We start from the raw sequence: 57,671 nt of genomic DNA on the forward strand, positions 1-57,671 counted from the left end.
GCTCAAACACCGGTCGCCGAAGACCAGTGCCTCGCGCTCCGGATGGGCCGCGGCCTGACGTTCGAACCGGCGATGCACCGGCTCCGGCTGGCCGTAATCCACCTCGGTGGCATTCCAGTCGGCCAAGCGCCCGCGGTCGCTGTCGGTCAGCAGATCGTAATCACCGATCGCTTCGTCCGGCGCCTCCGCAATTTGCCGGAGCAGACACTCAAACCGGTGGTGGATGCTGGCCACGGTGCCTTCATCAAACAGGTCCGACGCGTAGTTCCAGTTGCCGCCGACTCGGCCATCCGGGAAAGCCCAGGTATGCAAGGCCAGATCGAACTGGGCAGCACCCGCGTCCTGCGGCATCAGCTCGGCATGCAGGCCGGGCATCAGTTCGAAGGTTTCGGCGTCCCGCTGCTGGTGGTTGTAGAGCACTTGGAACAGCGGGTTGTGGCTCAGGCTGCGTTCCGGTTGCAGGTAATCTACCAAGTGTTCGAAAGGCAGGGCCTGATGCGCCTGGGCTTGCTGGGCCACCTCGCGCTCACGGTCCAGGAAGGTGGTGAACGACTCGCTGCCATCCAGCTCACTGCGCAGAACCTGGGTATTGACGAAGAAGCCAATCAGCCCTTCCAGCTCCGACCGTTCGCGCCCGGCAATCGGCACGCCGACACTCAGGTCGGTCTGGCTGCTCAGCCGGTGAAGCAACACCTTGTAGGCAGCGAGCATCACGGTAAAGAGGGTCGTGCCCCGGGCGCGGGCCAGGGCGTTCAGATCCTCGGCCAGCCCGTCATCCAGCGTGAAATGATGGCGCCCGCCCCGGAACGATTGTCGGGCCGGGCGCGGACGGTCCGTGGGCAGTTCCAGGACCGGCGGTTCGTCACCCAACTGACGGGTCCAGTAGTCGAGATCGACTTCACCGGTACCCGCCTCCAGGGCCCGACGCTGCCACAGCGCCACATCCGCGTATTGCAGCGGTAGCGGCGGCAGATCGGAGACTTCCCCAGTCAGGGCCGCGCGGTAGCACTGGACGAACTCCATCAGCATGACCTGGATCGACCAGCCGTCGGCGATGATGTGATGCAGGCACAGCACCAGACGATGATCGTCTTCCGACATCCGGACCAGTACGACCCGCCAGAGCGGTCCCTTGGCCAAATCGAAAGGCTGCTGCGCCACCTCGCGGGCACGCCTCTGGAACATGGCCTCGCTGTCAGCAGACAGTTGCAGGATTTCAACCGGCGCGAGCGGACCGACCACCTGCTGCGGTTCGCCATCGTCGTCCGCCCGGAAGGTGGTGCGCAGACTCTGGTGACGCTGCGCCAGAGTATCGAAGGCGGTCCGCAGGGCGGCCCGGTCCAGCGGTCCCCGCAGCCGGATCGCGCCCGGCAGGTGATAGGCGCTGTTGCCGGGCTCCAACTGGTCGATGAACCACAACCGCTGCTGGGCAAACGAGGCCGGACTGACGTCACCGGCCATGCCCTGCGGGATCGGCAGGGCCGACAGGGTCAGCCCCTGCGCCTGCAGCTTTTGGAGGAAGACCCGGCGCTTGTCGGCGCTCAGTTCCAGGAAGCGGCGTGACAGGGCCATCGCGTTGTCCTGCATTATTCGATCTCCTCCAGTTCACTCATCAATGCATCGAGGTTGTCCAGGCGGTCCTGGTCCAGGGTTTGGCCTTGCAGGCGCGTCACCACATCCGCCATCGCCGCTACGGTAGTGGCCTCGAAGGCTTCGGCCAGCGGAACGGTGACACCCAGGGTGTCGCGGATGCGGGACAGCAGGCGGGTGGCGAGCAGCGAGTGGCCACCCAGTTCAAAGAAATGGTCGTGCCGACCGACGCGGTCCACCTGCAACAGGTCCTTCCACAGTTCGGCAATGCCGATTTCAATGTCACCCGTGGGCGCTTCGAAGGGACGTTCGTCCAGGGTCGGTTCCGGCAGGGCCTTGCGGTCCAGCTTGCCATTGGCATTCAGCGGCAGACGGTCAAGGACGATCAGGTGCGTAGGCACCATCACTGCCGGCAGCTCGGCAGCCAGACGATCCCGCAGGCTTTCCGTCTCCAGGTGAAGACCATCGTCCGCCACGAGGTACGCCACCAGTTGGTTGCCATGGGGCGTTTCCTTGGCCGCCACGACAGCCTGCCGGACGCCGCCGCAGGCCAGCAGGCAGGATTCGATCTCGCCCAGCTCGATACGCTGGCCGCGGATCTTGACCTGGAAGTCCACGCGGCCGGCGTACTCCAGCACGCCTTCGTCGTTCCAGCGCGCGAGATCACCCGTGCGGTAGAGCCGGTCCCCGGGTCCGCCGAAGGGATCGGGAACAAAACGCTCGGCGGTCAAGCCGGGCTTGCCGGCATAGCCCCGCCCCACGCCGGTCCCGCCAACGTACAACTCACCCATCACGCCACGTGGTGCCAGCTCCAATTGGTTATCGAGCACATAAAGGCGGTTGTTGTCGGTCGGTTTGCCGATGGGGATACCGCCACGGGTTTCGCCAACGCTGATCAGCGTATGCAACGCCACGTCATCGGCACACTCCGCCGGACCGTAGGCATTGACCAGTGGGATACGGGGATAGCGCTCGAACCAGCGCTGGGCCAGCTCACGCGCCAATGCTTCGCCGGTGGGCAGCAGCCAACGTAACCCGAGACGCTGATCGGGCACCGCCAGGATGCCCTCGATCACGGCAGGCACACTTTCCAGAACGGTGACGCCACTGTCAGCAACGGCCTCCACCAGACGCTGGGGATCGTGCGTGATCTCGTCCGGAATGATTTCCAGACGACCGCCAAACAAGGGCGCGGTGAGGAACTGCCACACGGAAATGTCGAACCCGGTGGCGGCGGTCTGGGCGATCACATCGCCTTCACCCAGTTCCAGATAAGGCACCTTGGAAAGCTGGTTGTTGAGCATGCCCTGCTGATCGACCATGACACCCTTCGGCTCGCCGGTAGAACCGGAGGTGTAGATGACATACGCCAGTTGATTCATCGCCGGATAGCGGCGCGAATTGGCGTCATTGCCCGTCCGCAACAGGGATTCCAGTGTGATCACCCGGGGCCGCGCTTCGGTTTCCGCCAGGATGGCATCCACCTGTTCCCGACAGGCTTCCGGCGTCACCAGTACCGGCGCCTGACTGCTGTGCAGCATACGCCCGCTACGCGCCGGCGGATGGCGTTCGTCAAGGGCCAGGTAGGCGCCGCCGGCCTTGAAGGCACCGACGATCAGGGTCAGCAGTTCCAGGTTGCGGGGGGAATACAGGGCCACCACCTGGTCCGGCTCGACACCGGCTTCGATCAGGCCATGCCCGACCCGGTTGGCCTGCTGGTTGAGGGCACCATAGCTGAGCTCCCCGCCGTCGCAGCGGGCCACGATCCGCCCGGGATCGGCCAGCGCCCACGCCTCGAACCGCTCCAGCCAGCTCAGGCCCGTCCACTCGGGTTCCCGGTTGCCCTGTCCCTGCGCCAACAGGTCGCGACGCTCGTCTCCGGTCAGTAGCTGCACACCGGTCAACGGCTGTTCCGGCGCCGTCATCAGCTGGCGCAGGATATGCCGGTACTGGTTCAGCAGGGGCTGCATATCGGCGGTCCGGAAGAAACGGGTGTCGTAGCTGAACTGCAACTGGTAGGTCTCACCCGGCAGGATCACCACGGTAAGCGGGTAATTGGTATGGGTCCGGTTGGCCCGCGGGCGGATACCGTATGCTTCGGCGGCCTGCTGCACTTCCGGTCCCATGGGCACGTTTTCGAACACGAACAGGCTATCGAACAGCGCCTCGCCCCGAGGCGTGTCTGCCAGGTGCTGAACCTCCGCCAGGGACAGGTGTTCGTGCTGGCGCATCGCGGCATTGGCGGATTGCAGCGACTGCAGGACATCCAGGCCGGTGCGGGTACCGGCTTCCATGCGGATACGCAGGGGCAGTGTGTTGATGAACAGACCGAGGGTTTCCTCGATACCGTCCAGTTCGGTAGGCCGACCGGCGACGGTGACGCCGAACAGCACATCGTCCTGACCGCCGTGGCGCATCAGCGCCATTGCCCAGGCCGCCTGCATAAAGGTGTTGACCGTCAGTTTGTGCCGGCGGGCCTGATCCGCCAGCTGCGACGTTTCCTCGGCGGTCAGGGACACGGCGACGTCCTCGATAACCGATTTCCCCTGTGCACTGTGCTGGTATGGCAGGGGCGTGACCTCGTTGAAGCCGCCGAGGGTGTCACGCCAGAATTGCCGTGCCTGCGCCTCATCCTGCTGTTGCAGCCAGGCAATAAAGTCCCGGTAGGGGCGTGCCGGGGTCACGATCAGTTCGCGTCCGGCCAGCAGGCTGCGATAGTGATCGAAGAATTCCGCCAGCATCAGGCCACGGCACCAGGCATCGATAAGCGCATGGTGGTGACTCTGGACAATCCGGTAATCCTCCTCGCCGAAACGCACCAGTCGCAGGCGCAGCAGCGGCGGTCGGGTGAAATCGAACCCATCGCGGCGCTCCTGGTCCAGCAAGGCCTCCAGTTCGGCCTCGGCCTGCTCGCGATCGAGATGACTGAGGTCGATCCACTGGGCCGGGGACGGGACGTCCCGGTAGACGATCTGGTGCGGTGTGCCGCCATCGAGACCGTGGAAACCGGTACGCAGCATCGGATGCCGGCGGACGACAGCCTGCCACGCCGCCTTGAAGGCCTCGAAATCCACGGCGCTATGGACGTCATACTGATCCTGCATCAGGTAGATGCCGCTGCCCTGCTCCAGCAGGCTGTGCAGCAGGATGCCTTCCTGCATCGGCGCCAGCGGCAGGATGTCTTCGATGTTGGCGGGGTTATCGAGCGTATCCAGTTGCGCCTGGTCCAGCCGGGCCAGCGGCACATCGGAAGGCGTCAGACCGCCCGCATGCTCCCGGCACCGCTCAATCAGCGACGTCAGCGCCTGCCGGTAGGCCTCGGCCAGGGCGTCGACCTGGGGCCGGTCGAAACGGGATTCGCTGTAGGTCCAGTGGAGGCGCAACTGGCCGTCGCGGACCAGACCATCCACCACCAACGCGTTCGCCATGGGGCCCTCGCTGTCGCGCAGGTCACCAACGGGGCCATCGTCCAGGGCCAGCCCGGATTCCGCGGGGGATTCAAGCTGCCCCAGGTAGTTGAAAGTCAGTCCCGTGCCCGTCAGTGACGGCAGGTCCGCGCCCTGGAGTTCCTTCAGCACGCCATAACCCAGGCCGTCGCCCGGCACGGCACGCAGCGTTTCCTTGGTTTGTTTCAGGGTGGCCAGGGCATCCGCCCCGCTTTCCAGGGCAACCGGATAGAGCGACGTGAGCCAGCCGACCGTCCGACTGACGTCCGGCGCATCCTCCGGCCCGCGGCGACCATGGCCTTCCAGCATGACCACATGGCGGGCCCGGCCGGTCCACTGCTCCAGCGCGGTCGCCAGCGCCGCCAGCAGGGCATCGTTGATACGGGTCCGGAAAGCGCCGGGCACGTCGTTCAGCAGTGCCCGGGTCTGTGACGCATCCAGCATGATATCCAGATGGCCGGCGTTGGCCACGCGGGCCGATCCGTCCGGTCGGGCACAGGGCATGGCCGCCTCATCAACGGTGAAGGTCTGCCAGTATTGGAGTTCGCCGTCGAGACGTCCGTCCGCCAGCGTCTGGTCCAGATAGGCGGCCCAGTCGTGGAGCCCGGTGGTTTCAGCGGCGAGATCGACCGACTGGCCCTGCTGGTGCTGGCCATAGGCCATTTCCAGGTCATCCAGCAGCACGCGCCAGGACACACCATCCACCACAAGGTGATGGGCCGTCAGCATCAGGATCTGCTGACCGTTCGGCAGGTTGGCCAGCACGGCGCGCAATAACGGGCCGTCGGTCAGGTGCAGATTGCGGTGCGCCTCATTGAATGTGGCAAGCATGGCGGCCTCGTCCGCGACTTCCACGACCTGGAGCACATCCTGCGGCACCCGGTCGGTGATCGCCTGGGTCGCCTTTTCCGGATCAAATCGCAGGCTCAGTGCGGGATGGACCCGAACCACAGCGGCCAGCGCTTCGCGCAGTGCATCGGTATCCAGCGGCTCCTGGGCGCGCAGGCGTACCGCCTGGTTCCAGTGATGCCGGTTCGCTACCGGTTGACGGAAAAAGTGCTGCTGGATAGGCGTCAACGGATAGGCCTCGTTGAGCGCCACCGCTTTCACCGACTGCGCAGGGGACGCCTTGGTTTGGACCTCGGCCACCTGCGCCAATTCGGCAATGGTCTGCTTCTCGAACAGTTGCTTGGGTGTCAGGCGAACGCCCTGCTTCCGGGCACGGGCAATGACCTGCAGGCTGATGATGGAATCCCCGCCCAGGCTGAAGAAGTTGTCGTGACGCCCAACCCGGTCCACCGGCAGCAGCGACGTCCACAGGTCCGCCAGGATCGTTTCCACACCCTCCAGCGGCGCGGCGAAGTCCTCGCCCTGCCGTTCCGGTTCCGGCAGCGCCCGTCGATCCAGCTTGCCGTTCTCCGTCAACGGGAACGACGACAACGGCAGGATGTGGGCGGGCACCATATAGTCCGGCAACTGCTGTTCCAGCGTTGCCCGCAGCGCGTCCACGTCCAGTGCGTCTGCCAACGGATAGGCGACAAGCTGGCCGTTGTCATCCAACTGCACATGGGCGTCGGACACCCCGGCAAAGGCCCGCACCCGCTGGGCCACCTCACCCAGGGAGACGCGGTAGCCCCGCACCTTCACCTGGTCGTCCTGGCGGCCCAGGAACGCCAGCCGGCCGTCCTCCAATCGTTGGGCCTGATCGCCGGTGGCGTAGAGACGCTGGCCCGCGTGATCCGGATCGGCCATAAAGACCTGGGCGGTCTGTTCCGGCAACCCGAGATAGCCCCGCGCCAGTCCGGCGCCACCCAGCACCAGTTCCCCACGGGCACCCTGCGGCAGCAGCAGGCGCTCGTCGTTCATTATTTGCGCCCGGATATTCGGCAGCGGTTGCCCTAACGGCACAGTGTCTGTCGTCTCGCCCGTGGTTTCCGTAACCAGGACACCGACGGTGGATTCGGACGGGCCGTAGTGGTTGAACACGCGGCAATCGGAGTTCAGGGCCCGCACCTGATCCACCAGCGAGGCCGATAGCGCTTCGCCGCCCAGGACCAGCGCGGTGCGTGGTAATACCCGCGCCGGGTCCTCCGCCTGCAGCAAGCCGGCAAGATGCGTCGGCACAATCTTGAGCACATCCACCCGATGGCGTGCCATGTATCCGGCGAACGCTTCGGCGTCCATCACACGGTCCGCGCTCAGCAGATGCAACGTGCGCCCGGTGCAGAGCGCCCCGAACAGGGTGGTATGCCCCAGGTCCGCCGCCACGGTGGACACCATCGCCATGCTGGCCGTTTCCGGCAAGGCCAGGGTGCGCATCACACCCTGCACGTAGTTGGCGATGGCGCCGTGACTGACCACCACGCCTTTGGGCGTACCACTGGTTCCGGAGGTATAGATCAGGTAGGCCGCCTGGTCAGGGTCGATGGCAACGCGCACCGGCTCTGACGCCGTCAGGCGCCAGTCGGCGTCAGCCTCGAATCCTATACGGACACCCTCGAAGCCGGGCACGGGCGCTTCCGCCAGCAGCACGGGCGCACCGCAATCCCGCAGCACAAAGGCCTGCCGCTCTGCCGGCCATTTCGGGTCGAGCGGAACGAAGGCGCCGCCGGCCTTGAGTACGGCGACAACCGCTACGGCAAATTGCGGCGACCGATCCAGGCAGAGCCCGACCGGCACATCCGCGGTCACGCCCCGCTGTCGTAGCGTTCGTGCCAGCCGGTTGGACACGGCTTCCAGCCATTCATAGCTGTAGGCGTCGTCCTCGAACTGCAGCGCCTGGCGTGGCGCACTGTCTCCGATGTGCGACTGCCAGAGCGCCACCAGATCCGTATGGGGGAAGACCACCTCCTCACCTTCCAGAACCGATGGCGGAGCCAGCAGATCGAACGCGCCCAGGGAGCGGTCGGGATCGGCCGTTACCTGCTCGGCCAGGCTCACCAACTCCTCGGCAAATCGGTCGATACGCGGCGCGTCGAACAGGTCACAGGCGTAGGTGAGGACACCTTCGATTCCGTCGGCGTGATCGGTGATGTCCAACCCCAGATCGAAGTGGGCAGCGTCGTCATCCCGCTGACGCATGGCCAGGGTCAGGCCCGGCAGTTCCAGATGGTCGGGTAACGGCAACTGCTGGGTGAACTTCACCTGGCACAGGGGGTTGTGGCGCAGGTTGCGTTCCGGCTGCAGCGCTTCCACCAGCTGATCGAACGGCAGGTCCGCGTGGGCCTGGGCACCTTGGGTCATGGTGCGGACGTTGGCCAGGAAGTCCCGGAAACTCAGGTCCGCCCGGGGCTGGCTGCGCATCACCAGCGTGTTGACGAACAGCCCCACCAGCCCTTCGGTTTCCGGCCGCCCCCGACCGGCCACCGGCACGCCGACCCGCAGGTCCCGTTGGCCGGTGTAGCGGTAGAGCTGGGTCTTGTAGAGCGCCAGCATCAGCATGAACAGGGACACGCCTTCGGCACGGGCCCGTTCGTGCAGACGACGGCTGAGGGATTGCGGGAAGCGGAAGCTGACCCGTGCCCCCCGGTGACTCTGCGCGTCCGGCCGTGGCCGGTCGGCGGGCAGGGTCAGGACAGGCTGCTCATCACCCAGTTGTTTTTTCCACCAGGCCAACTGGCGTTCGCCTTCCCCGCCGTCCAGGCGATCACGTTGCCAGTGGGCGTAGTCGATGTATTGGACAGGCAGTCCCGGCAGGTCCGGCTCGCGACCGTCCACAAACGCGGTGTAGAACGCCGCAAATTCCCTGACCAGAACCTGGGCGGACCAGCCGTCCGCAATGATGTGATGAATCACCAGCACCAGGCGGTGATCCGTTTCGGACAGTTTGACGAGGTGCGCTTGCCACAACGGTCCGGTTTCCAGATCCATGGACCGGCCGACCCAGCTCCGGTTCAGCCCGGTCAGTTCGTCGTCCGGGGCATCGCTACCGGACAAGTCATGGCGCTGGAGGGAAACCGGCTGCGGGTCCAGAACCGACTGGATCGCTTGCTGGTCGGCATCCTCACCGAAGACGGTGCGCAGGCTCTCATGGCGAGCGGCCAGGGCATCCAGGCTCTGTTGCAGTGCCTGCTCGTCCAGTCGGCCGCGCAACTGCCATTCGCCAGCCAGGTGATAGGCCGTCGAGCCGCCTTCCAGCCGGTCGAGAAACCACAGCCGCTGTTGGGCATGGGATTGCACCGGGGTTGCATCCGCCGGTCTGCGAACCAGCGCTTCGTTGCGGCCCCCGTGGCGCTGCTCCGCCACCCAGGCGGAGAAATCCGCCAGTCGGGGACGCTCGAACAGCGCCCCCGGATCGAGATCAATACCCAGCGTCTGGTTAAGCCGGGACACCACCTGCATCAGGCCAACGGAATCGCCACCCAGGGCAAAGAAATGATCCTCCGGCGCCAGACTATGCTGCTTCAGCACCTCCTTCCATGCAGCAACCACCTCCGGCAGCAACCCGGTCGCCGGATCCGTACCGGAGCGGTCGGCGTCCAGCAGACGCCCCTGCTGCCAGGCTGCATAGATCGCCAACTGACCGCGCTCCCAACCCGTCCGGCAGGCCGAACGCTGCAACTTGCCGCTGGTGGTGCGCGGGAGAGTGCCCGGCTCCAGCAGCAGGATCAGTTGCGGCGCAACCTGGAGCTGATCGGTCAGGGTTTCGACGATGGTCGCACAGATAATCTCCGGCTTGACCATCCTGCGGACGCTGCGACCGATCTCCAGGGCCAAACCGACACCTTCGGCGCCGTCTGCATCCCGGGTGGCAAACGCGGCAATCCGCCCCTGCCGCAGCAATTCCAGCTCCCGCTCCAGGGTCGCTTCGATATCCTGGGGATAGAGATTCTGGCCGTTAAGGATGATCACATCCTTTTGTCGACCGGCAATAAACAGGTCATTGCCTTTGGCAATACCCAGGTCACCGGTGCGCACCCAGCGCTGACCGTCGGCTTCCACAAACGTCGCCGCCGTAGCTTCAGCGTTCTGCCAGTAGCCTTGCGCCACACTCGGCCCGGCCACCCAGATTTCCCCGACTTCGCCCTCGCCGACAACAGAACCGTCCTGGGTATCGACCAGCCGGATCGCGTGATCCGCATCCGCCCAGCCGCAGCCGATCAGCTTGCTTTGCCGCGCCGCAGCCTGGGCCGGGCCAGCCGTCATTTGCCCGGCGTCAAAACTGAATTCCCGGATCTCGCCATTAAACGCATGGGAGCTGACAAACAGGGTCGCCTCAGCCAGACCGTAGCTGGGCGCCAGGGATGCATCCCGGAACCCGGCAGCGGCAAAGCGCTCAGCGAACAGCGCCAGGGTCTGCGGCCGGATCGGCTCGGAGCCGGTAAACGCCATTCGCCAGTGGGACAGGTCAAGGCGGGCAATGTCCTCGTCCCGCAGCCGTTCGGCACACAGCCGGTAGGCAAAATCGGGCCCGCCGGAGAAGGTTCCCTGGTAGCGACTGACCGCCTCCAGCCAGCGCGCCGGCCGGCCCAGGAAGAACTGCGGCGTCATCAGGTTCACGCTGTGTCCGTGAAGGATCGGCAACAACAGGCCCGCCATCAGCCCCATATCGTGGAACAACGGCAGCCAGTTGACCCAGACGTCGCTGTCGCTGGCGCCGAAGCCGTTGGCCATGGCCCGCTCGTTGGCCATCAGGTTGGCGTGGGAGACCATCACCCCCTTCGGCGCCGAGGTGGAGCCGGAGGTGTACTGCAGGAAAGCCAGATCGTCGTGATGGATACGGTGCGACTGCAACGCCTCGCTGTAGTCCAATGGGACCTGATCCACCGCGACCAGTTGGCCACCCTCTGCCAGCACCGGTTGCAACTGCCCCCGGTAGCGTTCCAGGTCCGCCGACAGCCCGAGCACCGCCTTGGGCTTGGCATCCCGCATGATGCCCACCAGCCGGTCCAGGTAGGCCTGGCGGTTGTTTTCCGGTGGGAATGCCGGCACGGCAATGGCGCCCGCCTGGAAGCAGCCGAAGAAGGCCGCTGCGAAATCCGCCCCACTGGGCAGCATCAGCAGACAACGCTCACCGGCCACCAAACCCAGATGGGATTGCAGATACGCCGCCAGCGCACTCGACTGCCGGTACAGCGTGTCGTAAGTCGTGACTCTGGGCGGCCCGTCGTCCTGCTGGATATGCCGGATCACCGGCGCATCCGGCCGATCATCCGCATAATGCGCCAGGACGTCTGCAAAATTGGGGAAGGATTGCGGGTCTTTGCTCATGGTCTCACCTGCCAGCAGGGGTCAATGCATGCTCAGGCGCCGGAACGGCGCCATCAGGGTTCGGAATCGTCGGCTCAGAGGACGGAGGTCAGGCTGGCCTCTTGATCAGCCCGTGCCGTGGCCGCTGCCGTGCGCCCCAGGAAGATCGATTCGAGGATTTCCTGCGAGCGCACCGCCAGTACCGACAGCAGGGTATCGCTCAAGCCATGGCTGACTTCACAGCAGCCCTGCAGGTAAATGCGCGATTCACTGTCCTTGAGCTTGAGGCGGTAGTGGCGGTCCGGCGTGAAGCTCTCGACATGATCGCCCAGTCCGGCCAGCAGCTCATGGTGCTGGTCGCGACGGTAGCCGGTCGCCAGGACCACGGCGTCGACGTCGTGGACGGATTCGCGGTTGTCCGCCAGATCGCGCAGGGTCAGGTGCAGACCGCCCTCACCCGCATCCACGTTCGTGACTTCGCGGCGGGCCAGCATCTGGTGACGCTCCTCGCCACGCAGCTTCTGCAGGTAGAACAACTGGTAGATGCGCTCGATCAGCTCAAGATCGACGACGGCGTAGTTGGTGTTGCGGAATTCGGTCAGCAGCTCCCGGCGGCGTTCTTCACTCTGCCGGAAGATCTGGTCGATAAAGGACGGGTTGAAGATTTCGTTGACGAAGGGACTGTCGTCGGAGGGCTTCAGCGCTGTGCCCCGCAGGATCAGGGACGCGTCCACCTGGGGGAAACGGGTGGTCAGGTCCTCGAAGATTTCAGCCGCACTCTGACCACCACCCACCACGGCCACCCGGGCACGCCGACCGGAGTCCGCCAGCAGGGTTTCGATCCGCCCACGGTACTGGGAGGAATGCAGTACCCGCGGGTCTTTCACGCCTTCGAATGCCGCCGGTACCTGCGGTGCACCGCCCATGCCCAGCACCAGGTTACGGGCGCGTCGTCGGCGGATCTCACCATCCGCATCCCGGGACAGCACTTCGACCCCGGTCAACTTGCCGTCTTCCAGAAGAGGCTCGACGGCCTGTACATGCTGACCGTAATGGACCTGGTCATCGAACTGGGACGCCGCCCAGCCCAGATAATCATTATATTCCTCGCGGGTCGGGAAAAAGGTCTGGATGTTGATGAAATCCTCCAGACGGCCCTGTTCCTTCAGGTAATTGATGAAGGTAAAGCGACTGCGCGGGTTACGCAGGGTAGCCAGATCCTTGAGAAACGAGATCTGCATGGTTGAACCGTCAATCAGCATGCCTTCGTGCCAGTTGAACGCCGGCTTGCGCTCCAGGAAGCACGCGTCGGGCGAGCGCGCGCCCTGCGCAAATTCCCGGGTAGCTATCGCCAGGGCCAGATTGGACGGGCCGAACCCGACGCCTAAATAGTCATGGATGTGACTCATCACCTTTCTCCCGTAGTCGTGAACTGAGGTCGAATCCCTTGCTTTCCCGCCCGGGGTCGGATGGCACCAGACCAAAAAGCAAATAATTCTCATTTACAGACGTTCAGGGAGAAGCGGTGTTTAAAGGAATATTGAAAAGGAGTCTGTTGCGGGAAAGGACAATGAGACCAGGCTGACCGGAACAGCCGGTCCATACAGAACACAGGGCCCTGAAACCCTTCGCGACCTATAGCAAGGAGCACTGAAGGTGCCGGATGACACCTTCAGAAACCAGGTCCATTAACCTGCCGAACTGACCGCCCGAACCGCGTCATCGCTCACCTGCCGGCGCTGTTCGCCGGTCAGTTCGATCAGTTGACCGTTGTCCATCTTCAAAAGCCGGTCGGCCTGATCGAAATAGTGGTCGTCGTGGGTAATGGCAAAGATCGTCTTGCCGCGTGCCTTCAGCATGGGAATCAACTCTCGGTAAAACAGGCGCCGGAACAATGGATCCTGATCGGCGGCCCACTCATCCAGCAGCAGGATATCCCGCTCTTCCAGCAGTGCCAGCAACAGCGCCAGACGCTTACGCTGCCCCTGTGACAGGCGCGTGTCGGCGATGCGCCCATCCGCAATCTGCGCCTTTTCCCGCATGTGAAGCTGATCAAGCCAGTGGGTGACCTGGTCCGAGTCCGCATCGAGACCTTGATCGGCAATCAACTGATCAAAGAGATAGAAATCGGTAAACACCGAGGCAAACAGCCGGCGGTAGGCGGACCAACCGTCACCGTCGACAGCGACGCCATCCAGCAGGACGTCGCCGGATTGCGGGCGATAGAGCCCGGACAGCAACCGTGCCAGTGTCGACTTACCGCTGCCATTGCCGCCCACCAGGAACACCACCTCACTGCGCCGCAGGGTCAGGTTGACCGGCCCCACGTCAAAGCCCCGCTCGCCCTCCTGCGCCGGATAGCGGTATTCCGCGCCGGCCAGTTGAACTTCCTGCCAGTCACCGTTGGGATTGAACATCGGCTGGTCGAATCCCGGGGAGTACTCGGCCAGGGCCAGGGTGTCCAGTTTGTCCAGCGACACCCGAGCTGACATCATCGATGGCAGCGATGCAACCGCTGAGACCAGCGGCGTCCGCATAAACAGGATGGTCAACGCGTAGGTCGATGCCACCGCCGTGTTCGCCCAACCCAGACCATTGGCCAGATAGAACGACAGACCGATGGTCCCGAGTACCATGATGTTCGCCCAGTTGCTGGCGATGCTGTGGTAGCGATCCGCCAGGGTGACGTGGCGGCGATAGGCATCAGCGCTGACGTCGAACTCATCGTCATAATAGCGCCGAGCCCGATCACGATTCAGGGCCAGCTCCTTTCGCCCCTCGATGGCGGCCTGATAATCCTGATAGATACGATCTTCCGACTCCCGAAGCAATTGCAGATGGCGGTTCAAGCCTTTCACCAACACCCAGCCGACACCCAGGGTGAACGCCATCCAGAGCAAGGTCATGCCAAACAGCGGCAGCGACAGCCAGGCCAAATAGACGAACGCCGCAACGCTCAACGCCAGGCCATACATCAACTCCGGCAAATGTACGAACGCGAGGGTGATGTTGCGGATATCGCTGGAGAGGCTCGCCAGTATATTCGCCCCTCCGATGGCTTCCAGCCGTTCGATACCGGTATCCAGCACCCGCTTCACAAGCGAGCGTCGCATGGCGTAGACGAAGCGGTGACCGATCGCCGTCAGGGCCACCTGGGCACCGGACGCCATCACCAACAAGAGCAACAACAGTCCGCCGAATTGCCAGAGGATGCCGTCGAGATTCTCCGCAGCCGCCAGCATTTTCTGGTTGATAAAGGCAATCACCGCCACGCTTAACAAGGCGCTGGCAATGCTCAGTAATAACGAGCCCCCGAGCGCGCCGGGGTTGTGACTGAAGATCAGTCGGATCAAACGCATGATTATTTTCCTGGTCCGGACATTCAGGCCGTCTGGCCGGCTTCCAGCCGACTGCGGCAGTGGGCGAGGGTATCCCGTAGCATGAAATTCACCAGTGTTGGCGAGACCCCCAGGCGCTGGGCCACATCCCGCTGAGTCTTACCCTCCAGTCGACTCATCACCAGTACCCGCTGCATCCGTGCCGGCAGCTCCGCCAGCGCTGCCACCACCTGTTGCAGGGCGTCGCTGCCGATCATCCGCTGCTCCGGTGACGCTGACGGTGGTGCTGGCTCCTGCGTCATCAGACTGCTGCAGGCGCTGTGACGCTTTTCCAGTGACAGGCGACGCAACCGGTCAATCGCCAGATTGCGCACCACCCGGAACAGGAACCGCCCCTCGTCGCGTACGTCCGGCCCCGCGCCCTGCTCCCAGAGCTTGAGGAAGGCATCCTGGACCACATCCTCGGCCCGCGCACGACACCCCATCATCGCCTGGGCCGAATCGATCAGCGGCCGCTCGTACTCACGGTAAGCGGCCAGCAACCGCCTGCGCTGTTCTCCCAACTCGCCCCGTCCGAGCGGATCTACACCCAGACGACACCCCCGCTGATATGCCAACTCTTTTCTATAGGAACCCATAAATCCATCCGTGGGCTTCGAATTTATTTAATGATAATTATTATCATTTAACTTCGTATTACAATACGTAGCTGTAAAAGTCATATGAGCGGGTGGGTTTTGACGAGAAATTTTGGCTCTGGAAGGGTTGACAGCTTCAGCCAAAATCCCGAGAATACGCGCCTCGTTGAGAGCCCTTCTGGCCTCACAACGAGATGGCAAGGTAGCTCAGCTGGTTAGAGCACAGCACTCATAATGCTGGGGTCGGCGGTTCGACTCCGCCCCTTGCTACCATTATTCAAAAAAAGGCCCCTCGCGAAAGCGAGGGGCCTTTTTTACGTCCGAAGGAACGCGAGTTGAACCGCCAAATGCGGATTCAACCGGAGTACGCCTGCCCCTCAATCAGCCACGTCATCCCCAACCGCCAGACAGATCCGGTCCCGGCCCCCGGTCTTGGCCCGATACATCGCCTCATCCACCCGATTCACCAGCGTGTCCCGGTCGTCGTCGCTGCGGGCAATGGCCAGTCCGATGCTCATGGTCAGCTCGACAGGCTTATCCTTCGGGGTAAAGTCGGCCGCACGCAGGTTATCCGCCAGGCGCTCGAGAAAATTCAGGGCGCCTTCGAGGTCGGTTTCGGGCAGCAGCATCAGGAACTCCTCTCCGCCCCAACGAGCCGTGATGTCGGTGGTCCGGGTGAGTTCGCAAACCGTGTCGGCAAACAGTTCCAGCGCGGCATCGCCGGCGGCGTGGCCGTGTTTGTCGTTGATGGCCTTGAAGTGGTCGAAGTCGAGTAGCGCGACGGCCAGGGCGTTGCCGTAACGTCTGGAGCGATCCAGTTCGGCGTTCAGGCGTTCTTCCATATAACGTCGGTTGAACAGGCCGGTCAGGGAGTCGGTACGCGCAAGCACTTCCAGTTCCAGCCGGGCCTGTTCCAGCTTGTGCATATCCTCCCGCCGGGCCAGTTCATGCCCCACCCACTGGGCAAACAGGCGAACCAGTTCGATATCCTGGTTCGAAAAGGGGCTGGTCGGTTCAGGGCTGGAAAAGTTCAGGGTGCCATAGCGCTCGCCGTCCACGAAGATGGTCGCGCCCAGATAGGCTTCCAGCTGGAAGTTGATGTAGCAGGGGTGCGTGCGCAGATCGCTTTTGCTGGCATGATAGAAACCGCGGACATCCCCGACGTTGAACACGTGGCTGCAGTAGGTTTCGGCAAAACGGAACGTCATCCCCGGGTGCAGGGCGTTGCCCGGATCGATGGCCCGCATGACGGTGTAGGTGTCGCCCTCGATACGGCTGAAAATACCAATTGGCAGTCCGAAATGTTCCGTGCCGAGCCGCAGGATGGCGTCGACCCGCTCGTCGAAATTCAGTTCGCGGGATGTGGTGATGGCGTGCAGCTGACTCAAGGTCTGCTCGGTCACCAGGCGGTGGGTGACGTCCCGGATGAAGGTCAGGAAAACAAGGTGCGCCTGTTCCGGGCTGTCTATGGGGCCAATCAGGGTTTCGCCATCGAAGCCGTGACCGCTTTTTCGCCGATAGTGAACGATCACAGTCTCGTCTTCCGGATCGGCCTCCGTGTCGAGAGAACCGGTATTCTGGACGTCGATGGCATCGTCCGGATCGGCGTAGAGCATCCGCATCTTCTGCCCGGCCAGCTCGGCTTCGTCGTAACCGAAGATCTCACAGGCCTTACGATTGACCATCACGATCCGTTGTTCGGCGTCCGCCGCAATCACGGCCACGTCCATATTGGCAAAGACGAATGGCAGCACACCACCCAGTGCGGACAACGAGGTGCCCTGGAATACGGATGTCAGTGGCATAGACAACACTCCCGCCCACACGCCATCCTCTCTGGCCACTCGGAGCGGTATCCATACTGCTGCCCGGTTATTGTTTGATGATCGGTCAAAACCGACAACACGTGATGCATTGAAGACCCTGTCAGTATATCGCATATGAACATATCGGCTTGCATTTGGCGCTTCTGCAAGTATCCGGCCACGCCATGTACGCGTGGTCTGGGTTTGCGATCGCGGTAAAACTACGCATTCACCTCTTCCGTGCGAATCGCTAAAAAGGCAACATTCAACGCTTTTGAGGACGACCTCTCCCAGTCTGGGACTCGAATGCGGGACGACCCGCTTTGTCTGGAGCCCTGCCCTGCCATGCGCACGCCCAAAGACCGGATTCGGCAAGCCGTCAGTTTTGAAGTGATTGGCTTGTTCCTGGTCATTCCACTGGCCTCCTGGGCCTTCGACCTGCCGGTCAGCGACACCGGCGTTCTCGGCCTGATCGGTGCCTCCCTGGCGACCGGCTGGAACTATGCGTTCAACCTGCTGTTTGACCACGGACTAAAGCGCTGGAGAGGTACGACCCGGAAGAGCTTCCGGATGCGTCTGGTGCATGCGATCAGTTTCGAGGCGGGGTTGATGCTGGCGTTTCTGCCCATTGTCGCCTGGTGGCTGGAGGTGGGGCTGGCCGAGGCGCTGGTGATGGATTTGTCGTTCGTCCTGTTCTACCTGGTTTATGCCTTCGTGTTTACCTGGGCGTATGACACGGTCTTTCCGGATCCGGATACCACGCCCACGCCAGCATCTCGTGAAAACACCGCTTCCCTGTCGTCATCAAGGTAGAAAACCGGGGGCCATCGCCCCCGGTATCACACATCAGCTTCCTTCAGGAAAGACGCGGCTCCAGTCCTTCTTCATATCGATCACCACCCAGCCTCGTTCGGACGCCTCGTCCAGCGCCTTGTCGAGTTGGCCGATGTGGGACTGGCGGTCGTAGGCCCACTCGCGGTCGGCGTCGGTGTGATGCAGCAACACGCCCAGGCGCGGCACCTGATCTTCTTTGCTGCGCGGGATGGTGGTGTACTGCAGCATCTGCAGATCGCCATCGGAGTTGCCGACGGCCATGATCGGGCGACGACCGATCTGGCGATAGATGCCAACAGGTTTGCCTTCCTTGTCGTCCACCAGAATGATGTTGCCGGTCTTGACGATCTCCGGCACGCCATCGCGCATCTCAAACTTGGCATCGCTGGTGGTGCCCATCACCTGTTCCGGCGGAATACCGTAGGTGTCTTCGGCAAATACGCGAATGAAGTCGACACCACCGCCGGAGACGATGTAGGTCTTGAAGCCATTGGCGCGCAAGTAAACCAGCAATTCCAGCATCGGCTGGTACACCATCTGGGTGAACGCCCTGTTTTTGGTGGGGTGTTTGGCGGTGGCGAACCAATCGGTCACGGAATCCTGGAAGGCTTCTGCGGTCACGTCGGCATGGGCCGTCAGCAGCACTTTCATCACGCCCTCCATACCATTGGCCATCAGCCCTTTCACGTCACCATTGATAGCGCTCTTGAAGGGTTCGGTGGTTTTCCAATCGGGATGATCCGGCGCCATCTGGCGAATCCGGTCCAGGGCGTACAGAGCCTGGAAGTAAACCGGCTGCTCGGCCCAGAGCGTGCCGTCGTTATCGAAGGTGGCCACACGCTCGGCCGGCGGCACGAAATCCTTCGAGCCCTTGTCGGTCACTTTCTGGACGAAACCAACGATAGCCGATTTGGTCTGGCCATCGTTCCACGATACCAGCGGATCACTGTCGGCCGCTTGAGCAACGCTGCAACAGGATAAGAGAAAGAATACAAAGACAATACGGAACCATGGGGTCTGCATAAGGCTCAGCCTCCAGAAATGTGAAGACTGCCGACAATCCTGATACGTCATCTGGCGATGAAAGCAACCCACCGCCGCCTTCACTGGCAGCACAAGTATTCAGTGTAGTCCTTGTTGATGGGACTGCCGATGAGATGAGTCAGCTCAGCCACCACCCATATGCAAACTTTTGCGTCACATTGATCCAAATCAATGCGCCGGACAGTAGAGTGGTTATTAATCCCGCCTTCACTGAGTCGCATCAGCAACCATTTGAAACACTAACGACAAAAGGTTGCAGTTATTCGCTTTCCAAACCTATTGGGCATTACTAGAGTGTCGATAAAGAAGGCACCATCGTGCGCCAGAGTGTCTGGCATTGTGCGAACCCGATAAAAACGGCCCTGGTGGGCCAAGCGCTGTTGTCTGGAGAACCGTCCGTGAATGCTTTTCTGAACCAGTTTTCCCTGAAAACCAAAATTGTCGGGATTGCCGTCACCATCCTGATCATCTTCCTGGCCAGTTCCGGCTACGCCCTCTATGCCATTTCCGGCATCGGCAAGGAACTGGCCCTGGTGTCGGACAAGGACATCCCCCTGGCCGGCTCACTCTCCCGCATCACCGAGCACCAACTGCGCCAGACCATCGCCTATGAGACGGGCTATCGCGCGGCACTCTCCGGTGACGGCGGCGACGAGACCCTGGCCATGGCACGTGATCGCTTCGATGCCCTTTCCCAGGAAATCGATGAAGAGATTCGCCAGGCCCGGACCATGGCGGCGGATCCGGGTGCAGGCGCAGACACCCGGTTGCGGCAGGAACTCGGCACCGTGCGCCAACAACTCAAGGATATTGCGTCGGCCCATGATCGATTTGAGCAGCATGTGGATCAGGCGTTCGCGGCTTTTGCAGCGGGCGACATGGAACGGGCTGGCAACCTGACCGACGACATCGACCGAGCCGCCAGCCAGCTGGACGATGGACTGGGAGCGCTGCACGAGGACGTAGCCAGCTTCACCCAGCGCAGCGCCCAAGTGGCGGAAGGGCACGAGCAGGCGGCGCTGGGCACCCTGACCACGCTGATTGTCGTCAGTACCCTTGTGGGGCTGCTGGTGAGCTGGGTGGTGGCCAACGCCATTGTGCGAGGTATCCGCCGGGCCATCGTCACGGCGTCCGGCGACCTGACCCAGGAAATCAATGTGGACAGCAAGGACGAAGTCGGTGAGCTGTTGCACGCCATGAATGGCCTGCGCCAGAAACTGCTCGACATGATCAGCCAGATCTCCGCCATCACCGCGCAGCTGGCGGCCGCTTCCGAGGAAATGGCGGTGATCACCGAACAGACCAGCCGGACCATCGACGAGCAGTCCTCGGAAACCGAGCAGCTCGCCACCGCCATGAACGAATTGGCCAGCACCGCCCAGGACATCGCCCGGAACATCAGTGACACCGCCCAGTCGGTCAACGAGGCCAGCGATCACGCCAACGGCGGCCGGGCCACGGTGGAAAAAAGCATCCAGGAAATCTCGAAACTGGCGGACGACATCGAGACGTCGGCCCAGGCCATTCGCCAGCTGGAGGAAACCAGCACCACCATCGGCAATGTGCTGCAAGTGATTCAGGCGATCGCCGAACAGACCAACCTGCTGGCCCTGAATGCCGCCATCGAGGCAGCCCGGGCAGGCGATCAGGGGCGCGGCTTCGCCGTGGTGGCGGATGAGGTGCGGGCGCTGGCCAGCCGGACCCACGAGTCCACCAAGGAAATCGACGACATGATCCACCAGCTGCAGTCGGTGTCCCAGAAGGCGGTCGCCTCCATGGACAGCAACCGCCAGCAGGTCAGCCGCACGGTGGACTACGCGTCCGAGGCCGGTTCCCAGCTCACCACCATCACCCAAGTGACGGCACGCATCCAGGACATGACGCGCCAGATTGCCAGCGCGTCGGAGGAACAGGTAGGCGTGACCGAAGAAATCAACAAGAACATCGTGCAGCTCAATACCATGTCGGAGCAGACGGCCCAGGGTGCAGAGGAAACGGCGACTGCCGGCCAGGATCTGACGCGGATGGCCAATGAACTGCAGTCGATCGTCTCGCAGTTCCGGGTCTGAGCATCATCCACCCTTGAACAGAAAAAGCCCGGGGCCATTCGGCTCCCGGGCTTTTTGTGACGCCTTGATTGGCCTGACGACGTTGGCCCCCCGCCTCAGGGCGCGGCCAGATCATCCAGACCCGTCACGGTGAAGGCGCCGCTGGAGCCGTAATCAGCCGCCTCTCGGGCCACCGCCGTATAGACGCCCCCGTTTTCCAGCGTCACGGACACGGGGCCGATCGCGACGGTGCCGGTACCGGCGGCCGTCACATAGACGTCGTAGTCACCCGCCGCCACCGGCAGATAGCCAGAACTTTCCCCGAAGGCGACATCGCTCAACACCGGATCGGCGTTGCCAATGCCACCCGCTCCCTGCGCCGTCAGGTAGACGTCCACGTTTGGGGCCTGGCCGGCACCGTGGATAACCCGCAACTTGGCTTCGGTGGCCACGGCGCGACGATCATCATCCGAGAAAGCCAGCAGCTCGATCTGGGCCAGCGCATTGGCCGCCAGCACGGTGTAGGCACTGCCATTGGCCAGGTCGTAGGTGTCGCTGACGACCGCGTTGGTATCCCCGGTGGCGGTGACTGAAACCTCCGTACTCTCGGCCACCACCCCGGCGTAATTGCCGAAGTCCGCGCCGGGAGCCGCATCGGGGAACGCTAGGTTGGAAATGGCCGGTGTGCCGCCGATCGCGCCGAGGTAGATGTCGACGTTCGGCGCGTTATAGGAATTGTGCACGGCCCGTAGTCCGGCACCGGCATCCGTATCCACCAGTTCGGAAACGTCGCCATCGTCCTCGACAATCAGGCTGATGGGCGAATCACCGTAGTTGGTGTTGTTCACCGCGCCGACCAACAGGTCCGAACCACCGGCGAGGCTGACGGTGCCGCTGTCGTAAACCACAGTACTGCCGCCAGCCGCAGTGACCCTCACCTGGTAATCCCCGGCTGGTACGTTCAGCGGGCCGGTAACGTCTTTGTAGGCGACGGTGGCCACGGGGGACAAGCTGGACAAATCAGCCCCCGGAGCGGTCACATAGACATCCACTTCCGGAGCATCCGAGGCCAAGTGGGCGATCCGGACCCGCACTGAATCCGATGGGGTCGCCTCCGGTTCATCGGTCACGACCAGGGACTCCAGGGTACTGTCGGCCACTTTGCCGATGACAAAGACATCGTAGACCTTTCCGGAGCTGTCGGCCTTGATCGACTGCGGGCCGATCACTTCCGTGGTACTGCCATCCGGCAGGATCGCATCGACAGCCAGCTCACCGGTGCCTCTCACGCGGAACTTACCCGCTGCCTTGTAGTCCGCATCACTGATCACCACCTTGCTGCCCAGTCGCACGTCGACGGCGGGCGCATCGGATGAGGCATGGAAAACCGTGACAGACGTGGTTTTCGTATCGTTATCACTGCCGCAACCCGCCATTGAGAACGCCATGGCGAACAGAAGTATCGCTCTTCCTAACCCTTTCATTGGTGTTGCCCTCACAGGTTATTGGGGTTGTTCTACAACATGACTGCTCGACACAATGGGCTACGACAACGATTTCAATTTGGACGTCATTAACCGACAATCGGTCAGTCTCCAGCCCGTGTAAAAACCAGCACCGTGTCACCATGTGTTTGATTCAGAAGCTGAAACAGAGCGCCTCACGCCTGAAATCCGACACCCTTGCGTTGTATCTGGCAGCCCGGGATCCACGCACCCCATGGCTGGCGAAGGCCGTCGTCGCGATTGTAGTGGCCTACGCCCTGAGCCCCATCGACCTGATCCCGGACTTCATTCCGGTGCTGGGCTATCTGGATGACATCATCCTGTTGCCACTGGGGATGGCTTTGGCGATCCGGCTGGTGCCGAAAGCGGTGATGTCGGACTGTCGGGCCCGCGCCCGCGACGCCTTTAAAAACGGAAGGCCGGTCAGTCGCCGGGCCGGCATGGCGGTTGTCGCAATCTGGTTGGCGGCGATCGTCGTACTTGGCGTGGTGGGATACCGGATGTGGCTTGACGCAGGCCAAGGCGGCCGCCACTGACACCCTCGGCGTCGGCCGACTTCCGTTACACTGCAGGCACTGTGCGTATTCCCGCTTCCCATTCACTGTTCAGGAAGGCGTTATGACCGACTCGATGTATTTCTATGAACCCGCCAGCGGCCACGGGCTGCCCCACGATCCGTTCAATGCGCTGGTGGCGCCGCGCCCGATTGGCTGGGTGTCCACACGCGGCGCCGACGGCATCCTGAACCTGGCGCCCTACAGTTTCTTCAATGCGTTCAACTACCACCCGCCGATCGTCGGCTTCTCCAGCATTGGCTACAAGGATTCCGTGCGGAATGCCCAGGCCACCGGCGAGTTCTGCTGGAACCTGGCCACGCGCCCGCTGGCCGAGGCGATGAATGCGTCCTGCGCCGCCGTCGCGCCGGAGGTGGATGAGTTTGAACTGGCGGGTCTGACGCCGGAACCGTCCCGGGTGGTAAACGTCCCCCGGGTCGCCGAAAGTCCGGTGTCGCTGGAGTGCAAAGTCAGTCAGGTTCTGCAGTTGGCGGGGGCCGACGGCCAGCTGGCCGACACCTGGGTGGTGTTCGGTGAAGTCGTCGGGGTCCATATTGCCGAGCACCTGCTGAAGGACGGCATTTACGACACGGCCGCGGCCCAGCCAATCCTGCGCGGCGGCGGTCCGGCGGACTATTTCCAGGTGGAAGAGGCCCAGCGCTTCCAGATGTACCGCCCCGGATAACGCCTCGCCCTCCACCGGCTGGCGTCCATCGTGAGCCGGCCGGTGCCGCTTTCAGTCTTTTCCATGTCGCCTCTGTCCACGCTGGCCGACGCAATAACGCTCACATTGAAACCATCGAAAACCGCACAAACCCTGAGGAGGCGGCGATGGCGATCAAGTTCGAGCAGGCCCTGTTGGATTATCCACAGCAACGTGCCGGCGCGGCGCGACACCCACAGAGTGTCGACCAATCCGACCGCCGGGTTCCCATCAATCTGCGCCAGTCCGGCCCCACGCCGGTGGAAATGCTGATTTCCACGCGGGTGCGCAAATCACCCTACTGGCACCTGTCGGTGGAATCCGGCTGCTGGCGCGCCACCGTGTATAACCGCATGTACCACCCCCGCGGCTACGTGCATCCGGAAGAAGGCGGCGCCATGGTGGAGTACGACTCCCTGATCCATGACGTCACCCTCTGGAATGTGGCGGTGGAACGGCAAATCCAGGTGAAAGGCCCGGAGGCCGAGGCGTTCGTGAACTACGTCATCACCCGCGACGCCACGAAGATCAAGCCCATGCGCGGCAAGTACGTCATCCTCTGTAACGAGGAAGGCGGCATTCTCAATGACCCCGTTTTGCTGCGGATTGCCGAGGACGAATTCTGGTTCTCCCTGTCCGACAGCGACCTGGAACTTTGGCTGCGCGGGGTCAACACCGGCAAACGTTTCGACGTCAACATTGCCGAGATCGATGTGGCGCCGGTGCAGATCCAGGGCCCCAAATCCGAGGCCCTGATGGTGGACCTGTTCGGCGACGCCGTCAGCGAGCTGCCCTACTATGGCCTGATGGCCGGTCAGGTGGCCGGACACGACGTGATCGTTTCCCAGACCGGTTTTACCGGCGAGAAGGGCTACGAGATCTACCTGCGCGACGCCACCCTGCATGCCGAGGACCTGTGGTACACGGTTCTGCGCACCGGCGAGAAACACAACCTCCGGGTGATCGCGCCGGCTCACCATCGCCGCATCGCGGCCGGCATCCTGTCCTGGGGCCAGGATGTGGACCAGGAGACCCTGCCGTTCCAGTGCAACCTGGCCTATCAGGTGCCCCGCAATAAAGAAGCCGACTACATCGGCAAGCAGCGACTCGAAGAGGTCCGCGCCCAGATGGAAGCCGGCAACCCACCTTTCCGCCAGATCATGGTGGGGCTGCGCTTCGACGGCGCGCCGGTGACAGACTACGCCAACGATTTCTGGCTGATCAGCCAGGCGGCCGGCGAGGAGCCGGTGGGCTATGTCACCTCGCCCTGGTACTCCCCGGAGCTGGAAACCAACATCGCCCTCGGCTACGTGCCCTACGAACTGCGCGACATCGGCACCCGCCTGACGGTGAAGTTGCCGCCGGAGTATGTCGGGGCGGACGGCAACCTGGAAGTCAACGCGGAAGTCGTGGACGTGCCTTTCCGGCCGTCGGTCAACCCCAACGCGCGGGAACGGGCCAAAGCCAAAGGCATCGACTTCGCGGATTAAACAGACCTAAAGACAGGTGGTGAGCGTGCCATGCAACTTGTCCATGAAACGATGACCAATCCCGACGCCGACACGGCTTGCAGAGAGGAACTGGATGTCCTCGCCCGGTCGGCGTCCATAGAGCTGACGCCCCGGCAGATCCTGGCCACGGACGATCTGAGCCGCTGGCTTGCACCGGGCACCGCCGTCTACGTTCCCTTCCTGCCCAAGGCCCGCTACGACGACACGATCGAAGCCTGCGGCCAGCTTCGGGCCGTCGGGCTCAACCCGGTCCCCCACTTTCCGGCCCGGGCGGTTGCCAGCGCCGGACAGGGCCAGGAGTGGCTGGAGCGCCTGGGTGCGCTGGGCGTCGACAAACTGATGGTGATCGCCGGCGATAACGGCGATCCCGTCGGCCCCTTCAAGGACACCCTGGCCTTGCTGGAGAGCGGACTGCTGACCCGCTACCCCTTCGCCCTGGGTGTGGCCGGCCATCCGGAGGGCCATCCGTCGGCGGACCATCCCAGCCTGATGCAGGCCCTGCAGATCAAGCGGGACTATGCCGCAACCACCCGGACACGGATGTGGGTCACCACCCAGTTCGCGTTCGAGGCCGACAGCTTTACCGACTGGCTGCAGACGGCCGGCGACCATCTGGCGCCGCTGCCGGTCTATTTCGGTATCGCCGGCCCTACCAAGTTGCGCACGCTGATGGCCTACGCCGCCCAATGCGGTGTCGGGGTCTCAGCCCGGGCGCTGATGCGCCACCCGGAGACCGCCCGACTGCTGCGCTCGTGGACGCCGGACGGATTGGTGGAAGCCCTGGCGCAGTATCGAGTGGCGCATCCGCTCACGCTGTTCAAGGGCATTCACCTGTTCCCGTTCGGTGGCCTGAAGCGGGCTTCCCGGTGGCTCGAGGACCTGCGCAGCGAAACGCCCGGCTGCGCGGCTTCCCCGGGCAGAGCCTGACGGCAAGGAGGACACCCCATGTCCGCTCCATACCATGAATCCGCCTCCGTTGCGCCGGCCGAGCCGGAACTGCCACCACCCGGCACGCCAGACATCGAAATCGCCCGCGCGGTCCAGCCCCAGTCGATCCTGCTACTGGCGCAACAGCGGTTTGGCCTGCCAGCAGACAGCCTGATTCCTTTCGGCCACTACAAGGCCAAACTCAACCTGAAGCACTTGGGGCTGCCAGACCCGGCCACCTACGGCAAGCTGGTATTGGTCACCGCCGTGACACCGACGCCGGCGGGCGAAGGCAAGACCACAACGAGCGTGGGCCTGAACGATGGCCTGAACCGGCTGGGCGTGAAGTCCTCGGTGTGCCTGCGCGAACCTTCGCTGGGCCCGTGCTTCGGCATGAAAGGCGGGGCCGCCGGTGGCGGGCGGGCGCAGGTGATTCCGATGGAGGACATCAACCTCCACTTCAACGGCGACTTCCACGCCATCACCGCCGCCCACAACCTGCTGGCGTCAATCATCGACAACCACCTCCACTGGGGCAGCGAATCCGGGCTGGATCCCCGTTACATCAGTTGGCGCCGGGTGATGGACCTGAACGACCGCGCCCTGCGCAACATGATCATCGGTCTGGGTGGCGCGGCACACGGGCTGCCCCGGGAAACCGGCTTCGACATCACCGTGGCCTCGGAAATCATGGCCATTCTCTGCATGGCGGATAGCCTGGCCGACCTGCGCCAGCGGTTGGCCCGGATCATCGTCGGCCGTCGCCGCGACCTGTCGCCGGTCACTGTAAGCGACCTGGGCGCCGAAGGCGCCATGACCATCCTGCTGCGGGATGCCCTGCAACCCAACCTGGTGCAGAGTCTGGAACACAACCCGGTGTTCATCCACGGCGGTCCGTTTGCCAACATCGCCCACGGCTGCAATTCGGTCATGGCCACCCGCTATGCCCTGAGCCTGAACGATGTTGTTGTCACGGAAGCCGGCTTCGGCGCCGATCTGGGGGCGGAGAAGTTTATCGACATCAAGTGTCGCCAGAGTGGGCTACGGCCGGATGCGGCGGTGCTGGTCTGTACGGTTCGGGCGCTCAAGATGCAGGCGGGCACCGCTCGAAACAAACTGGCCAAGCCGGATGTGCAGGCAGTCTATGCCGGCTCCGATAACCTGCAGCGACATATCCGCAACCTGCGCCAGTTCGGGCTGACGCCGGTGGTTTCCATCAACCGCTTCCCCAGTGACAGCGACGACGAAGTCGCCGCCATCCAGGCCATCTGCTCCGACTGGGGCGTGCAGGCCATCCCGGCCCGGCATTGGGCCGAAGGCAGCGCCGGCGCCAGCGAGCTGGCCCAGGCGGTGCTGGATCAGATGGACAGCGGCACGCCCGACATCCAGCTGCTCTACCCCGATGAACTGCCATTGACGGAGAAGATCGAAACCATTGCTACGCGGCTCTACGACGCGGCCCGTGTCGACTTCTCGCCGGACGCAGCACGCCAACTGGAAGAGTACGAACAGCTTGGCTTCGGCCACCTACCGGTCTGTATCGCCAAGACCCAGTACAGTTTTTCCGCCAACCCCAAGCTGCGGGGCGCTCCGAGCGGGCATGTATTGCCAGTTCGGGAAGTCCGGTTGTGTGCGGGCGCCGGATTCGTGGTGGCTGTCTGCGGTGACATCATGACCATGCCGGGCCTGCCACGGCATCCGGCGGCGCTTGATATGGGGCTGAATGCGGAAGGCGACGTCTACGGGCTGGTGTAGAGAGTATTCAGAGAGTGCCGCTGCCAGACTTCTGATCGTCCGGCAGCGGCGTGTAGGTAAAGACCCCGAACGTGGGTTCGGCCCGGGCGCGCTGGAGCGCTTCCGATGCGGGCGAGCGGAGTTCGAAGGCCTGCATCGGTGCGGGCTGATCCATGGCGTGGATCGGGCGCACGTTGGCCCGCGCCGATCGCGGTGGCGTTCCCATGTACTTGCGGTAGCAGCGACTGAAATGAGTGGCCGAGACGAAGCCACACATGGACGCGATTTCGACGATGGAACAGGACGTTTGCTTGAGCAGCCGCCGCGCCCGGTCGAGTCGCAACTTGAGATAGTAGCGCGAGGGTGTACAGCCCAGGTGCTTGAGGAACAGCCGTTCAAGCTGCCGCCGTGAAATCCCAGACAGCTGCGCCAGTTCCCTGAGTTCGATCGGTTCCTCGATATTGGCTTCCATGAGCTGGGCGACTTCCGCCAGCTTGGGCTGGGCCACCGCCAGTTGGTGGCGCAGGGGGACCGGCTGCTGCTCGCTGTCCTCGCGCATCCGATCGCATACAAACATATCGGAAATGGCATCGGCCAGGGGCTGCCCGTGACGGCTGCACAGCAGGTTCAGCATCAGGTGCAGCGGCACTTCGCCGCCGGTGCAGGTCATGCGGTCGCGATCGACGGTGAACAGGCGATTGTTGCAGTGCACGCGGGGAAAACCTTCCTGCAGGGCGGCGAGGCACTCCCAGTGGGCGCTGCACCCGTAACCGTCCAGCAGCCCTGCACTGGCGAGCACATAGGCCCCGGTACACAGGGCACCCAAAGTCACCTGTTTACGGGCGAGACTGCGCAGCCAGGAGACTTCGCGACTGGAAAAGCTCTGGGTGACATCAATACCGGCCACCACCAGCACCAGATCGAAATCCCGGGATGTGCCGGTCGCGGCATCGGGAACCAGGGTAACGCCATCACTGGCGTGGACGGGTTGGCCGTCAATGGAGAGCAATTGCCAGGTATAGAGTTCGGAACCGGTGAGCTGATTGGCCATGCGCAGGGGTTCGATGGCGCTGGCCAGGGCCATAAGGGTGTAGTTCTCGATCAGCAGGAAGCCCACCCGATACGGCCGGGTTGCGCAGCTAACTGCATCGCCGTTGGTCGAGCCAGTCATGCCCTTACCCCTGAGGACGCTGTGGTCCTTGCTAGACCTCTTTCTCGACAATAAGCCTCACACGAATCAGGCGCAATGACTTATCGACCAACGGCTTTCCGGTAGACTCCGGGGCCAGTTTATGACGGCACTGTTTTGGGGCATGGTCCAGATGCGACAGAATTCGCGCCGCACCTGTTCGTCTGCGACATCCTGAATAGATCCCGCTGGGGTTCGAACGGCGTCATGGGCCGGGTGAGCGGGACCGTCTGGGGCCATGGATGGCCCCAGTCGAGCGTACAGGGACGTATTTACAGCGTGTCCCGGTCAGCCGGCCCATGACGACGCCCCGAGTGACCGTCTCAGGACCGCATCCTTTCATTGTCCGGATCATAAAGCGCCCGATAACCCACCGACTCAATCCGGATTCGGTATCTTTCACCGAAGTATTCCAGCAGAAGCTCCCGGCCTTCCTGAGCGTATTCGCGGGGGATGTAGCCCAGCAGGATCATCTCGCCGACCGATGGCCCGAAGGCGGCACTGGTGTTGTAGGAGCGCCGCCCCTCGCTGTCCACCAGCACTTCGCCGGTTTCCGGATCGAGGATCGGCCATTGCCCCACCGGATAGCGAGCCACGCCTTTGGCGTCCCGGTTCTCCAGCATCGTAAGGGTACACAGATAAGCGGATTGGGCCGGTCGTTCGCGCTGCTCCAGGTAGGCCGCCTTGCCGTGGAAGTCCGCTTCCTTGACCTTCTTGCGGGCCAGGTCCGCTTCATAAAGGTTGTATTCGGTTTCCAGGTCCACGTTCTGCAGGCGCAGGCTGTTTTCCAGACGCCGGGTATTGGCATAGGTTTCGATACCGACCGGCGTTACTCCGGCTTCGAACAACAGATCCCACAATCCCAGGCCGTAGCTGAACGGTACGTAGAGTTCCCAGCCCTGCTCGCCCACATAGGAAATACGGAACGCCCAGACCGGAATGCCCTGCACCCAGATCTCCCTGGCTGTGGCGAACGGGAAACGGTCGTTGGACAGCTCGTCCGGATCATCCAGGAATTGGGCCAGCGTCTCCCGCGCCTTCGGCCCCCAAAGGCCCAGGGTGGCCAGGGAATCGGTGCGGTCGTCCAGCCGGTAGCGGGTCAGGTCCCGCTCTTCCGCCATGCGTCGGATCCAGACCCGATCCCGGTGGCCGGTATCGCCGCCGCAGATCACCCGATACGCATCCTCGGCCAGTCGGATAATGGTCAGGTCGGAATGAATCCCCCCTTGGCCATCCAGGAAGTGGGTATAAACGCCCTTGCCGACCGGCGTGGTGCCGCCCACCCTGGCGACCGACAAATATTCCATAAGCGCCTCGGCGTCCTGGCCGGAGACGTCGTAGATGGCGAAATGGGACAGGTTGATCATGCCCACGTTCTCGCTCATCTCCAGCTGCTCGGCGTTGGACACGTCCCAGAAATGCCGGCCGTCCCACTCGTTCTCCCGCACCGGAATCCGGTCCCGGTACCTGGCCAGCAATGTGGCCTCGTTAGACTGGTAACCGTGGGCCCGCTCCCAACCGGCCGCTTCCATGAAGTAGCCACCCAGTGCGACTTCCCGTAGATAGAACGGACTCGTTCGCAACTGCCGGCCGCTTTCGTAGGGTTCGCGTGGGTGGACGGCCGGCGTATAGATCTTCTTCGCCACTTCATAGCAGCGGCCGTAGACGTAGCGGGAGGTTTTCTGGGCCGGATAGAAGCGGGCGATGTCCACGCTGTGCGGATCCATTTCCGGGCGGCCGGTGGTCATCCAGTCCGCCAGCAGCTTGCCGGCACCGGGACCATCCTTGACCCAGATGGCCTCGCAGAACCAGAGATTCCGCACTTCCGGTGTTTCGCCAATCATCGAGCCGCCATCAGGTGTCACCGAGAGCAAGCCATTAAAGGAGCGCTTCTCTTCCCAGCCCAGTTCACCGAGGATCGGCGTCATCTCGATCGCCTTCTCATAAGCGTGCATCACCTGCTCCAGTGACAGGTCGCGCATGGAGGGCGACAGCCGCGCCTCGCCCGGCTCGGCGATGTCCCAGGCGTAGACCAGCCGTGGGTTTTCATGCTCGTAGTAGCCCCACTCCATGTGCCCGCCTTCAGTGGTGGACGGATCGCCGGTGTCGCGCACGTAGGCGGAGTTGCCCTGGTCGCGGAACAGCGGCCAGACCAGCTCCTGCCCCGTACCCTTGAGTGCTTCATAGGGTCCGAAGAACAGCAGGGGATGCTCCACCGGCATCAACGGCAGCGGTGCCCCGGCGGTGCGGGCCATCAACGGGCCCCAGATCCCGATGGTCAGCACGACGTACTTGGTCTTGATGTACCCCCGGTCGGTTTCCACTCCCTGGACGATGCCGTCCTTGACATCGATGCGCCGCGCCGGCGTATTGGCAAACGCCTGCAGATGGCCGCTGGCCACCGCCTCGTCCACCAGATCCCCCGCCACGGTCTGCGAGCGTGGCACCACCAACCCCGCATCCGGGTCCCACAGGGCGCCCTGAATTTTGGTGTCGTCCACCAGGGGGAACAACTCCTTGGCCTGGGCCGGCGTGATCATGCTGACGTTGGTGCCAAAGGCGCGACCCGAGCCCACCTTGCGGATCAGCTCCGCCATGCGCTCGTCGTCATCAATGTGCGCGACTTCCATACCGCCCTTTTTCAGGTAATTACCGCGCTTGGCGTAAAACGCCTGGCTGTATTTCGTGGTGTAGACGTTGAGCTTATCGTGAGAGGTGGTGAAACAGAAATCGGAAGCGTGGGAGGTGGACCCGATGTCCGTCGGGATGGCGGATTTCTCCAGGCCGACGATGTTGGTCCAGCCCTGCTCGATCAGGTGATGGGCCACCGAGGCACCGACGATGCCACCCTGCCCGATGATAACAACATCTGCACTTTCCGGAAGTTTTGCCATGCTCTTCCCCCGCTGCTGGGGCCTGACGGCCACTGAAGGATGAATCAGGCTGCATTCCGGGCTACCCTGAGAAACCAGCCTGCATTCAATCTGAATCCGAATCCCTGTGGCTGCCTAATCGGATACGACACACAGTTGTCCAAAAGCGGCATTGGCGCCAGAAGGACCACTTTTCCGGTCGCCGCCGGCCAACGAGCTACCAGCAGCAAGTGGCTGGGCGTTGCGGCCAACGGCCACGATCAGAGGGTACAAGCGATGAGAGACAACACGGAGCGTTACGGGCAGGTCAGCCGTTTTTTGCACTGGGGAATGGCGCTGCTGATTTTCTGGCAGTTCCTGAGTGCGATAGCCCACGCCCTGATCAAGGACACCCCGTTGGAGTCGTTCCTGTGGGGAACCCATAAGCCGATGGGACTGCTACTGCTGGTATTGGTGGTGATCCGGGCCCTTTGGGCGCTGTCCAATTTGGCCAACAGGCCGGCAGGCATCAACAAGCTGGCGAAACTCGGTCACCTGGGGATCTACCTGCTACTGCTGATCATTCCCTCCCTCGCACTGCTGCGCCAGTATGGCTCCGGCAAGCCATTCGAGCCTTTCGGCCTTCCCCTGTTTCCAGGTTTTGAAGGGGATGAAATCGGCTGGATGACCACACCGGCCAATCTGCTTCACAGCTGGCTGGGCTGGCTGTTGCTGCTGACCATCATTGGCCATATTGCATTTGTTATCCATCACCGGCGCCGAGCGGACAAAACCGATGTCCTGCCTCGCATGTGGGGCTGACCACTTTCTGACATATTGCCGGTAAAGCCATCCGGGATCGCGAAGGGCTGCGATCCCGAACAGGGTACGGCGCGCCGGGAGACCCGGTCGGCGACGTCTCAGACGCGGCGGCTGCGTCCGTTCTTCAGGCGGGAGTAGGTGGCGGTGGCCACACCCAGCCAGGCGGCCAGCTGGTAATCCGGCACCCGCTCGACCAGTTCCGGATAGTCGCGCACCATGATCTGGTAGCGCTCTTCGGCACTGAGCGTCTGGCGCTCGAACTCGCGCATGGTGGAGCGCTCGGCCAGCTCTTCCATCAGGGCCAGGGCGAACTGGGCCCAGGCGCCCTCACCGTCCTGCTTGATGCACTCACGGAACGGCAGGAAATCCGCCTCCCAGAGAGTGCACGGGGTGACGGTGGTCAGGCACAGGGTGTTGCGCTCGGAGCGGGTCCGGGCAAATACCGGCCAGATGGCGCTGCCTTCGTCAAAGAAGTGGTGAATGCTGACACGACCGTCCTCGTTCTTGCGATAGAGACGGGCAATGCCGTACTCGACGAGGTAGATCTTTTTCCAGGTGTTATGGCGTTTCTCGAGATTCACTTCCGCCCCGTAGGTGCGGTGCTCGAAAAGAGCGGCCATGTCTTCCAGTAACTGCCGACGCTGACGGGAAAGCCGGTCCGGAATCCCCCAACCCAGAACCCGTGCCAGACTGTTACGCAATGCCCGCAGACGCCCTTCGCCGGGATCCTTGGTGGACCAGCCGTAGGCTTCGGGAAATTCATTGGCAAGGCACGGTGCAGAGGACGGTTGGTTCAGGACGTGCGTGGCAGATGAAGCAAGTACATCATCGTGTTTACCCATTACATAACTCCACCCGAACGTGCGAAATCGTTAGCGCGCTATTATTGCATCGACTTTCACTCACAAAAACTGATTTATATTGCTATTATTGAGCAATATTTCTGATTGAATGCAGGATGTATGGACACCGAACTTGCACGCACGTTCCTGGTCGTGGCTGAAACCGGCAGCTTCGTGAAAGCCGCCGACCGGCTGAACATTTCCCAGACCACCGTCACCGCCCGTATCCGCTCACTGGAAACCCAGTTGGGGCAGGCCCTGTTCGAGCGCGGTCGGCACGGCGCCAGCCTCACCCCCCAGGGGGATCGGTTCATGCCGTCGGCGATGTCGATCCTGCAGGTGTGGGAGCGCGCCCGACACGACGTCAACGTCTCCACCGAGCACGAGCATGTGCTCTCCGTCGGCGGCGAGCTGAGCCTGTGGAATCCGCTGTTGCTGAACTGGCTGGTGTGGATGCGCAAGAACTGCCCGGAGATTGCCGTGCGGGCCGAAGTCGGAGACTCGGCCAGCCTGATCGGCAAGGTGGAGCGTGGGATCCTTGATATCGCCGTCGTGTACTCGCCGCTGTATCACCCTGGCCTGGTGGTGGAGATGCTCGAGGAAGAGCGCCTGATCATGGTGACCACCGATCCGTCGGGCTCGACGGCGGAGAACGAACATTACGTCTACGTGGACTGGGGGCCGGAATTCTCCTCCCACCACGATAAGGCCTTTCCCTCCCTGAAACGCTCCGGCATTTTCGTGGGCATGGGCCCCATGGGGCTGAGCTACATTCTCTCCGCCGGCGGCGCGGGCTACTTCCGGGAGCGGGCCATCCGCGGCTTGCTGGACGAGGGCCGGCTGTTCCGGGTGCCCAATGCGCCGGCATTCCCCTACCCGTCGTATATGGTAACCACCGAGACAGAACACCCCCAGGCCGCCATTGACCGAGGCATGCTCGGCCTTCGCAGGGTCATCCGCGACGGTATGTCCCCTTGGGTGATGCCGGTATAATAACGCCGGATAGCACAGCATTGCCGTCTTGTGTTTTCGGTATTCACCTACCGATCCCATGGGACATTAGCCGTAGATGGCTTGTAAGGATCCCGTGCAATCTTTAACCTTTAACGAGCACGGACCTCGATGCAATACGCCCCGGCGTTTCCGGCCCGTAGCGATGGATTCCCCCTTTTCCAACCGTAGTGAGCAGCATTCCCCATGACTGATGGCGCCAGCAATCGCATTACCAGTGGTTCAAAATACCGCAGCGAGCAAGGATTCTCGGCCATCAAGGACGGCATCAAACGGTCCGGCAACGCGGACACACCGGTCAGCCGCAAACCCAGTTGGCTGCGCGCCCGAATGCCTGGCGGTGAGCGCTTCGACGCCGTGCGCCGCAATGTCGCAGAGCACCGGCTGAGCACCGTCTGCCAGGAATCCCACTGCCCCAACATCGGTGAATGCTGGAACAACGGTACCGCCACCATCATGGTGATGGGGTCGGTCTGCACCCGCGCCTGTAAGTTCTGTGCGGTCGATACCGGCAACCCGAAAGGCTGGCTGGACCAGGAAGAGCCCGAAAACACCGCCAAATCCGTCGAACTGATGGGCCTGCGCTACATCGTGCTGACCTCCGTCGACCGGGACGACCTGGACGACGGCGGCGCCGCCCACTACGCCGCCTGCGTCAGCGCCATCAAGGCCCGCACGCCGGAAGTGGCCGTGGAAGCCCTGACCCCGGACTTCGACGGCGAGCATTCCGCCATCGAAGCGGTTGTGGATTCCGGCCTGGATGTGTTCGCCCAGAACGTCGAGACCGTCGAGCGCCTGACCCACTACGTGCGCGACCCGCGTGCCGGCTATGAGAAAACCCTCAAGGTACTGGAACACGCCAAGAAGCACCGCCCGGACGTCCTCACCAAGACCAGCATCATGCTGGGCCTGGGCGAGACCGACGAGGAAATCCTCCAGACCATGGATGACCTGCGTGCCGTGGGCGTCGATATCCTGACCCTGGGCCAGTACCTGCGCCCCACGCCGAACCACCTGCCGGTTGAACGCTACGTCACGCCGGAAGAGTTCAACCGTTATCGGGAAATCGGCCTTGAGAAAGGCTTTATGGAAGTTCCCTCCGGCCCCATGGTCCGCTCCAGCTATCGCGCCGACCGGGTGTTCGAACAGAACAACCTGGGCCTGGCCATGCCGGCGGTGCCCAAGCCAGAGCAGGACGAAAACCTCATTCCGCTGAAGGCCGTCGAATAACCGGCCTCATGGCACGACCCAAGCCAGCATCACGATGCTGGCTTTTTTGTGTCCGCTCGGTCAGCCGGAGAATCTCGTGAGCACCGATCGTACGGACGACCGGTAGCCGCCGCCAAACAGGTTAAGATGATTGAGCAGGTGGTAGAGATTGTAGAGCGGCACTCGCTCTTCCCAATCCGGCGCCAGATCGGCATTGGCGGCATAAGCGGCGTAAAAGTCTTCGGACTGTCGACCGAACAATGTGGTCATGGCCAGGTCCGCTTCCGCCCAGCCGAAGTGGGCCGCCGGGTCAATCAGGACCGGTTCGCCGCCCGGACCGGCGTGGATGTTGCCGCTCCAGAGATCGCCGTGGATCAGGCTGGGCGGCTGCTCCGGAATCCAGTCGGTCAGGCGGTGGGCAATAGTTTCCACCTGGCGCACATCGGCCGCGGGCAGCAGCCCCTTATCCCGGGCAAGACGGGCCTGGAACAACAGCCGGGCCTCGCCGAAAAAGGCGAAACCGTCCGCGAGGCGCGGATTGGGCTGGGGAGTCAGGCCGCAGTAATTGTCGCAGGGAAAACCGAAGGCACTGTCTGTGACACGGTGCATCTGTGCCAGTTGCTCGCCCAGCTTGCGGCCAAAATCCGGCCCGGGCGGGCCGGACACCCACTCCAGCAAGAGCCCCTGATCCGACACGGCCAGCACCCGGGGAACCCGGATCGCTCCGGTGGCCGACAGGGCTCGCAGGCCCTCCGCTTCGGCCTCGAAGAAGCCGGCCGGAGGCGCCCGATGAACCTTGAGAAAGACCGTCTCACCGTTCTCAAGCACGACACGAAACGCGTCGTTGATACTGCCGCCGCCCATGCCAGGGCGCTCATTCGCCGACGGCAGGCCGGCCTGGGTCAGCAGAGAGTTGAGGATCGAATCCGTCGACATGGGGCACTCCTTTCGGCGTGTCTGTACGGTGGTTACCGGTGCTTGCCCCGATACAGCCGGCAGCGGTTGCGCCCTTCCCGCTTGGCCTCATACAGGGCCCGGTCGGCGTCCCGGATCATTTGCTGCGGCGACAACTGAATGTCGGCCGCGAAGATCGGCGCAATCCCGGCCGTCAATGTGTGGGTGATGGCGCTCCCCTCATACTCCGTCGGGTGTTCCGCGAAGTCCAGCCGGATCCGGTCGGCGATGGATAGGGCCACATCTTCCGAGGGCACCTGCATTAGCAGGACAAATTCCTCCCCACCATACCGGATACAAACGTCGGCCGGCAGGTGCGCGTCAGCATGTTCGCCAGATCCACCAGCACGTGATCCCCGGCTTCGTGGCCATAGGTGTCGTTGATGACCTTGAAGTGATCCAGGTCGATCAGGACCAGGAACACCGGCAGGCTGGTCTGCTCGAATCGTTCACGAAAGGTCTCATAGGCGATGTTCAATCCACGCCGGTTATTGAGTCCGGTCAGCGGATCCTGGTGCGCCATGCGCAGGGCCAGGCGGCGGTCGCGGTCCCAGCCCATAAGCCGTTCGCCCAGGGCCACCAGCAGCAGCAAGGCTTCCAGCACGCCGGCGGCCTGGGCAAACCCCAGCGACTCCATGCCCCAATGCAGCCAGGGCGTGCCGGCACTGACCACGCTCAGGGCCAGACCGATGCCGTAAATCACCCAGGCAATGGCGTACCAGCGCGCGTAGTGCTGGCCCTGGCGAAAGGCCCAGAACCCCAACGGCGCCAGCAGGATCAACGAGATCAAGCCGATGAATGACAGTACCAGCACCGGTTCATAGAGGCCGGCAAATCGCATCAGAATGCCCAGCACCATGACCGCCTGGATGCCCCTGATCGTCCGGTCGATGCCCGGAAAGCGCTGCCGGGTCCGCAGGAAGCTGCGGGAAAACTGGAAGGCACTGGCCGCCATCAACAAATAGAGAATGTGGAAGCCTTCGTTGTGCCAGAACACCGATTGCGGCCAGAGGAACTGGAAGGCGAATCCGTTGAGCAGCGCCCACATCAGGGTACTGGCCACCAGGAACACGGCATATTGGAAGAACAACCACTGACGCAGCAGCCAGGCCCCGATCAGTGAAATGAACACCAGCACCAGCATGGCGCCGTAATACATCCCGTAAATGGCATACGACTGCCGCGATTGCGCCGCAAACCGGTCGGCCTCATCGAGTTTGATGTTCAGACTGACACTGTCCGGTTTTTCATAGGCCAGACGCAGGTGAAGCGTTGTGAACCCGCCCGGAGGCGTGACGTGCTGAAACGCCAGCGTGCGGTAGTTCAGGGGGCGGCTGTGGTAGGGCGCGCGGTCGGTGAGCGACAGCGTATGCAGCGGCCCACCGTTATCGACCCAGTAGACCGTCATCAGGTCGAGATAGGAGGTCTCGTGACTCAATACCCAGCGCCGGGCCCGGTCGGCATCGTTTCGCAGTCTCACGCGCACCCAGAAAGCCTGGTCACTGATGCCCTGATTGACGTCCCGGTCGGTGAGCGGCCGGAACCGGTCCAGGGGCAACTGATCCAGCGTGGTGGCCTGAGGGGTGACCAGAAATTCCGCCGGAGAACGAAGGAGCTGGTTACCCAGATGCGAGATATCCAGTACGGGCGCCGGTGGAAGAGCTGCGGACGCAACACGGGCGACGCACAGTAAACCTATAATAACGACGAGAATAAGTGATCTGACGACAACGAACATGCCAGGGTCTGTTTCAATGAGTCGGTGCAAGTCTAGACAAAGTTGAATCTGTAGTCAGTTTTTCCGGGAACACGGTCGCTCGACCAAGGTCACATTCCGTAGGCGGCCAGCCAGGCTCTAGAATGGTAGTCATCATTTTCGACCACGTCACGGATGGAGACTGCAATGAGACGTGTTGTGATCACGGGCATGGGTATCGTGTCGTGCCTGGGAAACAGTATCGAAGCGGTGAATGACAGCCTGAAGACAGGCCGCTCCGGCATTCGCTTCAACGAAACCTATCGGGACCAGGGCTTCCGCAGCCAGGTCTCCGGCTCGGTCGATGTCGACACGTCGGTGATCGACCGCAAGGTACGCCGCTTCATGGGCCAGTCCGCAATGTACAGCTACCTGGCCATGCAGGAGGCGATCGAATCCGCCAAGCTCGACGAGAGCCTGATCTCCAATGACCGCACTGGCCTGATCGCCGGGTCTGGCGGCGCCTCCTGCTCCAGTCAGGTGGAAGCCGTGGACATCATGCGCGAACGCGGCGTGAAGCGCATCGGGCCGTACATGGTGCCGCGCATCATGACCAGCACCGTATCCGCCTGTCTGGCCACGGCCTACAAGATCCGCGGCGTGAACTATTCCATGTCCTCGGCCTGCGCCACCAGCGCCCACTGCATCGGGCACGCCATGGAACAGATCCAGGCCGGCAAACAGGACATCGTCTTTGCCGGCGGCGGCGAAGAGGAAGACTGGACCCTGACCATGTTGTTCGACGCCATGGGTGCCCTCTCCACCAAGTACAACGACACACCGGAGACGGCCTCCCGCCCCTTCGACAGCGGCCGTGACGGCTTCGTCATCGCCGGTGGCGGCGGCATGTTGGTGGTCGAGGAGCTGGAACACGCGAAACAGCGTGGCGCCAACATCATCGCCGAACTGGTCGGCTACGGCGCGACCAGCGACGGCTACGACATGGTCGCGCCGTCCGGCGAAGGGGCCCAGCGTTGTATGCATCAGGCTATGTCCACGGTCGACGGCAAGATCGACTACATCAATGCACACGGCACCAGCACGCCCGTGGGCGATGTGGCCGAGATGGGCGCGGTTCGCAAGACGTTTGGCGAGCATATTCCGGCCATTTCCTCGACCAAGTCGCTGTCCGGCCATTCCCTGGGTGCGGCCGGTGTCCACGAAGCGATTTATTCGCTGCTGATGCTGCAGAACGGTTACATCGCCGGGACCAAAAACTACCATTCACCGGATGCGGAAATTGCGCATATGCCGATCGTTGGCCCTGAGGCAAAGTCAGCTCATCTGGACCGCGTTATGTCGAACAGCTTTGGCTTCGGTGGCACCAACGCCTCGCTGGTCTTCCAGCGTTTCAACGGCTGAACTGACAACAAGCAGGCCGCCCTCTCTCGGAAAGGGCGGACCTTTCCCTGAAAGACGCACACCGGAATATTTGGCAAATAGAGCTTGTCGCCTTTAAGGTGGGTTATTGTGGAAATGGAACGGGGAAAGGTCATTCAAATGGGCGAACGTATCTCCACTTTGCGCGCCTCCGCGCTGAAAACGAGCTGCCAGGAATGCAGTCTCAGCAATCTCTGTCTTCCCCTGGCCGTCAGCGAAAACGAGATCGAGCGTCTTGAGGATGTGGTGCAGCAGGGCCGGACCATCGATCGCGGCAAGCATGTGTTCCGCCAGAAGGATCCGTTCAAGGCCTGTTACGCCGTTCGCAGTGGCGCGGTCAAAACCTACATCATCGCCGATTCCGGCGAAGAGCAGATCACCGGCTTTTACCTGCCGGGCGAGATCATCGGCCTGGACAGCATGGGCCCGGAAGGGTATTCCTGCTCTGCCAAGGCGCTGGAGCGCAGCAGTTTCTGCGAGATCCCGTTCAACCGCCTGGAAGAGCTGGCCACCCGGATTCCCTCGCTACAGCACCACTTCTTTCAGCTGATGAGCCAGGAAATCAAGAACAGCCATAATCTGTCGCTGCTTCTGAGCAAGAACTCGGCGGAGGAACGGATTGCCACATTGCTGTTGTCCCTGTCCTCCCGCTTCAGCCGGCGCCGACTCTCGGCGACCAATCTGATACTGCCCATGCCCCGTCATGACATCGCCAATTATCTGGGGCTGGCGGTGGAAACGGTCAGTCGCGTCATGACCCGCTTCCAGCGTCAGGGGCTGATCGACTCCCACGGTCGCGAGGTCACGCTGCAGGATATTGACGGCCTGCAGGCGGTGGCGCACGGCGGTTGCCAGAAAGGCGACTGACCCCACCGCAACGTCGCTGGCTCAGTGGGTTTCCGGTTGGGCCGTCCCGGCAATCAGGGCGGCCTCCTCCTTGAGACGGGTGCGCCAGGGCTGCTGTTTGACACCGAAGGTGTTGCGGATCTTGATGCAGCCCAGCGTGGTGTTCTCCGGCTCCAGCTTGGCCCAGGCCGGCACCTTGTCCACCACGTGCACTTCCGACAGTTCCGGCAGCGCATTGACGATCTCCAGCCCCAGTTCGTACTGGCTGATTTCCTCGGCGCCGGCATATTGGTAGGTCCCCCACACTTCCGCCCCGCAATCGATCTGCAACACCAGCGCCCGGATGACCCGCGCCAGGTCCTTCAGGGCAACCGGCTGGCCTCGATGACGGCTCGATAACTCCAACTGAGTCGCCCCCTCGGCAGAAGCGGTGATCTTGCGGATGAAGCGATCCAGACTCCAGCCAGTACGCAAGATCAGGTGCCGGGGCAACAGCGTGCGCAGCGCCTGCTCACACTCCCACTGCCAGTTGCCGAGCTGACTGAACGGCTGCCCCGGGTTGGAGGTGATGTAGGCGCTCTGTTTGCGGCCGTCGAACACATAGCAGGTGGACAGCTGGATCAGGGCGATGTCGTGGGCACGGGCGTGCTCGGCCAGCGCCATGGGAATGGAGAAGGTCCACTCGCGAATCGCCTCCGGATCGCACTCAGCGGCCTCGGGATCGTTGTGCCAGAGGGTATTGACGATCAGGTCCGTCTCTTCGGGAATCCAGTCTTCCAGCGCAGCGGGATCCACCCCGTCCGGGCTGCGGATCAACAGCGGCCGGATCGCCAGCGACGTTCCGCGCAGCGTCTCCAGCACCAGGCGTCCCAGGGGACCGTAATCGTGTACAACCAGAACATTCACGCGAGTCAATCAACTCCAGATCAGTCAGCAAGTGGACGGTTTTGGGCATTCCGAATGCGGCAGCATGCCACCGCAGCGCCGGCAGACTCAATCCCCGCTGGCACGAGTGACAGTGGGTGCCGAGGGCTCCAGCCAATGGCCCCGGATCAGACCCGAATAGAATAAGGCATCGACGCTGATTCCGCATCCGTCTCGACATCGACAGAGCCGGCTATCGGATCCGCGCGGCTATCGAATCCGATCCATCGACACAGGGAAACGCATGCTCAAACAACAAAGCCACATCGTCGCCCCCATTCCGGACGCTCTCCGTAACAAGGCCCTGCTCACCGTCGAGGAGCTGCGTTCCCGCGGCAAGGCGGACAAGCAGGCCATTGACGAGCTCTACGGCCTGATCATTGAGCTGACCGAAGAGGGACTGGACTTCTTCTTCCTGGAGCCGCTGCGCCGGCTGCGCGCCAGCAGCATGTTGATGGGCATGGCCAAGATGGGCATCGGCAGCATGCTCAAGGGCAGCAAGATGGTGATTCACAAGGTCCTGAAAAAGCTGGACGACAAGAGCCTGGCGTCCATCCTCGATTTTATCGAAGAGATCATCTGCGAGCCTGAGAACGCCGCCTGAGGCAATCCGTGGCGGTGGCTACTGCCCCGAAATCTCATTGTCGTAGACTCGCGGTACCCGTGCCGTGACGCCGGTCAGCAATTCGTAGCCAATGGTGTCGGCACAACGCGCCACTTCATCCACCGGCACGTGGGCACCCCAGAGCTCCACGCTATCCCCCGGTCGGGCATGAGGTGCCGTCGTCAGGTCCACGGCCAGCATGTCCATCGACACCCGCCCCAGCGTACAGGCCCGGGCGCCGGCCACCCAGAGGGGGGTGCCGGTCGGTGCATGACGCGGATAACCGTCGCCATAACCGATGCTGACGATACCCATGGGCGTCGGCCGCTCCGCCCGCCAGGTGGCGCCGTAACCGACGCTTTCTCCCGGCTGCAGGGTGCGAATGGCGGTGATCCGGGATTCCAGCGACATCACCGCCCTCAGCCCGAGCTCTGCGGCGGACTCGACAATCATCGGCGAGGCGCCATAGAGCATGATGCCCGGGCGCGTCCAGTGGAATCGAGGCGAGTCGACGCGAAAATGACCGGCCGAATTGGCCGCGCTGAATTCAAGTTCGGGATAGCGGGACGAGAGTTCGTTGAAAAGACGGTTCTGATGATCCGTCATGGGGTCATTGCGGTCATCGGCACAGGCGTAGTGGGTCACCATGCCTTTGAGGGTGACCCCGGCGATCGCGCGCAATCGCTGCACAACGGCCTCCACAGCGGCGGGCGCAAAACCCAAACGGTTCATGCCGGTGTTGACCTTGAGCCACACCGTGACGGCCTGACCGGCCGACTCCAGCGCCGCCACTTGATGGTCGCTGTGAATCACGGGCTCCAGTTCCAGCTTCGCACAGGCGGTCACATCGGCGTCATCATGGAAGCCCTGGAGCAACACGATGGGCTGACGGATACCCGCCTCACGTAAACGCTCGGCCTCTTCCAGGCAGGCCACAGCGAACCGGTCGGCCTGATCGGACAGCGCCCGGGCCACCGGTTCCAGACCGTGTCCGTATCCATCCGCCTTGACCACCGCCATGGCCTTGGCACTCCCCGACTGGCGTCGGGCCAGTGCATAATTATGCCGAAGAGCCAAAAGATCGATACGCGCCCGGGTGTGCCGTCCCATTAATAATCTCCGCCGTAATCGCCGTGGGCCAGATCCTCGAACTTGGTGTACTTGCCAATGAAGGCCAGTCGGACGGTACCGATCGGACCGTTCCGCTGCTTACCGATGATGATTTCAGCGATGCCCTTGTCGGGGCTGTCCTCGTGGTAGACCTCATCCCGGTAGATGAACATGATGACGTCGGCGTCCTGCTCGATCGCACCGGATTCCCGCAGGTCCGAGTTAACCGGTCGCTTGTTGGGACGCTGCTCCAGACTCCGGTTGAGCTGCGACAGGGCCACCACGGGGCACTGCAGTTCCTTGGCCAGGGCCTTCAGGGAGCGCGAAATTTCGGAAATTTCCGCCGTCCGGCCCTCGGTATTGCCCGGCACCCGCATCAGCTGCAGGTAGTCGACCATGATCAGGCCGATCTCACCGTCATTCTCCCGCGCCACACGGCGCGCCCGGGAACGCATTTCCGTGGGGCTCAGGCCCGGCGTATCGTCGATATACAGCGGTTTGTCCTTGAGCAGACTGACCGCGGACGTCAGCCTCGGCCAGTCTTCCTCTTCCAGCTTGCCGCTCCGCATCCGGGTCTGGTCGATGCGGCCGAGGGAGGACAGCATCCGCATGACGATCGAGTCGGCCGGCATCTCCATACTGAACACCAGGGCCGGCTTGTTGCTGCCCAGCAGGGCGTTTTCCACCACGTTCATGGAGAAGGTGGTCTTACCCATGGAAGGACGACCGGCGATGATGATCAGGTCCGACGGCTGCATCCCCGACGTCCACTCGTCCAGATCCTTGAACCCGGTAGTGATGCCCGTGATCGCATCACCGGATTCAAAAAGCTCCTCGATACGCCCCAGTGCCTTGGTGAGGATCGGGTTAATGGCCTGGGGACCGGAACCCTCCTTGGTCCGGGATTCGGCAATCTGGAAGACGTTGCGCTCAGCCTCGTCGAGGAGTTCATCACTGGTACGCCCCTGCGGATTGAACGCTGATTCCGCGATATTGCCGGACACCTCGATCATCTGACGCAGCACCGAGCGTTCACGGACGATCTGGGCGTAAGCTTTGATATTGGACGCCCCCGGCGTCTTCTCGGCCATTTCCGCCAGGTAGGTCAGGCCACCGGCATCCTCAAGATCCCCGGCCCGGTCGAGAAACTCGCTCAGAGTCACGACGTCCAGCGGTTCCCCTTCCCCGGCAAGACGCTCGATGGCGGCGTAAATCAGGCGATGATCCTGACGGTAGAAGTCGGCGGAGGCGATGACTTCGGAGACGGCATCCCACTTGCTGTTGTCCAGCATCAGACCGCCCAGGACCGCCTGCTCGGCCTCTATGGAATGCGGGGGAACCTTGATACGCGAGGTATCGGAGTCAGGGATGGTCTGCTTTGCGATGGGATTTGCCATGATACCGCTTACTGAATCCAGCAATAATGGAAGTGGAGCGATCTAAGATAACCGCCGATGGAAAGCGCGACAAGCGATCCGCGCTGGTTTTAATTTGCGCCCCAGAGACACAGAAAGGCCCGGCAGACGCGGAGGTCTGCCGGGCCTTCCGGCACGGCCGTGTTCGGGCAATGCGCTCGCCGACCGACCTCCCTCAGGGAAGGCCGGCCCGCTCAGCGATTACTCGGAAACGACAGTGATCTTGACGCTGACTTCGACGTCGGTGTGCAGCTGCAGCTCGATGTCGTACTCGCCGATTGCGCGCAGCGGGCCTTCCGGCATCCGTACTTCGCTCTTCTCGACTTCCGTACCACCGGCTGTCACCGCGTCTGCGATGTCACGCACACCGATAGAACCGAACAGCTTGCCTTCGTCACCCGCTTTGGAGGTGATGGTGAAGGCGGCACCTTCCAGCTTCTCAGCACGGGCCTGGGCAGCTGCCAGACGCTCGGCCGCGGCTTTTTCCAGCTCGGCACGACGTGCTTCGAATTCCTGAACGTTGGATTCAGTCGCCGGAACCGCCTTGCCAAACGGCAGCAGGAAGTTACGACCGTAACCCGCTTTTACTTTGACCTTGTCACCCAGGGAGCCTAGGTTTGCGACTTTCTCGAGCAGAATAACTTCCATCTCGTTAACCTCTTCGTACTTTATTCTGCCGGCTCAGAGGGCTTTAAGCGTCCCCTGAAATCCAGCCAGCTATCCACAAACGCCAATATAAGCAACAACAACATCAGACTCGGGCTTAACAGCACCAGGGCCAGGTAGAACAGCACCAGCCACTGGATACTCATGTTCCGGACGCCGACGATGCCGTGGATCATGGCCAGTCCCGCAAACATCAGCGGAACCGCGGCCGCCCAACTGACCAGGGCGGTGTTCATGCCCAGCAGCGGTGCGCCAAACATGATCGCCACACACAACACGGCGACGGGCCGGCTCAGTCGCAGGGCATGGAACTCGCTCCGGAAACCGCCCGGATTGTAGAGTGCGGCCTGCCAGCTGCGCGCGAGAATCAACACGGCAACCGCCAGCAGTTGGTAGGTCCCTGCCATACTGGCACTCATGACCTGCCGAAACACACTCTCGAGTCGTCCACCCAGCTCACTGGCGACATCCGGGTTGTACTGCTGGTAAAACGCAATCCCGGTATTCACCAGATCCTTGAGCAACTGGGGAAACAGCAGCGGCAGCAACACACCGGTTACCAGCGCCAGACCGCTTCCGGTCAGCAATGCCTTTTCCCAGGAGGTCGTGGTGCGCAACACCACCACCATCAAAAACACCTGGATCAAGACGAACAGAGCGGTCGGATCATTGCCCAACCAGCTCCAGCCCAGAGCCGGCAGCAGCGCCCAGAGTCCGACGTTGAGCCCCTGGGACAGACCCAGTCTCAATGTGACCAGGCCGACTACGGCCGCTCCAATCCAGAAAAGAAAGGGAAGCGCGGTGGCTACCGCCGCTACCCCACTCGCCTGCAGGGGACCGCGCATCGCAAATTGCGCTAATGCACGCATGGTCCCGAGTCCTGTTACCGCTTAATTGTCGTGGCTATCGGTATACGGCAGCAGGGCCAGGTAGCGCGCGCGCTTGATCGCGGTCGCCAGCTGACGCTGGTAGCGTGCCTTGGTACCGGTGATACGGCTGGGCACGATTTTGCCGGTTTCAGTGATATAACCTTTCAGGGTGTCCAGATCCTTGTAATCGATCTCTTTGACACCTTCTGCCGTGAAGCGGCAGAACTTACGACGTCTGAAAAAACGAGCCATGCTTTAACTCCTCAACAACCGGTGATGGATTACTCTTCTTCCTGCGTGCTGGCCGCCGGGCGACGCTCGCTGGACTCCTGGGAACGACGCGGACGGTCATCGCCTGAACGACGCTCTTCACGGTTCTCGGAAGCCTTCATCGGGGACGCATCGGTATCCGCGTCGTCGCGACGAATCACCAGATCACGGATGATTGCATCATTGAAACGGAAGTTGTGAGTCAGCTCGTCGAGCACGTCCTGTGAACATTCAACGTTGAACAGAACGTAGTGAGCCTTGTGGATCTTGTTGATCGGGTATGCCAGGTGACGACGGCCCCAGTCTTCAAGACGGTGTACAGCACCACCGGCTTCGGTGATGGTGTTGGTATAACGCTCGATCATCGCGGGCACCTGCTCGCTCTGATCCGGGTGTACCATGATAACGATTTCGTAGTGACGCATGAGTTCTCCCTACGGATTAAACAGCCTCAGCCAGGATGCCCTGGTAGAAGCAAGGAGCTGGTATCAAATACCAGATTTCAGTCCGGTTTCCCGGTTTTTCTGCCGCTGTCGGCAGACAATAGAAAACCACCCCCAATTTAGGGGGTGGCGTATTTTAGGCAAGCATGGAATTGATTGCAAGGTAATCAGCTGCTGCGCTGACGCACCGCCTCATAAAGACAGACACCCGTCGCCACGGAGACGTTCAGGCTCTCCACCGTGCCGCTCATCGGGATGTTGATAAGGGCATCGCAATGCTCACGGGTCAGGCGCCGCATCCCCTTGCCTTCGGCACCCATCACCAGGGCCACCGGGCCCTTGAAATCGGCCTGATAGAGCGTGGCATCCGCTTCGCCGGCGGTGCCGACGATCCAGACGCCGGCATCCTGAATTGCGCGCATGAAGCGGGCGAGATTGGTCACCCTGACCAGCGGCACGGACTCAGCCGCCCCACAGGCCACTTTACGCACCGTCGGATTGAGCGAGGCGGATTTGTCCTTGGGCACCACTACCGCCTGCACACCGGCGGCATCGGCACTGCGCAGACAGGCTCCGAGATTGTGCGGATCGGTCACCCCGTCGAGAATCAGCAGAAAAGGCGCCGACCAGCCCGACAAGGCGGCCAGCAAATCATCTTCCTGCCATTCGCGGCTGGGCGCGACCGCCGCCACGATGCCCTGGTGGACGCCATCGACCCGACTGTCCAGCTCTCGACGATGGACAATATCCCAACGCACGCCTTGAGCATCGAGCGCGCCGGTGATGGCCTGCGCCCGCTTGTCCTGACGTCCGGTCTGAATCCAGACCTGCTGCAACCGTGCGGGATCGCGTTTGAGAACGGCGTCCACGGCGTGCCAGCCAAAGATAAACTCCTGCGCCACTTATTGACCCTTACCTGACTTCTTCTTTTTGGCGCCACCCGCCGCGGCCCCCTGCTTGGGCTTACCGCTGGATGCCGGCGCCTTGCCGCTCTTCCTGCCTGACGGCTTACCCGACGTCTTCTGGGCTTCGCGGGCCGCCTCCTGGGCAAGCATTTCTTTGGCGCTCAGCGGTTTCCGGCTCTTGCCGCCGGCACTGCGCGACTTGCGGCTGCGCGAGCCCCGCTTGTCATCGAACTTATTGGCACCGCGCTCACCCTTGGCCGGCAGAGCATCGCGGTCCGCCTTACGGCGACGCGGCTCGCTGATCAGCTCCAGATCGATCTTGCGGTCTTCGAGCCCGACGCGCACCACCTGTACCCGCACGGCATCACCCAACCGGAAACTGATGGCGGTACGCTCACCGACCAGGCGGTGCTTGGCCGCATCGTGATGAAAATAGTCACCGCTGAGCGTGGACACGTGAACCAAACCCTCGATATAGACCCCATCCAGCTCTACAAAGAACCCGAACGGCACCACAGAGGCAATCAACCCGTTGTATTCCTCGCCGACGTGCTCCTTGAGGTACTCGCACTTCAGCCAGGCCATGACATCGCGAGTGGCATCGTCCGCACGGCGCTCGGTCATCGAACAATGTTCACCCAACTGAACCATGCGGGCATAGTCATAGGGATATTCCGCCAGCTCATCGTCACGCTGGTCCGGCTTGACGACGGTGTCATCGTTAGTGTCACCGTGGATGACCGACTTGATCGCACGATGCACGATCAGGTCCGGATAACGCCGGATGGGCGAAGTGAAGTGGGCGTAGCTGGCAAAGCCCAGCCCGAAGTGGCCGCTTTCTTCCGGGCTGTAGACCGCCTGACTCAGGCTACGCAGCATGACCATCTGGATCACGCCGGCATCCGGACGATCCCGCACCTGCTCCAGCAGGGCCTGGTAATCCGCGGAGGTCGGCTTTTCGCCGCCGCCCAACTGGAGCCCGAGCTCACCCAGGAACAGGCGCACCGCCGCCAGGCGCTCTTCCGCCGGTCCGTCGTGGACCCGGTAAAGCGCCGGCATCTTGTGCCGCTTCAGGAAGCGGGCCGTGGCCACGTTGGCGCACAGCATGCATTCCTCGACAACCTTGTGGGCGTCGTTGCGCTGGACCGGGACAATTTCCTCGATCTTACGGGACGCGTCGAAAATGACGCGGGTCTCGGTGGTTTCGAAATCAATTGCGCCACGCTCAGTCCGGGCAGCCCGCAGCACCTTGTACAGGGCGTAGAGATCGTCCAGATGCGGCGCCACATGCGCATACTGGGAGCGCAATTTCCTGCCGATGCCGGAACCGGGCCGCTCCAGCATGTCGCTGACTGACGTGTAGGTCAGGCGCGCCTTGGAGTGCATCACGCCCTGGTAGAACGTGTAGCTGCTGATCCGGCCATTGGCGCTGATGGTCATATCACTGACCAGACACAGCCGATCCACTTCCGGGTTCAGGGAGCACAGGCCGTTGGAGAGTTTCTCCGGCAGCATGGGCACCACGTGATCCGGGAAATAGACCGAGTTGCCCCGCTCCAGGGCCTGCTCGTCCAACGGCGATCCGGGACGCACATAATGGGAAACGTCGGCGATGGCGACCACCAGCCGGAACCCGCCCCGCGGACGACGTTCGCAGAAAATGGCGTCGTCGAAGTCGCGTGCGTCCTCGCCGTCGATCGTCACCAGCGGCAGGTCCCGCAGGTCCACCCGATGCGCCTTGTCCGGCTCACTGACGATTTCCGAGATAGCGGCGGCCTGCTCGCCGACCGCCTGGGGCCAGGCGTGCGGAATATCGTAGGAACGGATCGCGACGGCGATCTCCATACCCGGTGCCATATGATCGCCGAGCACCTCGACAACGCGGCCCGTGGGCTTGGTACGCACCGTAGGCTGACGCATCACCTCAACCACCACATACTGGCCGTGACGGGCATCGCCGCAATCGTCTTCGGCCACCATCACGTCCTGGTTGATCCGGGGATTTTCCGGAACCACAAAGGAAATGCCGCTTTCACGGAAGAGACGCCCCACAATCTGCTGACTGCGACGCTCCAGAACTTCGACAATACGCCCTTCCCGGCGCCCGCGATCATCGACCTGATCCACCCGTGCCGCGACACGGTCGCCGTGAATCACCTGCCGCATTTCACGGGCACTGAGGAACAGATCACTGCTGCCGTCGTCCGGCACCAGGAAACCGAAGCCCTCGCGATGCCCCTGAACGCGTCCGGAGATCAGGTCCGCCTCGTCGATCGGCAGATACGCGCCCCGGCGGTTGCAGATCAACTGACCATCGCGACACATGGCGATCAGCCGGCGGCGCAACGCCTCGATGCCTTCCGGTGAGGTCTGCTCGAGTTCGGCACACAGGGTTTCGTGGGTGGCGGGCGCGCCGCGCTCGCGCAGGTGAGCCAGGATGAACTCGCGGCTCTGGATAGGATTTTCGTACTTTTTGGCCTCACGGGTCGCGTGAGGGTCATCACTATTCGCTTTTTTCTTGGATACCATTAAAAAGAATGCCTTAAGCCGGCAGCCCGATACAGGAAACAAAAACAGAGGCTGCGGTTGATTGTGGCTGAAGTATAACCCCGACGGTGCGGAGATACCTAAAAACAGGGGATCGACAACATGACGGGGAAGTAAAGATACCACTTCTTGAGGGAAGAAGTGGTGCCGAGGAGAGGACTTGAACCTCCACGGGGTTGCCCCCACTAGCACCTGAAGCTAGCGCGTCTACCAATTTCGCCACCTCGGCAGATGACTTGCAGTCAGCGTTCGGTTAAACCCTTGCCGTTCCAGGCACATGATTTATCGGGCTTTCTGCTTCCAGTGAAAGGCTGTCCCTCACCAGATGGCGCGTACTTTAATCATTCGGATTTCAGCTGTCAAACATTTTTCCTGAATTTTTTTCGTCTCTCTTTTCTTCCGCGTTCCTATCACGCCAGCGCGCCGCTGGCCGAACACTATAGCGTGTCGGCCAGGTAATCGGACAGGCGGATGTACTCGTAACGCACGATGCCATAGAGCTGACTGCTCACCAGCCGGGAGTGCACCCCGCCACAGGTCCATTCGTCGTGGCCCGCCTGGTACTGGGCCAGTCGCGCCTGACGGATCAGGCCGTTCTGGTCCTCATCGACAAAGTCCTCATCCCTGACACCGTCGTAATCCCACTGCAGCAATGATCCGGTATCGATCGCCGCATCAAAGAACACCCGGCGCAGGAGCTGCTGGCGCCCGTCGCGAACGTCCCAATCCAGCTTCAGGCCGGCAACTTCGCCACTGGACGCCACGACCGCGCCGTCCATGCCCGTCGCATCGCCGACATACCGGTAGCTTTGCTGGGCGGACACCACTCGCGCCGCATCCTGATTGTCGTCTGCAATCGCGTCCAGACAGGGAACCACATCGCCTTCCAGCGTCATCGCCTGGCCAACCTGGCCGGACGTAGTGTAGGAGTAGGCCGGATCGACCGCATACCCATCGCTGACCGGCGTGACGCTTTCACCGTCCGAGGTGACCGCCCGCAGGACGCCCTGTTCGTTGTAATTCAGCTGGTAGACCCGCTGGGGCGTATCTCCCAGCTCACTGGAAGGTGCTGAGCCGTGACACGTGGTGGCTGAATAGAACGAGGCCGTGCCGCTGTCCCAGTCGAACACCAAACGTTCATTGACGTCATCGTCGTCCCAATAAGGCCGGCTGGTGTTGTAATCCAGGTAGAAGCCGTCCAGCCCCTGGGCATTGAGTTCGGCAACCCGGCCATGCACCCGGGCCAGGCGCGTGATTTCCGTCAGCGACGGGGTCATGCAGCCGTCGGCATCAATCCGCTGCAGCACGCCCGCTTCGCTGTAATAGAACGTCAGCTCGGCAGCAATGCTGGCGTTGCTTTCCAGGGCGCTGTCGCCGGAGGGCACACCCTGGTCCGGCGCGCTGACGGTCAGAGATTGCAGCAACACCGGATTGTCCAGATCCAGCGGCACCTCCGGGATGGCCACGGACGACACATCCACATTGCTGTATAGACCGCCGCTACCGACCGCGTCGTCCACAGCCCGGACCACCTCATCGGCGTAGCCGTTGTAGCTCAGGCGCATGATGCGCAGCGCTTCAGTAGAGAACGGGGCCACTTTGCCATCAGAGCTCACCAGCGCCGATTCCATATCGTCGGGGAACTGGGCCGCCAGGAAGCGGGCCATGGCCTGGGCGTAGGCATGAGCACGATCGTCACCGGCCCGGACATAGTCGCCGGACAGATTGATGCCCGACAGGCGCTGGCCGAGATCGGTGGTGACGTCCAGATCCCCCGCCACCAGGAAACGACGCGCATCCACCAGGGTGGTCAACGGCGAGACAAAACGGACACCGGGCGGCGCCGACATCATGTAGGCATCCTGCTGCACCACGTTGCCGTTGGCGGTTTCCTCTTCCGTGACGCCGGGAATAACGGTTGCTACCAGCGGGTAGTCGCGCCAGTCCAGGTCTGCGGCCTGGGCGGCATCGAGCTGCAGCGCGGAGAGGTCGAGGGTATAGACGCCTCCGGCGCCGGTGATCGCGGTGGGCTCACCGCCGGCGAGTGTGATGGTCCGTTCCGGGTTGGTGCCCACCGTCACGTCGACGCTGCCGCCGTCATACTGGTAGTCGCCATCCAGATCGAGCCAGACGCGTGCCTTGTCGAGGTAGCCGTCAATTACGCGCCCGCTGACGTCTTCCGACGCGGGTTCGTAGAGTCCGTCCGTATCGCGGCCGTCCACCGGTGAGTCCGGCAATTCGCCGTCACCACAGGCTGTGAGCAGGAGCAGGCAGGCACCGGTCAGGAGAAATCGTGAACGCGTCATGGCAGCAACCGTTGTCCTTGTTATAGCTGTCGGAGGCTCCACTGTAGGCGATGGTCGGGCGGCTATCCTTGATAGGCTTGGCAATTTGTAAATTTGGGTAACCGGCGGGCGCTATAAGAAAAGGAGAAGGCCCGGCAGGAGCAGCACCTGCCGGGCGCTGCAGGACATCAGATGGACCGGGCCACGATTTCCTTCATGATCTCGTTGGTGCCGGCATAGATCCGCTGCACCCGCGAATCCGCCCAGGCGCGGGCGATGGGGTATTCCCACATATAACCGTAGCCGCCGTGCAGCTGCACGCATTCGTCCATCACCCGGCACTGCAGGTCCGTGGTCCACTGCTTGAGCATGGCAGCGGTCGGAATGTCCAGCTTCTTATCGAGATGCAGCTCCAGGCAGCGATCCACGAAGACCCGGGCGGCGGTGATGTCCGCTTTCATTTCCGCCATCTTGAAGCGGGTGTTCTGGAAGCCAAGGATCGGCTTACCAAAGGCCTTCCGCTCTTTGACGTAGTCCCGGGTCCAGTCCCAGGCCGCTTCCGCCGCGGCCACCGCGGTCAGGGCAACTTGCAGACGTTCCGCCGGCAGCTCCTGCATCAGCTGCATGAAGCCCTGCCCTTCGTGACGGCCCAGCAGGTTGCCCACGGGCACTTTCACGTCCTGGAAGAACAGCTCTGAGGTGTCCTGGGCCTTCAACCCCACCTTCTCCAGATTCTGGCCGCGCTCGAAACCTTCCCAGGCGGTTTCCACCAGCAGCAGGCTGGTTCCCTTGGCGCCTTCCTTGGGATCGGTCTTGGCCACGACGATCACCAGATCCGCCATCTGGCCGTTGGTGATGAAGGTCTTGGACCCGTTGAGAATGTAGTGATCGTCCTCCCGGACGGCGCTGGTTTTCACCCCTTGCAGATCCGATCCGGCGCCCGGCTCGGTCATGGCGATGGCGCCGATCATTTCGCCGCTGGCCAGCTTGGGCAGGTAGGCCTGCTTCTGTTCCTCAGTGCCGTAGTTGAGGATATACGGCGCCACGATGTCCGAGTGCAACGCCCAGCCCAGGCCGGAAGTGGAGGCCCGCACGATCTCCTCCATGATCACCGCGCTGTAGCGGAAATCGGCGCCGACGCCGCCGTATTCCTCGGGCAGGCACGGACACAAAAAGCCCAGCTCACCGGCCTTGCGCCAGATGTCCCGGCTGACCTGACCGTCCTTTTCCCATTGAGCGTGATGTGGCACGGCTTCCTGCTGAAGGAATTTGCGGACGGAATCCCGGAAGCCTTCGAGATCGGCGTCAAACAGGGTGCGTGGAATCATGATAAACCTCTGCGTTTTTGTTCCGGGCGCCGTCTGCTGAACGTCAGCGGCGCCTCAAGCGTGTGGTGTCAGAGGTTTTCAGTCTCCGGCGGCGGGCCCGGAGCCACAATGGTGAAAAACATCAATCCGCTTGGCTAAAACGACCGCGGCGCCCGAAGGCGCCGCAGCAAAGACAACAGGGTGAGCCGACCGGGTCAGCCGAAGTAATCCGAGTAGGCGTTGTAGAAATGCTGCGCGGCCCGGCCGCTGCGACCGCCCTTGCCCAGAGCAAACCGGATCGCCAGCTTGTGCAGCTCGCCCCGATCCTCCACCTGCGGGAAGAGTGCATCCACCAGGTGCAGGTACGCGTCCTGGTTGAACGGGTAGAACGACAGCCAGAGACCGAATCGGTCGGACAGGGAAACCTGCTCCTCGATCGCTTCCCCCGGATGCAGCTCGCCGTCGACCACCTGGGCCTGCTGGTTATCCGCCATGTATTCCGGCATCAGGTGGCGGCGATTGGAGGTGGCGTAGACCTTGATGTTCTCCGGCGGGCTCTCGATGGAGCCTTCCATCACGCTCTTCAGGGCCTTGTAGGTGCCCTCGCCCCGCTCGAACGACAGGTCGTCGGAAAAAATGATGAAACGGTAATCCAGGTCGCGCAGGTCATCGACGATTTCCGGCAGGTACAGCAGGTCGTCCCGATCCACTTCCACGATTCGCAACCCCTGGTCGAAGTAGGTGTTGAGGATCGCCTTGATCAGCGACGACTTGCCCGTCCCCCGTGCGCCCCACAGCAATGCGTTGTTGGACGGCTGCCCGCGCAGGAAGCGTTCGGTATTGGTAACCAGCTTCTGCTTTTGCGGTTCCACTTCCAGCAATTGGTCAAGGCGCACCGGATCGATCTGCTTCACGGGACGCAGCGCGTTACGATGACGACGCCAGATGGCGGCGGGGGTTGTCTGCCAGTCTATGCTCATGACATGTGGTTCCTGCTGATGACTCAATCCGTCTTTGGCTTCGATTGACCGGCCAGCTTCCGGGACACGCGCTCCGCGCCCCAGCGGGGCATCAGGTCTTGCGGCAGATCGAGGTGATCGAGAATGCGCGCGACGATGAAGTCCACCATATCCGCCACGGATTCCGGATGATGGTAAAAGCCGGGGCTCGCCGGCATGATCACCGCGCCCATGCGCGTCAGCCGCAGCATGTTGTCCAGATGAACCTCGGAATACGGGGCTTCACGCGGTACCAGGATCAACGGGCGCCGCTCCTTGAGCGCCACGTCGCCGGCCCGTTCGATCAGGTTGTTACTGGCGCCGGTGGCCAGAGCCGATAGAGTGCCGGTACTGCACGGGCAGATCACCAGCGGCGCTCGGCTGCCGGACCCGGAGGCCGGCGGCGCAAACCAGTCCTCACGGCCGAAGACCAGCAACTGGTCCGGCTCGGCACCGTAGTGCTTGGAGAGAAACGCCTGCATGGCGTCCGGACTGCCCGGCAGCGACAGGTCAGTCTCGGTTGCGACAACCACCTGGGCCGCCTTGCTGATCATGAAATGCACGCGACAGCCCGCCGCCAACAGGCACTGCAACAGACGCAGGCCATAAGGCGCACCGGAAGCGCCAGTCAGGGCCAGATTAACAGTGGGTCGATCCACCGGGGAATGCGTGGGCTTGCCTTCAGTCAACAGTCTGCTCCAGTTTTGCGATCAGCTTGCCGTGAATACCGCCAAAGCCGCCGTTGCTCATCACCACGATGTGACAGGGGACCGGCAGGTCCTCCAGCACCTGGCCAATCAGTCCTTCGACGGTAGTCGCCGTGCTGTGCCGGGGATCGTCCGCCGGCACCAGCGACTTCAGCCAGTCCATGTCACTGAGGTTAGCCCAGATCACCCGATCCGCCTGCTCGCTGCTGGGCAGCAGGGTCTCGCGATGGACGCCCTGCTGCATGGTGTTCGAACGCGGCTCGATCAGCGCAATGATGGGCTCGTCCCCCACTTTCTTGCGCAGGCCGTCGAGCGTGGTCGCGATGGCGGTGGGATGGTGGGCAAAATCGTCATAAACCCGAACCCCCTTGACGTCCGCCAGCAATTCCATACGCCGCTTGACGCCGGAAAAGCGGTTCAGCGCGGCAATGGCATGGTCCGGCGTAACGCCGACGTGGCGCGCCGCCGCGATGGCCGCCAGTGCATTACGGACATTGTGCAGACCGGTCTGCTGCCAGCTCACGGTGGCCACCGGCTGTTCGTGATGGACCACCATGAACCGACTGCCATCGTCCACCAGCAGTTCGGCGCGCCAGTTGGCCTGTTCCACTTCGCCGGCCACGGAGGTCGTCTGGACGCTGCTCCAACAGCCCAGGTCCAGCGCCGCGTCCAGGTGCGTATCGCGCGCGGGCCGCACGATCAGCCCGTTGGACGGCACGGTGCGGACCAGGTGATGGAACTGGCGCTCGATGGCCTCGACGTTGTCGAAGATGTCCGCGTGATCGAATTCCAGGTTGTTAAGAATCAGCGTGCGCGGGCGGTAATGGATGAACTTGGAACGCTTGTCGAAAAAGGCGCTGTCGTATTCGTCCGCCTCGATCACGAAGAAATCGCTGCTGCCCAGCCGGGCGGAGACGCTGAAATCCTTGGGCACGCCGCCCACCAGGTAGCCGGGATCGAAGCCGGCCTGCTCCAGAATCCAGAGCAGCATGGACGTGGTTGTGGTTTTGCCATGGGTGCCCGCAACGGCCAGCACCCAGCGTTTGCGCAGGACTTCCCGGGTCAGCCACTCGGGGCCGGACATATAGTCGACACCCCGATTGAGCACCGCTTCCACTTCCGGATTGCCGCGGGACATGGCATTGCCGATCAGCACCAGATCCGGTGCGGGCTTGAGGTGGTCGGCGGAATAGCCCTCCATCAACCCGATGCCCTGGGCTTCGAGCTGGGTGCTCATGGGCGGATAAACGCCCTGGTCGGAGCCGGTCACCGTGTGCCCGGCCTCCCGGGCAAGCACCGCGAGACTGCCCATAAACGTCCCGCAGATACCGAGGATGTGGATATGCATGGTTGTCCTGTTTCTGTTCAGCCGCAGGCGGCCATTGAATCAAAGACTGAAGCGTCCTGTATCGCTGCTGCGGCGTCAAGCCGGGGCGAACCGAAAATGGTTGACGCGGGCCGATTCGGGGTTGCCGGATCCTACAAGACCGTCATGAAATGTACCCGAGATTAACGTATCATTCGCGCGAAGTGACCAATCTGCAGGAGGCGCCAGCAACCATGGCCATCAAGAACGCGTTCTACGCCCAGTCTGGCGGTGTCACCGCCGTGATCAACGCCAGTGCCTGTGGTGTGATCGAGACTGCCCGCAAGCACCCGGAAGCGATCGGCACGGTCTACGCCGGCCGCAACGGGATCATCGGGGCGCTCAGGGAAGAACTGATCGATACCAACGAGGAAAGTGACGAAGCGATTGCGGCGCTGATGCACACGCCGGGCGGCGCCTTTGGTTCCTGTCGCTATAAGCTGAAGAACTTCACCGAGAACAAGCGTGAGTACGAACGCCTGATCGAAGTGTTCCAGGCCCACAACATCGGCTACTTCTTCTATAACG

At 62.4% G+C, this 57,671-nt stretch carries 40 protein-coding genes, 2 tRNA genes and 1 pseudogene (1 of these 43 running past the window's edge); 15 read left to right on the forward strand and 28 right to left on the reverse strand.

What is annotated here, in order from left to right; genetic code table 11:
- From J3364_RS17430 to J3364_RS17450, 5 genes are all read right to left on the reverse strand, one after another.
- The coding region (locus J3364_RS17430; protein WP_349559508.1) for a condensation domain-containing protein at positions 1-1,587 on the reverse strand (1,587 nt) is incomplete at its 3' end.
- Positions 1,587-11,246, reverse strand: a complete 9,660-nt coding sequence (locus J3364_RS17435; RefSeq protein WP_349559509.1) for a non-ribosomal peptide synthetase — start codon at positions 11,244-11,246, stop codon at positions 1,587-1,589. The genes J3364_RS17430 and J3364_RS17435, both read right to left, overlap by 1 nt.
- A gap of 74 nt (positions 11,247-11,320) precedes the next feature.
- Complete coding sequence (locus tag J3364_RS17440; RefSeq protein WP_349559510.1) at positions 11,321-12,634, reverse strand: lysine N(6)-hydroxylase/L-ornithine N(5)-oxygenase family protein; 1,314 nt, start codon at positions 12,632-12,634, stop codon at positions 11,321-11,323.
- 279 nt (positions 12,635-12,913) lie between these two features.
- On the reverse strand, positions 12,914-14,584 hold the full coding sequence (locus tag J3364_RS17445) for a multidrug ABC transporter permease/ATP-binding protein (protein WP_349559511.1): 1,671 nt from the start codon (positions 14,582-14,584) through the stop codon (positions 12,914-12,916).
- A 23-nt stretch (positions 14,585-14,607) separates the two neighbouring features.
- Positions 14,608-15,201, reverse strand: a complete 594-nt coding sequence (locus J3364_RS17450) for a sigma-70 family RNA polymerase sigma factor (RefSeq protein WP_349559512.1) — start codon at positions 15,199-15,201, stop codon at positions 14,608-14,610.
- A 196-nt stretch (positions 15,202-15,397) separates the two neighbouring features.
- Between J3364_RS17450 and J3364_RS17455 the strand changes: the two genes are divergently transcribed.
- A tRNA-Met gene (locus J3364_RS17455) sits at positions 15,398-15,474 on the forward strand.
- A gap of 104 nt (positions 15,475-15,578) precedes the next feature.
- Here the strand turns inward: J3364_RS17455 and J3364_RS17460 are convergent.
- Positions 15,579-17,006, reverse strand: coding sequence for a bifunctional diguanylate cyclase/phosphodiesterase (locus tag J3364_RS17460; protein ID WP_349559513.1), 1,428 nt, complete (start codon positions 17,004-17,006; stop codon positions 15,579-15,581).
- Between the two features lie 345 nt (positions 17,007-17,351).
- On the opposite strand from J3364_RS17460, the gene J3364_RS17465 reads away from it, so the two are divergent.
- Positions 17,352-17,819, forward strand: coding sequence for a PACE efflux transporter (locus J3364_RS17465; protein ID WP_349559514.1), 468 nt, complete (start codon positions 17,352-17,354; stop codon positions 17,817-17,819).
- A gap of 33 nt (positions 17,820-17,852) precedes the next feature.
- On the opposite strand, the gene J3364_RS17470 is transcribed toward J3364_RS17465, so the two are convergent.
- A complete protein-coding gene (locus tag J3364_RS17470; protein WP_349559515.1) occupies positions 17,853-18,863 on the reverse strand; it encodes an HAD family hydrolase in 1,011 nt (336 codons plus the stop codon).
- A gap of 419 nt (positions 18,864-19,282) precedes the next feature.
- Here J3364_RS17470 and J3364_RS17475 point away from each other — a divergent pair, with 419 nt between their 5' ends.
- Positions 19,283-20,953, forward strand: a complete 1,671-nt coding sequence (locus J3364_RS17475) for a methyl-accepting chemotaxis protein (RefSeq protein ID WP_349559516.1) — start codon at positions 19,283-19,285, stop codon at positions 20,951-20,953.
- A 95-nt stretch (positions 20,954-21,048) separates the two neighbouring features.
- On the opposite strand, the gene J3364_RS17480 is transcribed toward J3364_RS17475, so the two are convergent.
- On the reverse strand, positions 21,049-22,416 hold the full coding sequence (locus tag J3364_RS17480) for a DUF4397 domain-containing protein (RefSeq protein ID WP_349559517.1): 1,368 nt from the start codon (positions 22,414-22,416) through the stop codon (positions 21,049-21,051).
- A 143-nt stretch (positions 22,417-22,559) separates the two neighbouring features.
- Here J3364_RS17480 and J3364_RS17485 point away from each other — a divergent pair, with 143 nt between their 5' ends.
- The 5 genes from J3364_RS17485 to J3364_RS17505 all read left to right on the forward strand — a co-directional run bounded on the left by J3364_RS17485 (position 22,560) and on the right by J3364_RS17505 (position 27,887).
- On the forward strand, positions 22,560-22,973 hold the full coding sequence (locus J3364_RS17485; RefSeq protein ID WP_349559518.1) for a YkvA family protein: 414 nt from the start codon (positions 22,560-22,562) through the stop codon (positions 22,971-22,973).
- Positions 22,974-23,055: 82 nt separating this feature from the next.
- The gene (locus J3364_RS17490) at positions 23,056-23,676 is read left to right on the forward strand and encodes a flavin reductase family protein (RefSeq protein WP_349559519.1); all 621 of its coding nucleotides are present in this window, start codon (positions 23,056-23,058) and stop codon (positions 23,674-23,676) included.
- Between the two features lie 146 nt (positions 23,677-23,822).
- Positions 23,823-25,184, forward strand: coding sequence for a glycine cleavage T C-terminal barrel domain-containing protein (locus J3364_RS17495; RefSeq protein WP_349559520.1), 1,362 nt, complete (start codon positions 23,823-23,825; stop codon positions 25,182-25,184).
- A 30-nt stretch (positions 25,185-25,214) separates the two neighbouring features.
- Positions 25,215-26,132: a methylenetetrahydrofolate reductase gene (locus J3364_RS17500; protein ID WP_349559521.1), complete on the forward strand. Its 918-nt coding sequence runs from the start codon at positions 25,215-25,217 to the stop codon at positions 26,130-26,132.
- 18 nt (positions 26,133-26,150) lie between these two features.
- Positions 26,151-27,887 (forward strand): formate--tetrahydrofolate ligase, encoded by a 1,737-nt coding sequence (locus J3364_RS17505; protein WP_349559522.1) that lies wholly within the window; start codon positions 26,151-26,153, stop codon positions 27,885-27,887.
- 7 nt (positions 27,888-27,894) lie between these two features.
- Here J3364_RS17505 and gbdR read toward each other — a convergent pair whose 3' ends face one another.
- Positions 27,895-29,037, reverse strand: a complete 1,143-nt coding sequence (gene gbdR / locus J3364_RS17510) for a choline metabolism transcriptional regulator GbdR (protein WP_349559523.1) — start codon at positions 29,035-29,037, stop codon at positions 27,895-27,897.
- 341 nt (positions 29,038-29,378) lie between these two features.
- Entirely contained in the window at positions 29,379-31,949 is a 2,571-nt protein-coding gene (locus J3364_RS17515; protein WP_349559524.1) for a GcvT family protein, read from the reverse strand.
- A 255-nt stretch (positions 31,950-32,204) separates the two neighbouring features.
- Between J3364_RS17515 and J3364_RS17520 the strand changes: the two genes are divergently transcribed.
- The gene (locus tag J3364_RS17520; protein WP_349559525.1) at positions 32,205-32,729 is read left to right on the forward strand and encodes a cytochrome b; all 525 of its coding nucleotides are present in this window, start codon (positions 32,205-32,207) and stop codon (positions 32,727-32,729) included.
- Between the two features lie 98 nt (positions 32,730-32,827).
- On the opposite strand, the gene J3364_RS17525 is transcribed toward J3364_RS17520, so the two are convergent.
- On the reverse strand, positions 32,828-33,571 hold the full coding sequence (locus J3364_RS17525; RefSeq protein ID WP_203142465.1) for a Crp/Fnr family transcriptional regulator: 744 nt from the start codon (positions 33,569-33,571) through the stop codon (positions 32,828-32,830).
- 120 nt (positions 33,572-33,691) lie between these two features.
- Between J3364_RS17525 and J3364_RS17530 the strand changes: the two genes are divergently transcribed.
- Together J3364_RS17530 and lipA are read left to right on the forward strand one after the other, a co-directional pair.
- Positions 33,692-34,564, forward strand: coding sequence for a LysR family transcriptional regulator (locus J3364_RS17530; protein WP_203142464.1), 873 nt, complete (start codon positions 33,692-33,694; stop codon positions 34,562-34,564).
- A 204-nt stretch (positions 34,565-34,768) separates the two neighbouring features.
- Positions 34,769-35,812 carry a lipoyl synthase gene (gene lipA / locus J3364_RS17535; protein ID WP_349559526.1) on the forward strand — a complete coding sequence of 348 codons (1,044 nt, stop codon included), beginning with the start codon at positions 34,769-34,771 and terminating at the stop codon, positions 35,810-35,812.
- A gap of 60 nt (positions 35,813-35,872) precedes the next feature.
- Here the strand turns inward: lipA and J3364_RS17540 are convergent, their stop codons facing one another.
- Both J3364_RS17540 and J3364_RS17550 read right to left on the reverse strand, forming a co-directional pair.
- Entirely contained in the window at positions 35,873-36,727 is an 855-nt protein-coding gene (locus J3364_RS17540) for a fructosamine kinase family protein (RefSeq protein ID WP_349559527.1), read from the reverse strand.
- Positions 36,728-36,759: 32 nt separating this feature from the next.
- Positions 36,760-38,483 (reverse strand): annotated as a pseudogene (locus J3364_RS17550) (sensor domain-containing diguanylate cyclase).
- 165 nt (positions 38,484-38,648) lie between these two features.
- Between J3364_RS17550 and fabB the strand changes: the two are divergent.
- Complete coding sequence (gene fabB / locus J3364_RS17555; RefSeq protein ID WP_349559530.1) at positions 38,649-39,863, forward strand: beta-ketoacyl-ACP synthase I; 1,215 nt, start codon at positions 38,649-38,651, stop codon at positions 39,861-39,863.
- A 138-nt stretch (positions 39,864-40,001) separates the two neighbouring features.
- The gene (gene fnr / locus J3364_RS17560; protein ID WP_349559531.1) at positions 40,002-40,748 is read left to right on the forward strand and encodes a fumarate/nitrate reduction transcriptional regulator Fnr; all 747 of its coding nucleotides are present in this window, start codon (positions 40,002-40,004) and stop codon (positions 40,746-40,748) included.
- Between the two features lie 21 nt (positions 40,749-40,769).
- On the opposite strand, the gene J3364_RS17565 is transcribed toward fnr, so the two are convergent.
- Entirely contained in the window at positions 40,770-41,633 is an 864-nt protein-coding gene (locus J3364_RS17565) for a sugar nucleotide-binding protein (protein WP_349559532.1), read from the reverse strand.
- A gap of 262 nt (positions 41,634-41,895) precedes the next feature.
- Here J3364_RS17565 and J3364_RS17570 point away from each other — a divergent pair, with 262 nt between their 5' ends.
- On the forward strand, positions 41,896-42,255 hold the full coding sequence (locus J3364_RS17570) for a hypothetical protein (RefSeq protein WP_123635776.1): 360 nt from the start codon (positions 41,896-41,898) through the stop codon (positions 42,253-42,255).
- An 18-nt stretch (positions 42,256-42,273) separates the two neighbouring features.
- On the opposite strand, the gene alr is transcribed toward J3364_RS17570, so the two are convergent.
- The 14 genes from alr to mpl all read right to left on the reverse strand — a co-directional run bounded on the left by alr (position 42,274) and on the right by mpl (position 57,125).
- Positions 42,274-43,365, reverse strand: a complete 1,092-nt coding sequence (alr, locus tag J3364_RS17575) for an alanine racemase (RefSeq protein ID WP_349559534.1) — start codon at positions 43,363-43,365, stop codon at positions 42,274-42,276.
- Entirely contained in the window at positions 43,365-44,762 is a 1,398-nt protein-coding gene (gene dnaB / locus J3364_RS17580) for a replicative DNA helicase (protein ID WP_203142458.1), read from the reverse strand. Before dnaB ends, alr begins: the two co-directional genes overlap by 1 nt.
- A gap of 219 nt (positions 44,763-44,981) precedes the next feature.
- Positions 44,982-45,428 (reverse strand): 50S ribosomal protein L9, encoded by a 447-nt coding sequence (gene rplI / locus J3364_RS17585; protein ID WP_203142457.1) that lies wholly within the window; start codon positions 45,426-45,428, stop codon positions 44,982-44,984.
- Between the two features lie 20 nt (positions 45,429-45,448).
- On the reverse strand, positions 45,449-46,315 hold the full coding sequence (locus J3364_RS17590; RefSeq protein WP_349559535.1) for a hypothetical protein: 867 nt from the start codon (positions 46,313-46,315) through the stop codon (positions 45,449-45,451).
- Positions 46,316-46,336: 21 nt separating this feature from the next.
- Positions 46,337-46,567 (reverse strand): 30S ribosomal protein S18, encoded by a 231-nt coding sequence (rpsR, locus tag J3364_RS17595; protein ID WP_123635781.1) that lies wholly within the window; start codon positions 46,565-46,567, stop codon positions 46,337-46,339.
- Between the two features lie 29 nt (positions 46,568-46,596).
- Positions 46,597-47,010 (reverse strand): 30S ribosomal protein S6, encoded by a 414-nt coding sequence (gene rpsF / locus J3364_RS17600; protein WP_123635782.1) that lies wholly within the window; start codon positions 47,008-47,010, stop codon positions 46,597-46,599.
- Between the two features lie 185 nt (positions 47,011-47,195).
- Positions 47,196-47,930 carry a 23S rRNA (guanosine(2251)-2'-O)-methyltransferase RlmB gene (gene rlmB, locus J3364_RS17605; RefSeq protein WP_349559536.1) on the reverse strand — a complete coding sequence of 245 codons (735 nt, stop codon included), beginning with the start codon at positions 47,928-47,930 and terminating at the stop codon, positions 47,196-47,198.
- Positions 47,931-50,462 (reverse strand): ribonuclease R, encoded by a 2,532-nt coding sequence (rnr, locus tag J3364_RS17610; protein WP_349559537.1) that lies wholly within the window; start codon positions 50,460-50,462, stop codon positions 47,931-47,933. It lies immediately after the preceding gene.
- A gap of 160 nt (positions 50,463-50,622) precedes the next feature.
- Positions 50,623-50,709: transfer RNA gene (locus J3364_RS17615), tRNA-Leu, on the reverse strand.
- Between the two features lie 208 nt (positions 50,710-50,917).
- Positions 50,918-52,786 (reverse strand): hypothetical protein, encoded by a 1,869-nt coding sequence (locus J3364_RS17620; protein WP_349559538.1) that lies wholly within the window; start codon positions 52,784-52,786, stop codon positions 50,918-50,920.
- A 167-nt stretch (positions 52,787-52,953) separates the two neighbouring features.
- Positions 52,954-54,093, reverse strand: coding sequence for an acyl-CoA dehydrogenase family protein (locus J3364_RS17625; protein WP_349559539.1), 1,140 nt, complete (start codon positions 54,091-54,093; stop codon positions 52,954-52,956).
- A 194-nt stretch (positions 54,094-54,287) separates the two neighbouring features.
- Complete coding sequence (locus J3364_RS17630; protein WP_123635787.1) at positions 54,288-55,052, reverse strand: ATP-binding protein; 765 nt, start codon at positions 55,050-55,052, stop codon at positions 54,288-54,290.
- Positions 55,053-55,075: 23 nt separating this feature from the next.
- Positions 55,076-55,759, reverse strand: coding sequence for a flavin prenyltransferase UbiX (locus J3364_RS17635; protein ID WP_349559540.1), 684 nt, complete (start codon positions 55,757-55,759; stop codon positions 55,076-55,078).
- Positions 55,752-57,125, reverse strand: coding sequence for a UDP-N-acetylmuramate:L-alanyl-gamma-D-glutamyl-meso-diaminopimelate ligase (mpl, locus tag J3364_RS17640; protein ID WP_349559541.1), 1,374 nt, complete (start codon positions 57,123-57,125; stop codon positions 55,752-55,754). Before mpl ends, J3364_RS17635 begins: the two co-directional genes overlap by 8 nt.
- Before the next feature lie 212 nt (positions 57,126-57,337).
- Between mpl and J3364_RS17645 the strand changes: the two genes are divergently transcribed.
- Positions 57,338-57,671: the beginning of a 6-phosphofructokinase gene (locus tag J3364_RS17645; RefSeq protein WP_123635789.1), read on the forward strand. The gene runs 929 nt beyond the window's last position; 334 of the gene's 1,263 nt are visible here — the first part of the coding sequence; the start codon lies at positions 57,338-57,340; the stop codon falls past the right edge of the window.

The organism is Marinobacter sp. NFXS9 (assembly GCF_040148665.1).
GTDB lineage: Bacteria > Pseudomonadota > Gammaproteobacteria > Pseudomonadales > Oleiphilaceae > Marinobacter_A > Marinobacter_A mangrovi.

What these genes read in the sequence shown, in the direction of transcription:
- rplI (WP_203142457.1), bottom strand. Translation starts at nt 45,428, where the DNA reads ATGGAAGTTATTCTGCTCGAGAAAGTCGCAAACCTAGGCTCCCTGGGT.
- J3364_RS17445 (WP_349559511.1), bottom strand. Translation starts at nt 14,584, where the DNA reads ATGCGTTTGATCCGACTGATCTTCAGTCACAACCCCGGCGCGCTCGGG.
- J3364_RS17435 (WP_349559509.1), bottom strand. Translation starts at nt 11,246, where the DNA reads ATGAGCAAAGACCCGCAATCCTTCCCCAATTTTGCAGACGTCCTGGCG.
- J3364_RS17525 (WP_203142465.1), bottom strand. Translation starts at nt 33,571, where the DNA reads ATGGGTAAACACGATGATGTACTTGCTTCATCTGCCACGCACGTCCTG.
- J3364_RS17620 (WP_349559538.1), bottom strand. Translation starts at nt 52,786, where the DNA reads ATGACGCGTTCACGATTTCTCCTGACCGGTGCCTGCCTGCTCCTGCTC.
- rpsF (WP_123635782.1), bottom strand. Translation starts at nt 47,010, where the DNA reads ATGCGTCACTACGAAATCGTTATCATGGTACACCCGGATCAGAGCGAG.
- fabB (WP_349559530.1), top strand. Translation starts at nt 38,649, where the DNA reads ATGAGACGTGTTGTGATCACGGGCATGGGTATCGTGTCGTGCCTGGGA.
- J3364_RS17460 (WP_349559513.1), bottom strand. Translation starts at nt 17,006, where the DNA reads ATGCCACTGACATCCGTATTCCAGGGCACCTCGTTGTCCGCACTGGGT.
- J3364_RS17500 (WP_349559521.1), top strand. Translation starts at nt 25,215, where the DNA reads ATGCAACTTGTCCATGAAACGATGACCAATCCCGACGCCGACACGGCT.
- rpsR (WP_123635781.1), bottom strand. Translation starts at nt 46,567, where the DNA reads ATGGCTCGTTTTTTCAGACGTCGTAAGTTCTGCCGCTTCACGGCAGAA.
- J3364_RS17590 (WP_349559535.1), bottom strand. Translation starts at nt 46,315, where the DNA reads ATGCGTGCATTAGCGCAATTTGCGATGCGCGGTCCCCTGCAGGCGAGT.
- J3364_RS17540 (WP_349559527.1), bottom strand. Translation starts at nt 36,727, where the DNA reads ATGTCGACGGATTCGATCCTCAACTCTCTGCTGACCCAGGCCGGCCTG.
- J3364_RS17485 (WP_349559518.1), top strand. Translation starts at nt 22,560, where the DNA reads ATGTGTTTGATTCAGAAGCTGAAACAGAGCGCCTCACGCCTGAAATCC.
- J3364_RS17630 (WP_123635787.1), bottom strand. Translation starts at nt 55,052, where the DNA reads ATGAGCATAGACTGGCAGACAACCCCCGCCGCCATCTGGCGTCGTCAT.
- J3364_RS17570 (WP_123635776.1), top strand. Translation starts at nt 41,896, where the DNA reads ATGCTCAAACAACAAAGCCACATCGTCGCCCCCATTCCGGACGCTCTC.
- J3364_RS17440 (WP_349559510.1), bottom strand. Translation starts at nt 12,634, where the DNA reads ATGAGTCACATCCATGACTATTTAGGCGTCGGGTTCGGCCCGTCCAAT.
- mpl (WP_349559541.1), bottom strand. Translation starts at nt 57,125, where the DNA reads ATGCATATCCACATCCTCGGTATCTGCGGGACGTTTATGGGCAGTCTC.
- gbdR (WP_349559523.1), bottom strand. Translation starts at nt 29,037, where the DNA reads ATGACTGGCTCGACCAACGGCGATGCAGTTAGCTGCGCAACCCGGCCG.
- J3364_RS17520 (WP_349559525.1), top strand. Translation starts at nt 32,205, where the DNA reads ATGAGAGACAACACGGAGCGTTACGGGCAGGTCAGCCGTTTTTTGCAC.
- J3364_RS17450 (WP_349559512.1), bottom strand. Translation starts at nt 15,201, where the DNA reads ATGGGTTCCTATAGAAAAGAGTTGGCATATCAGCGGGGGTGTCGTCTG.
- J3364_RS17470 (WP_349559515.1), bottom strand. Translation starts at nt 18,863, where the DNA reads ATGCAGACCCCATGGTTCCGTATTGTCTTTGTATTCTTTCTCTTATCC.
- J3364_RS17465 (WP_349559514.1), top strand. Translation starts at nt 17,352, where the DNA reads ATGCGCACGCCCAAAGACCGGATTCGGCAAGCCGTCAGTTTTGAAGTG.
- dnaB (WP_203142458.1), bottom strand. Translation starts at nt 44,762, where the DNA reads ATGGCAAATCCCATCGCAAAGCAGACCATCCCTGACTCCGATACCTCG.
- rnr (WP_349559537.1), bottom strand. Translation starts at nt 50,462, where the DNA reads ATGGTATCCAAGAAAAAAGCGAATAGTGATGACCCTCACGCGACCCGT.
- J3364_RS17505 (WP_349559522.1), top strand. Translation starts at nt 26,151, where the DNA reads ATGTCCGCTCCATACCATGAATCCGCCTCCGTTGCGCCGGCCGAGCCG.
- lipA (WP_349559526.1), top strand. Translation starts at nt 34,769, where the DNA reads ATGACTGATGGCGCCAGCAATCGCATTACCAGTGGTTCAAAATACCGC.
- J3364_RS17515 (WP_349559524.1), bottom strand. Translation starts at nt 31,949, where the DNA reads ATGGCAAAACTTCCGGAAAGTGCAGATGTTGTTATCATCGGGCAGGGT.
- J3364_RS17495 (WP_349559520.1), top strand. Translation starts at nt 23,823, where the DNA reads ATGGCGATCAAGTTCGAGCAGGCCCTGTTGGATTATCCACAGCAACGT.
- J3364_RS17480 (WP_349559517.1), bottom strand. Translation starts at nt 22,416, where the DNA reads ATGAAAGGGTTAGGAAGAGCGATACTTCTGTTCGCCATGGCGTTCTCA.
- alr (WP_349559534.1), bottom strand. Translation starts at nt 43,365, where the DNA reads ATGGGACGGCACACCCGGGCGCGTATCGATCTTTTGGCTCTTCGGCAT.
- J3364_RS17490 (WP_349559519.1), top strand. Translation starts at nt 23,056, where the DNA reads ATGACCGACTCGATGTATTTCTATGAACCCGCCAGCGGCCACGGGCTG.
- fnr (WP_349559531.1), top strand. Translation starts at nt 40,002, where the DNA reads ATGGGCGAACGTATCTCCACTTTGCGCGCCTCCGCGCTGAAAACGAGC.
- J3364_RS17625 (WP_349559539.1), bottom strand. Translation starts at nt 54,093, where the DNA reads ATGATTCCACGCACCCTGTTTGACGCCGATCTCGAAGGCTTCCGGGAT.
- J3364_RS17530 (WP_203142464.1), top strand. Translation starts at nt 33,692, where the DNA reads ATGGACACCGAACTTGCACGCACGTTCCTGGTCGTGGCTGAAACCGGC.